This is a genomic window from Singulisphaera rosea (assembly GCF_054877945.1).
This window is the reverse complement of the sequence record NZ_JBTYIP020000034.1, coordinates 57,672-112,167: the sequence shown is the minus strand read 5'-3', so window position 1 is coordinate 112,167 and position 54,496 is coordinate 57,672. Positions and strand designations below refer to the sequence as shown.

General features: G+C 64.4%; 36 protein-coding genes and 1 pseudogene (1 of these 37 running past the window's edge). 24 read left to right on the top strand and 13 right to left on the bottom strand.

Features of this window, described 5'->3' with window-relative positions; all coding sequences use genetic code 11:
* From ACYOEI_RS35535 to ACYOEI_RS35525, 3 genes and pseudogenes are all read right to left on the bottom strand, one after another.
* Positions 1-265, bottom strand: a pseudogene (locus ACYOEI_RS35535) (ISAzo13 family transposase); the annotation flags it as partial.
* A gap of 657 nt (positions 266-922) precedes the next feature.
* Positions 923-2,032, bottom strand: a complete 1,110-nt coding sequence (locus tag ACYOEI_RS35530; RefSeq protein WP_462855041.1) for a DUF1559 family PulG-like putative transporter — start codon at positions 2,030-2,032, stop codon at positions 923-925.
* Between the two features lie 161 nt (positions 2,033-2,193).
* A complete protein-coding gene (locus ACYOEI_RS35525) occupies positions 2,194-2,400 on the bottom strand; it encodes a hypothetical protein (protein WP_462855039.1) in 207 nt (68 codons plus the stop codon).
* A 1,194-nt stretch (positions 2,401-3,594) separates the two neighbouring features.
* Between ACYOEI_RS35525 and ACYOEI_RS35520 the strand changes: the two genes are divergently transcribed.
* Entirely contained in the window at positions 3,595-5,529 is a 1,935-nt protein-coding gene (locus ACYOEI_RS35520) for an ATP-binding protein (protein WP_462855037.1), read from the top strand.
* A 132-nt stretch (positions 5,530-5,661) separates the two neighbouring features.
* Complete coding sequence (gene ftsH, locus ACYOEI_RS35515) at positions 5,662-7,548, top strand: ATP-dependent zinc metalloprotease FtsH (protein ID WP_462855036.1); 1,887 nt, start codon at positions 5,662-5,664, stop codon at positions 7,546-7,548.
* A 101-nt stretch (positions 7,549-7,649) separates the two neighbouring features.
* Here the strand turns inward: ftsH and ACYOEI_RS35510 are convergent, their stop codons facing one another.
* The 4 genes from ACYOEI_RS35510 to ACYOEI_RS35495 all read right to left on the bottom strand — a co-directional run bounded on the left by ACYOEI_RS35510 (position 7,650) and on the right by ACYOEI_RS35495 (position 13,466).
* On the bottom strand, positions 7,650-9,422 hold the full coding sequence (locus tag ACYOEI_RS35510) for an ABC transporter permease subunit (protein ID WP_462855034.1): 1,773 nt from the start codon (positions 9,420-9,422) through the stop codon (positions 7,650-7,652).
* Entirely contained in the window at positions 9,419-10,225 is an 807-nt protein-coding gene (locus ACYOEI_RS35505; RefSeq protein WP_462855033.1) for a hypothetical protein, read from the bottom strand. Before ACYOEI_RS35505 ends, ACYOEI_RS35510 begins: the two co-directional genes overlap by 4 nt.
* Before the next feature lie 136 nt (positions 10,226-10,361).
* On the bottom strand, positions 10,362-11,198 hold the full coding sequence (locus tag ACYOEI_RS35500) for a hypothetical protein (protein WP_462855032.1): 837 nt from the start codon (positions 11,196-11,198) through the stop codon (positions 10,362-10,364).
* A gap of 561 nt (positions 11,199-11,759) precedes the next feature.
* Positions 11,760-13,466 (bottom strand): formylglycine-generating enzyme family protein, encoded by a 1,707-nt coding sequence (locus ACYOEI_RS35495; protein WP_462855031.1) that lies wholly within the window; start codon positions 13,464-13,466, stop codon positions 11,760-11,762.
* 181 nt (positions 13,467-13,647) lie between these two features.
* On the opposite strand from ACYOEI_RS35495, the gene ACYOEI_RS35490 reads away from it, so the two are divergent.
* The 4 genes from ACYOEI_RS35490 to ACYOEI_RS35475 all read left to right on the top strand — a co-directional run bounded on the left by ACYOEI_RS35490 (position 13,648) and on the right by ACYOEI_RS35475 (position 21,439).
* Positions 13,648-15,723: a vWA domain-containing protein gene (locus ACYOEI_RS35490; RefSeq protein WP_462855029.1), complete on the top strand. Its 2,076-nt coding sequence runs from the start codon at positions 13,648-13,650 to the stop codon at positions 15,721-15,723.
* Positions 15,724-15,823: 100 nt separating this feature from the next.
* Positions 15,824-19,060: a GAP1-M domain-containing protein gene (locus tag ACYOEI_RS35485; protein ID WP_462855027.1), complete on the top strand. Its 3,237-nt coding sequence runs from the start codon at positions 15,824-15,826 to the stop codon at positions 19,058-19,060.
* 115 nt (positions 19,061-19,175) lie between these two features.
* A complete protein-coding gene (locus ACYOEI_RS35480) occupies positions 19,176-20,162 on the top strand; it encodes an ROK family protein (RefSeq protein ID WP_462855026.1) in 987 nt (328 codons plus the stop codon).
* Between the two features lie 974 nt (positions 20,163-21,136).
* Positions 21,137-21,439 (top strand): hypothetical protein, encoded by a 303-nt coding sequence (locus tag ACYOEI_RS35475; RefSeq protein ID WP_462855024.1) that lies wholly within the window; start codon positions 21,137-21,139, stop codon positions 21,437-21,439.
* Here ACYOEI_RS35475 and ACYOEI_RS35470 read toward each other — a convergent pair.
* The 3 genes from ACYOEI_RS35470 to mnmG all read right to left on the bottom strand — a co-directional run bounded on the left by ACYOEI_RS35470 (position 21,436) and on the right by mnmG (position 26,463).
* Positions 21,436-23,466, bottom strand: a complete 2,031-nt coding sequence (locus tag ACYOEI_RS35470; RefSeq protein WP_462855022.1) for an ATP-binding protein — start codon at positions 23,464-23,466, stop codon at positions 21,436-21,438. The two genes, ACYOEI_RS35475 and ACYOEI_RS35470, sit on opposite strands and share 4 nt — an antisense overlap.
* A gap of 96 nt (positions 23,467-23,562) precedes the next feature.
* On the bottom strand, positions 23,563-24,144 hold the full coding sequence (locus ACYOEI_RS35465) for a response regulator (RefSeq protein ID WP_462855020.1): 582 nt from the start codon (positions 24,142-24,144) through the stop codon (positions 23,563-23,565).
* 471 nt (positions 24,145-24,615) lie between these two features.
* Positions 24,616-26,463 carry a tRNA uridine-5-carboxymethylaminomethyl(34) synthesis enzyme MnmG gene (gene mnmG / locus ACYOEI_RS35460; protein WP_462855018.1) on the bottom strand — a complete coding sequence of 616 codons (1,848 nt, stop codon included), beginning with the start codon at positions 26,461-26,463 and terminating at the stop codon, positions 24,616-24,618.
* 271 nt (positions 26,464-26,734) lie between these two features.
* On the opposite strand from mnmG, the gene tpx reads away from it, so the two are divergent.
* Positions 26,735-27,265 carry a thiol peroxidase gene (gene tpx, locus ACYOEI_RS35455; RefSeq protein WP_462855017.1) on the top strand — a complete coding sequence of 177 codons (531 nt, stop codon included), beginning with the start codon at positions 26,735-26,737 and terminating at the stop codon, positions 27,263-27,265.
* A 142-nt stretch (positions 27,266-27,407) separates the two neighbouring features.
* Here tpx and ACYOEI_RS35450 read toward each other — a convergent pair whose 3' ends face one another.
* Positions 27,408-28,556 (bottom strand): M24 family metallopeptidase, encoded by a 1,149-nt coding sequence (locus tag ACYOEI_RS35450; protein WP_462855016.1) that lies wholly within the window; start codon positions 28,554-28,556, stop codon positions 27,408-27,410.
* Positions 28,557-28,606: 50 nt separating this feature from the next.
* Positions 28,607-29,296, bottom strand: coding sequence for a 3-keto-disaccharide hydrolase (locus tag ACYOEI_RS35445; protein WP_462855014.1), 690 nt, complete (start codon positions 29,294-29,296; stop codon positions 28,607-28,609).
* Positions 29,297-29,596: 300 nt separating this feature from the next.
* Between ACYOEI_RS35445 and ACYOEI_RS35440 the strand changes: the two genes are divergently transcribed.
* The 13 genes from ACYOEI_RS35440 (at position 29,597) to ACYOEI_RS35380 (ending at position 46,473) form a co-directional block, all read left to right on the top strand.
* Positions 29,597-30,877: a hypothetical protein gene (locus ACYOEI_RS35440; protein ID WP_462855013.1), complete on the top strand. Its 1,281-nt coding sequence runs from the start codon at positions 29,597-29,599 to the stop codon at positions 30,875-30,877.
* Between the two features lie 169 nt (positions 30,878-31,046).
* Positions 31,047-31,247, top strand: coding sequence for a hypothetical protein (locus ACYOEI_RS35435; RefSeq protein ID WP_462855012.1), 201 nt, complete (start codon positions 31,047-31,049; stop codon positions 31,245-31,247).
* 155 nt (positions 31,248-31,402) lie between these two features.
* Complete coding sequence (locus tag ACYOEI_RS35430) at positions 31,403-32,113, top strand: nucleotide exchange factor GrpE (protein WP_462855011.1); 711 nt, start codon at positions 31,403-31,405, stop codon at positions 32,111-32,113.
* A gap of 410 nt (positions 32,114-32,523) precedes the next feature.
* The gene (locus tag ACYOEI_RS35425; RefSeq protein ID WP_462855010.1) at positions 32,524-34,191 is read left to right on the top strand and encodes an Hsp70 family protein; all 1,668 of its coding nucleotides are present in this window, start codon (positions 32,524-32,526) and stop codon (positions 34,189-34,191) included.
* Between the two features lie 60 nt (positions 34,192-34,251).
* A complete protein-coding gene (locus ACYOEI_RS35420) occupies positions 34,252-34,917 on the top strand; it encodes a Uma2 family endonuclease (protein WP_462855009.1) in 666 nt (221 codons plus the stop codon).
* Between the two features lie 178 nt (positions 34,918-35,095).
* A complete protein-coding gene (locus tag ACYOEI_RS35415; RefSeq protein ID WP_462855007.1) occupies positions 35,096-37,159 on the top strand; it encodes an Hsp70 family protein in 2,064 nt (687 codons plus the stop codon).
* The gene (locus ACYOEI_RS35410; RefSeq protein WP_462855005.1) at positions 37,156-38,040 is read left to right on the top strand and encodes an FHA domain-containing protein; all 885 of its coding nucleotides are present in this window, start codon (positions 37,156-37,158) and stop codon (positions 38,038-38,040) included. The genes ACYOEI_RS35415 and ACYOEI_RS35410 overlap by 4 nt, the downstream gene beginning before the upstream one ends.
* 63 nt (positions 38,041-38,103) lie before the next feature.
* Positions 38,104-39,627: an FHA domain-containing protein gene (locus ACYOEI_RS35405; RefSeq protein WP_462855004.1), complete on the top strand. Its 1,524-nt coding sequence runs from the start codon at positions 38,104-38,106 to the stop codon at positions 39,625-39,627.
* Positions 39,624-41,753 (top strand): VWA domain-containing protein, encoded by a 2,130-nt coding sequence (locus ACYOEI_RS35400; protein WP_462855003.1) that lies wholly within the window; start codon positions 39,624-39,626, stop codon positions 41,751-41,753. The genes ACYOEI_RS35405 and ACYOEI_RS35400 overlap by 4 nt, the downstream gene beginning before the upstream one ends.
* A 20-nt stretch (positions 41,754-41,773) precedes the next feature.
* Complete coding sequence (locus ACYOEI_RS35395; protein ID WP_462855002.1) at positions 41,774-42,679, top strand: hypothetical protein; 906 nt, start codon at positions 41,774-41,776, stop codon at positions 42,677-42,679.
* A 373-nt stretch (positions 42,680-43,052) separates the two neighbouring features.
* On the top strand, positions 43,053-43,361 hold the full coding sequence (kaiB, locus tag ACYOEI_RS35390) for a circadian clock protein KaiB (protein ID WP_462855001.1): 309 nt from the start codon (positions 43,053-43,055) through the stop codon (positions 43,359-43,361).
* The gene (gene kaiC, locus ACYOEI_RS35385) at positions 43,358-44,914 is read left to right on the top strand and encodes a circadian clock protein KaiC (RefSeq protein WP_462855000.1); all 1,557 of its coding nucleotides are present in this window, start codon (positions 43,358-43,360) and stop codon (positions 44,912-44,914) included. The genes kaiB and kaiC overlap by 4 nt, the downstream gene beginning before the upstream one ends.
* Before the next feature lie 2 nt (positions 44,915-44,916).
* On the top strand, positions 44,917-46,473 hold the full coding sequence (locus ACYOEI_RS35380) for a hybrid sensor histidine kinase/response regulator (RefSeq protein ID WP_462854999.1): 1,557 nt from the start codon (positions 44,917-44,919) through the stop codon (positions 46,471-46,473).
* Here ACYOEI_RS35380 and ACYOEI_RS35375 read toward each other — a convergent pair.
* The gene (locus ACYOEI_RS35375; protein WP_462854997.1) at positions 46,461-47,732 is read right to left on the bottom strand and encodes a replication-associated recombination protein A; all 1,272 of its coding nucleotides are present in this window, start codon (positions 47,730-47,732) and stop codon (positions 46,461-46,463) included. The two genes, ACYOEI_RS35380 and ACYOEI_RS35375, sit on opposite strands and share 13 nt — an antisense overlap.
* Before the next feature lie 246 nt (positions 47,733-47,978).
* Between ACYOEI_RS35375 and ACYOEI_RS35370 the strand changes: the two genes are divergently transcribed.
* The 4 genes from ACYOEI_RS35370 to ACYOEI_RS35355 form a co-directional block, all read left to right on the top strand.
* Positions 47,979-50,765: a right-handed parallel beta-helix repeat-containing protein gene (locus tag ACYOEI_RS35370; RefSeq protein WP_462854996.1), complete on the top strand. Its 2,787-nt coding sequence runs from the start codon at positions 47,979-47,981 to the stop codon at positions 50,763-50,765.
* A gap of 436 nt (positions 50,766-51,201) precedes the next feature.
* Complete coding sequence (locus ACYOEI_RS35365) at positions 51,202-52,494, top strand: hypothetical protein (RefSeq protein ID WP_462854995.1); 1,293 nt, start codon at positions 51,202-51,204, stop codon at positions 52,492-52,494.
* Positions 52,495-53,052: 558 nt separating this feature from the next.
* A complete protein-coding gene (locus ACYOEI_RS35360) occupies positions 53,053-54,342 on the top strand; it encodes an MFS transporter (RefSeq protein ID WP_462854994.1) in 1,290 nt (429 codons plus the stop codon).
* On the top strand, positions 54,339-54,496 hold the beginning of the coding sequence (locus tag ACYOEI_RS35355; RefSeq protein WP_462854993.1) for a permease. The gene runs 1,504 nt beyond the window's last position; only the first 158 of its 1,662 coding nucleotides appear in the window; its start codon is at positions 54,339-54,341; its stop codon lies beyond the right edge, outside the window. Before ACYOEI_RS35360 ends, ACYOEI_RS35355 begins: the two co-directional genes overlap by 4 nt.

The following is a 54,496-nucleotide window of genomic DNA, read 5'->3' as shown; positions in this document are numbered from 1 at the left end:
CCTCGGCATGGCCCCGCTCGATCAGGGCCCGACGCACCTCGGCGGCCGACAGGTTCGTGTACCGTCGTGAGGACTTGAGCTCGGGATCGGCGTAGGACTGGGGCTCGACGATCGCGCGGATGTCGTCTGCCAGTTTCGGATCCTTGTCCTCGCTCCGCCGTTGGCCTCGGGCGGAGAAGTTCTCCAGGCAGCGCACCCCTTGCCGGGATTCCTGCATCCCTTTCTCAACCGTCTCGCGACCCCGACCGAAACGCCGTTCGGCCACCCGGGCGCTTCCGCCACATCATTCCCTAGTGACTTCGGCCTGGAACAGGCGTCGTTGATAGCCAGTCAGTCGTCGTGCCCTCGAGCGAATCAAGGCATCGACTTGGTCCGAAGTGCCTTCCATCGAAGGTGAACCTCCAGGCCGCGAAAACACAAAGATCGTCGAGACGGCCCTTGCCGTTCCTTATTGAAGCCTAATCTAATGATCGGGTAGATTTCCAGTCACCTGTCGCCTTAACGCGGAGGGTTCCCGGCGGATAGCCAATCAATCCGCTTCTGCCTTGGAACAGACCCGTTACCACGTTGCGGCTTGCGTGAACATGATGTCTACAGTTGAGTTTTAAACATTGTTTATTTAGTGTTTATTGAACTTGATTATGGGATTCTTGTAGGGTGGGCACTGCCCGCCAGCATTCCGGGAGGCCCAATAGGCGTCACCAGCCCTCGAATTGCAGGCGGAGCGCGTTGATGAATTTCGTGCCCTCGATCGTCACCGGGAAAGATCGGTGGGCAATGCCCTTCCTACGGGATGACTTCTGGGCTGGGTACGTCGTGTGACCTCATGCCGTCCTTCGAATGCAGAACGGCGGGATCGCAATGATCCCGCCGCTCTGGTTTCCCGTCTTCAAACGATGGCCGGCACAAGGCGATTCTCGACTCAGAACGCATCCGCGCTGATGACCTCGCCACCGTTCCTGGTGGACAGGGCTTGGTAGACCGCGGGGGGCGTCGTGCAGCCCAAGGAGTAGTTGTTGCCGTCGAATGTGAACCCAATCGGGTAGTTGCCATTGGGGCCGAGCGGCCAGGTGGCGATCGTGTCCTTGAGGAATTTCACCGAGCCATCGGCGAAGGAATGGTTGGCCCCGCCGGGATGGAAGCTGTTCGCCGACCCCGCGATGATCGGGACGCCCACGTAGGAGTTCTGGAAGATCGTCTGGAGGCCATCGGTTTCTGAAGACCCGACGTTGGGCAGCCGCTTCTGGGCGTTGATGCCGTAGGCCGTGCAGAAGGTGCCCGACTCGCCGGCGGTCCATCCGCACCACGACCAGAGGCCATAGCCACTCTGGAGATCCGGAGGCAACATCCCGACGGCCGTCTCGCTGAAGGCGATGGTGTTGCTGGACCCATCGGTGATGTCGGCGACGGTGGTCGAACTCCAGTAGCCGTAGATCCCGTTGCAATTCGCCTTCGCCGCGGCCTGGCCGGAGGTGAAGCCGTTCGGGGGATTCTGGCCGAGGTCGTTGTTCGGGAACGTCCCCATGCAGGCGCGATAGCTGCCGTGCGCCGGGGAGATGCCGAACATGATGTAGAGGCCCGGGATACCGGCGTTCGAATGCGTCGGGGTGGCGGTCGCCGCGGCGCCGTCGCTCGGGCAAATGTAGGTGCCGATGCTCGATACGACGATCGTGAAATTGGGACCGTCGTAGACGGCAACGCTGAAATTATAGGCGTTGTTGAAGCCGTTCTGTTCCATGTAGGGGAGCATGTCGACCATCACGCTCTGGCTGCCCAGGGGCGCATAGACCACGCCGGGGGACTGGTACATTCCCATCGCGAAGCATCGGTTGGCGCTTTCGTAGTTGGCGGCAGCCAGCCCGAGCTGTTTCAAATTGTTGACACACTGGGCGCGACGGGCCGCCTCACGGGCCGCCTGGACGGCCGGGAGGAGCAAAGCGATCAGGACGGCGATGATGGCGATGACGACAAGCAACTCGATGAGGGTGAAGCCGCTTCGACGAGGCCGGAATCGCTTGGGCTGGTTCAACATGCAATGACACCTCGGTTGGGAGCAATCAGACGTGTCGATCAAGACGGAACGACTTGGGGTCGGGCGGGGCATACCCAGCAGGGATAACGAAGAAGGAGGGGACTCGATCCCGCGGGATGCCAGTCGTGAGGCCGGGAAACCGTCGGGATGTCGACTCGAGCTCAGTTGGTGATCGGCTTGAGCTTGGTCACCCCCTTCCCCTTCTTCTTGAGCGTCTTCATCGCTTCGCGTTGCAACGCCTCTTGATCCACGAAGCCCGAAGGACTCGCTGCGGGGCTGCTCGCCGTCGTCGAGGATCCGCAACCGATCAGCGACACGAGCATCGAGGCCATCAGTGCCGCCAGGACGGATCCGCGAAAAGTTCTCATCACTCTCTCTCCATCACTCGACAAAATTGCCATCCTCACCCCTGAAGGCGGAGGTTTTCCGAATGTAACGTTTCGTGAATAGGGTTAGTCTTGTCATGTCATAAAGACATGAATGCGTACATGTAAGGGCCCCAGGTTCCGCGACCGCGGAAATGAGAAGCAGCCAGACGCTCGGTGCGCCAACGACTCCCTGTCGACCGCGGCTGAAGCCCAGGTCGTCACTTCATGTATTTGATAGAATATCGATCGGTACGCGAGTAAGGCGATTCTCTCGGTATGCTCAGGGCCACAGCGTGAGGTGAAGTCGCCGGCCGGAAGGTTGCGGAGAGGAGGACCGGCCGATTTGTCCCAGGAATTTCCTCACGAACGGTCGCTTCGATCGTCGCGTGGGGCGAGGGGCCGGGTCGCGGAGAGAGGGGACCGGCCGATCAATCCTGGAGACTCTTCCGATGACTTAGGGGGGATCCTCACTATTACTGAATCCGGATACTCGCGCCATTTCAGGACAAGGTTTTTTCCCGATTTCCGATCCCTTCACGCCACGCCTTTCCATGATCGTTTCGAATCACGTATCCGACCAAGGGGCGGCCTATGACTACAATTTATGAATTTGTGTTGATGTCCTGAAGAAATTCGCGGCTTTTGGAAGGATCTTCGCTCGAGCCGTGCGAGGAGCCCGGAGGAGGCAACTTGCATTGATATTCCCTGCCGCGTTGATATCTCCCCTACAGCATGATACACGGTCGAGTCAAGATCGCCGGAGGTGATCTGGAGAGTCCTCATCATCCTGGCATGGATGGGTTTCCTTGCACGACGCCATCGCTCGGCGGGTCGAGAAACCAATCCGCGAAGGACGCGAATGAGAGGGACATCGCTCGCTGGCACGACGTCACTTATTTAAGCAGGCGTGAGAGGATGGAAGATTGGATTGAGGCCTCCCTCACGCGAGATACCAACAGTCCCGGATACGGGAAAGCTCGAATCCCAGGTGGTGTCTTGAGCTCGGATGTTGGAGGGTCCTCGGACACTTGTACGGTGGCCATGACTTCCCGATCGGGCCCCGGGCGATGTCCGTCTGGTTGTAGGGGGCGGGATCGGTTATGTTGACGGTCCACATCCGGGTGTTGACGGCGGTTGGATGGATTACGTAACGCTGTCCGCGCCCAACGCGGCGTCGAAGGGGGGGTGGACCCCGTGTCGTACCGCAGTTTCAAACATTTGCTGGGCGAAACCAGCCTCGAGCGGAAGTGCCGCTTTATCTTCGGGGGCGGCATCCTCCTGCTCGTGACGTCCAGCTTTTACTGGTACGGCCGGGAGACCGAGAAGCTGGTCATCGGGCAGACGACGCAAGCGGCACGGATGCTCGTCAACCCGACCGTGATGAATCTCCACTACAAGAAATCCTTCGGGAGTCAGTCGTTCGAGTCCGTGATCGACGGGCTCTGGAGCGAGCTGAAAGTGCTCGACGGGCTGGAGAACTACTCGTCGAGGGTGTTCAACCCCTATAAATCCGTCGACCGTGAAAAGGCCTCGGCCCCGGACGACTTCGAGCAGCAGGCCATCGCGCGTTGGCTCCGGTCGTCGAACTCGGAAGAGGCATTCCGCAAGGCCGGGAAGCCGAGCAACCCCTATACGTTCGGTGACGGGACCCCGATGTGGGACTGGCGGATCGTCCCGGGTAAGAAAGAATTCCAGTACGTTCAGGCCGTGGTGTTCAAACCCGGCTGCCTGCTCCCCTGCCACGGAAAAGGGCCCGGAGAGATCGACGGCGACGCCGCAAGAGTCGGCGACTTCAACATCGAGAACCTCGACAACCACATGATGCGGCCGACCGAGGCCGGCACGAAGTTCGTCGCGGTCAACCCGGGCGACCTGGCCGGGGTGGTCTCGATCCGGCTCCCCCTCAAGCAGACGAATCAGGCGATCAACAGCAACCGCGCGATCCTCATCACGGCGGCCCTGGTCACCGCGATCTTGGCGATGGTGGCCTCCTACGTCATCGTTCGGTACGTGATCGTCAAGCCCGTGAAACACCTCCGAGACGTCTCCGACGCAATCGCCGCGGGTCGGCTGAACGTCCGGAGCCAGATCCAGACAGGTGACGAGTTCGAAGAGCTCTCCCACGCCTTCAACCGGATGCTCCACAGCCTCGTCGCGATGCAGCAGGAGCTCCGGGATGTCAACTCCGACCTCGACCGCAAGATCGACGAGCTCGCCCAGGCGAACATGGCGCTCTTCGAGATGAACCGGCTCAAGAGCGACTTCCTGGCGACGATGAGCCACGAGCTGCGGACCCCGCTGAACTCGATCATCGGGTTTTCCGAAGTCCTCGCGGGGAGCGACCAGATCAACGAGCGGCAGAGGCGATACGCGACCAACATCCAGACCTCGGGCAAGATGCTCCTGGTGATGATCAACGACATCCTCGACCTCGCCAAGATCGAGAGCGGGAAGATGGAGGTCCGCACCGAGGACTTCTCGATCCGAGACGTCTGCGAGGCGCTCACCAGCCTGGCCCGGCCGATCGCCGAGCGGAAGGATATCGACCTCGAGTGCCGGCTCGACGACGCGATCCCCCTCATGCGGCAAGACTCGGGGAAGATCCGCCAGATCCTCTACAACCTGCTGTCGAACGCGATCAAATTCACCCCGGAAGGGGGCCGCGTCTCGGTCACCGCCCGCACCGAGGGGAAATTCGTGGTGATCGACGTGGTCGACACGGGGATCGGGATCGCCGAGGAAGATCGGGACAAGATCTTCGAGAAGTTCCGGCAGGCCGGCGGCCCGGGGCAGGGGGACAGCGTCCTGACCCGCGAGCACCAGGGGACCGGCCTCGGACTGTCGATCGTCCGCGAGCTCACGAAGCTTTTGGGCGGCGACGTGCACCTCGAGAGCCGGCTGGGGCAGGGGAGCACGTTCACGGTTCGGCTCCCGATGCAGCTCCCGGGTAACCGGAAATTCGAGGTCAACCTGTCCGACGAGCGCATCGACCTGTCCAAGGCCCGGCGCGTCGAGCCTCGAGGCCATTTCCCCCACCTCTCGATCCCCGCACCCGACGCAGGCCCCGGCACTCCTCGCGCGGGGGGTAATCTGGGCGAAATACTCCGTGGGCCCGGAAGAATTCATTGACGACGCCGAAACAAAACACTACACTTTCATCACTTTCCATTTGCCCGCCTTGGTTGGCAATGATCTGAGGGACAGTGTCGTCCCGAACCGTGATGCGCAACGTAGGCGGCACCCCACACGGATGATCCCGGTATGGATCCAAAGCCTTCGCGCCCGCGCGGCCTGCGTCGTCGTATCCTCTCCTGGCTCCTGATCTCCGGCTCTCTCCTCGCGATCCCCGTGGCGTTTTCTGCGTTGAACGCCCAGTCGGTCCCCGAGCTGCGCTATGGGCAGTTCAAGAAGAAGCTCGTCGCCCACGAGATCAAGTCGGTGAAGGTGGGACCGGCCTGGATTTCCGGAGAGTTGAACAAGACGCGTCCGGACGGCCAGTCCTTCCGGTTTCGCACGTCGAGGCTGGGGATGGAGGCCGACCCGGAGCTGATCTCGCTGCTGGAGAAGCACATCCCGAACAGCAACTACGAAGCCGAGTCCGGCCCCTCGCCGTTGCAGACGGTGATGTTCCCGGCGGTCCTCCTGGCACTCGTGGTGATCACGTTCTGGGTCGTCTCGCAGCGCCCGGGGGGCATCGGTTCGGCGATGGCGTTTGCCAAGAGCCGGCCCAAGGTGTACTCGAAGGATGAGCGCCGGGTCACGTTCGATGACGTTGCGGGCAACGACGAGGCCGTCGCCGAACTCAGCGAAGTGGTCGAGTTCCTCAGGACGCCCGAGAAGTACCACGCGATCGGCGGTCGGATCCCGAAGGGGGTGCTGCTCGCCGGCCCCCCGGGCACGGGCAAGACCCTCCTGGCGAAGGCGGTCGCGGGCGAGGCCGGCGTCCCGTTCTTCTCCCTCTCCGGGTCCGACTTCGTCGAGATGTTCGTCGGCGTGGGCGCCGCCAGGGTCCGCAGCCTGTTCCAGCAGGCCGATGCGAAGGCCCCCTGCCTGATTTTCATCGATGAGCTCGACGCCCTCGGCAAGGCGAGGGGGACCGGCGGGCCCGGCAACCACGACGAGCGCGACCAGACGTTGAACCAGCTCCTCGTCCAGATGGACGGCTTCGATTCCAACCGCGGGATCATCCTCATCGCCGCGACCAACCGGCCCGAGACGCTCGACCCCGCGCTCGTCCGCCCCGGGCGGTTCGATCGCCAGGTCGTCGTCGACCGGCCCGATATTTTGGGACGCGAACATATCCTCAAGGTTCACGTCAAGACCGTGCCCCTGGAGGAGGAGATCAACCTCCGACAGATCGCGGCGATGACCTCCGGCTTCGTCGGGGCCGACCTGGCGAACTTGGTCAACGAGGCCGCCCTGCTGGCCGCGCGCAAGGGGAAGTCGAAGGTCGGGTCGGCCGAGTTCCACGAAGGGGTCGAGCGGGTCATCGCCGGCCCCGAGAAGCGTCAACGTGTGCTCATCCACGAGGAACGCTTGCGGATCGCCTACCACGAAGCGGGCCACGCGATCGTCTCACGCAGCCTGCCGCAGACCGACCCGGTCCACAAGGTGACCATCCTCGGCCGAGGGAGTGCCGCGCTCGGGTACACGATGTACCGGCCGGATGACGACCGATTCCTCCATACCCGGACCTGCCTCGACAGCACGATTTGCACTCTCCTGGGCGGGACCATCGCCGAGGAAATCGTCTACGGCGAAGTCTCGGACGGCGCCACCAGCGACCTCCAGCGAGCGACTCAGATTGCTCGGAAGATGGTCACCGACTTCGGCATGAGCCCCAAGATCGGCCGGGTGAGCTACCAGACCGACGGCCGCAGCCCGTTCCTCCACGGCGGCGGAGGCTCGAACGACTATGCCTGCAGCCAGCAGACCGCTCGAGAAATCGACCTCGAGGTGCGGCGGATCCTCGACGAGTCGCTCCACGCCTCCACCCGGATCCTCACCGACCGCCGCGAGGCCCTCGAGGAAGTCACCCGGACGTTGATGGAACGCGAGTCAATCGATGCCGTCGAGCTTCAGGAAATCCTCGACCGACACCCTTACGAGATCCGCCCCGTCGCGAACTTCCGGGCGAGCGTGAACTGACCTGCCGATGGTCGCCTGGCCTCGCTTTGGAGACAGGGTGACCACACGATCCCCCGGATTGGCCATTCGTCGCTCCGCCGAAGATCGAGGTCGGTTCGGCCTCACTCCGGGTTTCCACGACCCGGCTCGGTGCCTGTGGACGCTAGACCATGGCGCGGCGAGTTCGGCCGATGATCGGCCGGGCTCCCGTGAAGGAATCGCTCGGCGGCCACCGCCATCTCGTCGGAAGATCGCCGGCCGGCGAGTTGATCGAAGAGGATCTGGGTGTAGGCGAACAAGGAGGCCGTGAGGCCGCAATAGACGGCGGCCAGACCCAGGCTCCAGATGATCTGCTGGAACGACTTCGACGAGACGATCGCGACGAGAATCGCCGGCAAGTCCCCCGCACTTGTCGCGAGGAAGATCATGAGCGCCCCCATCGCATAAAGGATCCCGACCAGGAATCGGGTGGCGAACTGGGCGATCAGCCAGATCCCGATGGTGACCGCCATGGCTTTCGTGGCCGTGGCGTTCGCGAGGGAAGAACGCAGGCCGGCGATCGCCATGAACGTCGAGACCACGAAGACCTCGATGGTCCAGACGACGGCCTGCCAGTAGGGGATGGCATCTGCGATGGCCGCGATCCACCACGCGACGATCGCCGCGACGAAGAGTTGGCGAAGCGCGTAGAGCGAGCCCCAAAGCTTCGCTCGGAGGATCTCCTTTGCTTCAAGCGGACTGGTGAGGATGGCGTCCCAGGTTCCCCGCTCCCGCTCGGACGCAATCGTCACCGCGGCGCGGAGGCCGACGCCCCACTCGATCAACCAGATGATGAAGACTCCGGTTGCGCCGACGATACTCTGCAAGTAGGCGTTCGCACTAACGTATGCGGTCCCCTGTCCCCCTCGAACGACCTCCCACAACATGATGGCACCCAGGAGGAGGCTGCCCCCACCCAGTAGCCATGCCAGGAGTACGCCGATCCACCGGCCGATCCCACCGAGCGTCGCGACTCGATCGACGTACAACTCCTTCCAGAGCATCGGCCGGGAGTCGTCGATCGGCCTGACCTTCCTCCGACGCGCGAATTTTCTCCCCGAACGGTTGCCGTCCAACTCCCCGAGGCACGAAGGCGCGAGTCGCCACGAGGCGATGGACACACCCGCGAGCCCGACCGACAACCAGAGCGCCGCCGAGATCGCCACCGGGACGATTTCTTCGTCCCAGACGAGGCTCGACACGGCCAGGAAAGGGTTGAGATTCGCGATCGCAGCGAGATAAGGGAGGGACTGGCCTCGCGTCGCTAGGGAGGGGACGATGAGGAGGATCAGGTCGATGAAGTAGACGGACAGGAGGGCGTCGCGACCCCGTCGAGAGACCGCCGAGACGGCGGCGGCGATACCACCGCCTCCGAAGGCCACGGCCGCGGGGAAGAGCAAGAGGGCCGTCAGGACGTCGAGGTTCATTCCCGCCAAGGCCGCAAGCAGCACGACCGCGGGCACACCCGCCAGCAGCAGCATCGCGACCTGGGTCAGCTTCCCGACAAGTCGTGCGGCCACAATCTCGCGAGAGGTCACGTGGGTCGTGAGAAGCAGTCCGAGGGCCCCACGCTCCTTGTCCCCGGCGAGCGAGCCGGCCAGGACGGCCGGCGCGAGGACGAGCGCGACCGTGAGCATCATCCCCTCGACGATCGTTAGCCCCATCCGGAAGGCGGCGTAAGGCTGATACAAGGGGTTCAGCCGCTGGAACGTCCAGGCCACCCAGAAGACGACGAGCGCCACGCCGAGGATCCCGATCGCCGCGAGGGTCCGGACCAGGATCAGCCATCCTCTTGCGACCCCTCTCCGACATTCGATGCCGGCGAGCGGCCCGAGGACCATCGCCGCGAGGTTCACGTCATTTCCCCCAGGTCAAGGACCTTCGACCGGCTCGGGCAGGCTTCGATCGCACCGGGACGGGTCAGCAGCCAGATCATGATCGCGGGATAGATGACGCCGAAGACCATTGTCCCTACGGCCGAGGCCGTGCCCATGACCGAATAGACTCTCGCGAGACTCTCCTGGAAGTTCGCGGGAAGGGCGGGGCCACCGGTCCCTTGTTGCTGTTTGACGATCGTGTCGTGGGCGAGTTTCGCCATGCCCACAGAGACCACGGGGACTACTTCGACGATCACGAATCCATAAAGAAGGACCAGGCGGATGATTTTGATCGCGGCGACCCATACGCCGAGTTTCAACCCCCAACGCCTGGACATCACCAGGCCGATCCCCGAGGCCAACATCAGGAGGTTGAGCACGAATGCCGAAATCAGGTCGACCCACGAGTAGAACTTGACCTTGGGATGGTCCATCCCGAGCTGTTTCAAGTCGAACTGCGCGGGTAGTTCCGGCTTGGGACGCGCCTCGATCTCGCGGCGCTTGGCCTCGATCGCCGCCTTCTCCTCGTCGGTCTTCGCCGCCTTCGCTTCGACGTCGACGGCTTCCAGGTCGGCTTTCTTGATCGAGGCGTGCTTGGCCTCGAGATTCTTCGTCGTGGCGTCCATGACCCGCGACATGGTCGGCAGCAGGATAACCACATAGGCCGTCGTGCAGAGACCGCAGATCAGTAAGCCCGAGGCGAAGACGATATTCAGGATGCCGATCGTTCTCGGGATCCTCGAATTCGGGGCAATCGGCATGGGAGAGGCTACCGGGTCCATCGCGATCGGGTCTCCATTGAGGACTTCCGTCGATTGTCGGACTGTTGCAGAGGGATTCGCCGGGTCATCGGAAACCTTGCGATGTTCATCGAAGGAATCCATGAATCTCAGCCAACCGGACGCGTCCGAGACGAGATTATTCCGCCTCTTCCTCCGGTTCGACCTCCGACGCCAGCTCACAGGCCAGTCGGGCACCCGGGCGAGTCAGGATGATCAACGAGATGGAGGGATAGACGGCCCCGAAGGCGAGGAGCCCGACCGCGTAGAAGTGCCCCATGAATCGGAACACAGGCCGGAGGTCGTCGGGAGTGAACTGGGCCTTGAGCGGGACGTCTCCGGCATTCGTGCCGTCCTTCGCGGCCTTGATCGCGATGGCGACCTTGGCGAAGTCGGTCGAGAGCATCGACGCCAGGATCCTCGACGTCGGGGGTACCACGCAAACGAAGAGGAACAGGGTCAAGAGGACCAGTCGCAGGATCTTCAACCGGGCGACCCAGAGACCCATGGCCCGCGCCCAGGACTTCAATTGGACCAGGCCGAGGCCCGACGCCAACATCAGGAGATTCAGGATCGGCGCGGTGACGACGTCGGCCCAGAGGTAATAGGGGAGCCAGAACAGGTCGCGGTTGATCGCCTTAACGTCCAACTGGTCGACAATCTTGGTCCGATTCGCTTCCCAGGCCATCCGTTCCTGCTTCAGCCTCGCCTTGTCCCGGGCGTCGGTCGCCTTCTTCTCCTGATCGGCCAGGATGCCGATCAACTGACCTCGGTATTGTTCATACACGAGTTGTGTCATCTCGGTTTCGTATGTGAACGGCTTGAAGTCCGCGAGGATCGGCGCGATCGGGTGCAGGCACCCGAGCCCGCACAAGAAGAGGGCGCCTCCGAACACGAGGTTGAGCATGCCGATCGTCTTGACGAGCTCGGCACGCGGTTTGACTGGGGGTTCAAGGCTTTGGGGTTCGCGATCCATGGATGGTCCTTGGATGACGGGAAGGCGGTCGCGCCCGATCATCGTCCTGTCCCGGGTGACCTCGAATTCCGGGACATCAGCCGAACAGGGTGAAAAACGAAGGAACGTCGTCTCGAGTCTGATTTCTTGCGCCCGACATATCGAGAACAGCGACACCTCGAGGGGCGATTCGAGAGATCGTGAAACCGGGGACCGCCATTCGTCTTGAGGAACGTCGCTCCTGCGTATGGGGGCGTATAGCTGCGTATTGCTTCCATTCGCTCCCGTTCACGACAAACGCCAGGTCCGGCTCCGGCTCTCACGAGCTCCAGAGGATCGGGTCGAGTCTAGTGAGTTGAGTCTAGCACTGCCCCTGGACGGATTAAACCTGGCCCGGAACCAACATACGGTCCCCCTAGCGGCTCCCATGTAACCCAAGCTGCTTCGATTAATTCGCGACGCTCAAAATCCGAAGGAGGCTCACTCGGTGGTGTTTTCCGCTTGTCTCTAGGGGGACTCGAATAGGCCGTGCCGGGCGGTTCGCCGGGAAAGGTCTTGGTACCCTGGATCGTGCCCTCAATCTCATGGAGACTCCAGACGGGGATCGAGATAAGCGACGTTGCTTACGATCCGGGGGTCGCTCGGGGTCGAGGATGCGCCCCCAAGGCTCAAGGCCACCGAAATTCGTTTGTCTGGGGAAGACCCGGAAGGAGAGGACCGAGCCAGGTCGACGGCCACCATTACCTGTCCGGATCGGTCCGGTCGGGGCTCAAGAAGCCGGTGGGCCTCGTGGCCTCCCCCTGGCAGATAGATGTTGACCCACCACTCGGAGCCGTCGACGGGCAAAGGGTTGGCCCAGCGGACCTCGACCGGGATCCGTGAGATCTTCCGGCCCAGCGAGCTTGAGCGTCGCACGGGCCCGACGATCCCGCCCAACTGGGCGAGATGACCCGGTGCGACGGTCGGCGAGACGATGCGATCTTCCACGGCCGCGAGGAACCAGTAGGGCCCGAGTCGTCGGCCTGCCGCCCGTCGCAAGGCGGGGTCGGAGGCGGTTCCAGTCAGAGTCGCGGTGGCCCGATCGGGGTCGAAGGCCACGTCGATCGTGCCGAATCGCACTTCGCTCCGCAGGGCCCGGCGGAGGATCTCCGTGCCGGCTATGGCTTCCAGGGTGAACGCGGGGCGCACGCCCACGTAGGGATCAGGTCCCGTCTCGTCAGCCTCGGCGACGGAATCCTCGGGCAGTGGAGAGGCCGGCTCGGTGCGGAAGTGACCTCCCAGTCGAAGGAATCCCCCTCCAGGCCCGACGGCCCACTCGGCGACGTTGCCGAAGGTATGGGCGAGACCCCAGGGATTGGCCCGGAAGCCCGGGCGAGACGTTGCGAGAGTCGATGCCGTCGACTCTCCCTCAAGGCCCGGCTCAGGGCCGAGGAAGTTCGCCCCGGCGGGATTGCTCGGGGCTTCCCCCCACCAGAAGTTCGAGGCCCGGCCCGCCCGTGCCGCCCGCAACCATTCGTCTCGGGTCGGCAGTCGATAGACGATCCCGGCGCGGTCGGCGCGACTCAACGCTTCAAGGTAAGACTGGGCCTTCCTCGGCGAGAGTCCAAGGCCCGGCTGCGCGGGCTCCTCGAGGCTGAACTCGTCGGAACGGCCGGCCCTCGGGTCATAGTCGGGGAGACGGAGGACAACCTGGGCGTTACTCGCTTCGGTGCTCGCAATGAAGAAACCGGGCACCCCGGCTGTTGTCGGGACGCGGGCATAGCGGAAGTCGTCGGGACCCGGTCGAGGCAATAATCGCGCGCCGCCCGGAGGTCCTGAGAGTGGAGATCCCCATCCGAACGGGCCCCGATCGATCCCCGGTCCCCCCGGTTGCGGGCGCGGAAAGTCGTCGATCGTCGCGACGAGCGTGTTGCTCACCTCGGCGTTCGAGTCGGCGTCGATCACGCAGACGGACACTGTGACGTTGGCCGGCGGGAGGTTCTGGACGCTCGAGGCCTTCACGAGCGCGAGGATCTCGCGGCTTCCGACTTGATTGGCCGACAACGGCTGGTTATCGGTCGAACCCCCTGGAGCCTTGACACGGACGGCGAATCGTCCGGTGACATTGCGTTGCCAGACGACGTGCGCCAGCAGGTCGAAGTAGTCCTGACCATATCCTCGCTGGGAGCCCAACGTCGCGACCCCTTCCCAGCCGATCAAGCGGACCTTGTCGGCCCCTTGCGCCCCTCGGGAGAGTCCCGCCAGCGTGCAGCCCAACCCGACGATCAGCGCCATCCGACCACGCGACATGGTGAGAATCCCGGAAGTCTTCGATCGAGGATCCGAGGACCGGGCGGACCGAGGCCGTTCGCCTTCGCGACCCTCGGTCGAGTCGGTGCGTCCTTCGGTTGCCCGCAACATCCTGGCCAGCGTACCATATGGGAATGGTCATCGCCTCGATCGAGACGTCCTTTCGAAATCAGAAACCTTGATGCCCCCGCTCTATCGCATGCCAGTGTTCTACCTGGCCGTCCTGCTGATCGGCGGCGTGGTGGAGGTTCGTCATTGGTTGAGGTCCTCGAGCGTGACTTCAGCCCAGCCGGACGTGGCCTCGGTCGCGTCTCCCGTCTCGGAACCTTGGGTTGCGGCCCCCGTCGACGCGCCCGAACCTTCAAGGAGACCGGTCGAGAATGACGGGATCCTGAGGACCCCGGATGGGCTCCGGCGAAAGGTCCTGGTCAAGGACCTGGACGTCGTCTGTCGCGACGAGCCTGTCGGCGGATCGGCGGTCGGTCCTCCGCTCGACTATTTCGCCATCCGGTTTGTCTACGGCGAGTCTTCCCCGGATACCCCGACGACGGTCCGGATCGGCCCCAGGGGAGGTCCTCCCCAGGGTTGGATCCCTCGGGATTCCGTCCTGGAGTGGGATACTCGCTTGATGGCCAGGCCGACCCCGAGGGAGGGTCGGCCGCCGATCGTGGTTTTTGCGGAAGAACCTTGCCTCATCGATTCTCTCGGCGGTCGCACGTGCTCGAGACATCCGGCAGGCTGCCCTACCGAAGGCGAGGAGGGGGCGTCGGCGTCGGCCTCCTCAAGCCTGGGGATGCCGATCCTCCGCTCCCGAGAAGTCCAGCCCTCGAGCGGCCCGGCCCGTACGGTCTTCGAGGTGGCGAGCCTGGTCCGAGACCAGGCGCCCCGGAGGCTCCCGGCTGCCCCGACCGCGGATCTCCTGCCGCTCCTGCGCCGAGTCGAAGTCGCGTTCGCGATCGACACGACAGCGTCCATGCAGGACACGATCGACTCGGCTCGACGGCTCGCCGAGCAACTCGTCACCGACGCGTCGACGAGACATCGCGATGTCACCTTGCGACTTGGCCTTGTCGAGTATCGGGACAAGTCCCCGGCCTTCGGGTTCACACGTAGGATCGTCACGCATTTCACCGAGCCCTCGCGGTTCCTCGCGGCGCTCGCGACCCTCTCGGTGGCCAAGAAAGGCGACGGGTCGATCGAAGAGTCGGTCTATGACGGAATCGATGCAGTCTTGCCCTCGGCCTCGGGCGAGCGTGGCGGGACGTCGCACCTGGACTGGTCCACCGGCCGGCCGGGCGAATTGGCCACGAAGCTTCTCGTCCTCCTCGGTGACGCACCGGACCATGACCGAGACCTCGAGCATGCCCGGGCGCTCGCCACTCGCGCGAAGGAGGCGGGGATCACCATCGCTGCGATCACGCTCGACCGGTCGGGCGCCCTCTCGAGAGATGAACAGGCTCGCTATCGGTCGCAATGGAAGGAACTCTCCGGCGGCTCGTTCCTGCCGCTCGACAAGCGGAGCGGTTTCAAGGAGCGAGTCGCCCCGGTGTTCTCGACCTTGAAGGACGCGGGTCAGCTCGTCCCGCTGCTCCAGGTGATCATCGACGATCGGATCGAGCGCGCCCGAGGCCTCGCCGCGCTGGCGTCGGCAGAGGCCGAGGGGAGGCTCTCGGATTACGTCAACAGCCAGGGCTTGACGCTCGACCGGGTCGCGCCCGTCCTCGTCGACCTGCACCGGGGCGAGTCCGCCGAGACGTCGAGGCCCGACCCACGATTCAACGGCAGGAAGGCACCGTCGGTCCGCAAAGGATGGATCGCGGAGACGGTCGGCGAGAAACCCCAGGTGTCGGTCGAGATCCTCATGTCCCGCGACGAGCTCGGATCGTTGATCGGGGAGCTGAGTCAGCTCCAGCAGGCGACGCAAGGGACGGCACGGGAGATCGGCGACCTCCTGCGGATCGGCAATGCTGCCATGACCGGGGAGTCGGGTTTTCTGGCGGCCGACCGAGGGGCGGGGACTTTCGCCGACCACCTCCGCCAGCGTCGGGAGTTCCCGCCGGCCCGGGCCGATAGTCTATTCCGGAGGACGCAGACCGACCTGCTGCGATCCGACGAGCTCTATAGGGCCGCCCTCGACGCCCGTCTCGGGGCGAGCCTGGCGGAGCTACTCCGGCTCCGTGGCTCTCCGGATTGGGACGACCCGACACGCACGATCGAGGGGATGGCCCTGGTCCCTTATCGTTTGTTTGATTATTGATTCGATTGCGAAGCCCTGGCCCCGAGTGACTTGATCTCCGAGAGTGGTCCGAGTCGACCGGGATCGGCGACGAGGCCGAAGGGTTGAGGCCCGGCCCCCCATGAAGCAGATCTATTACACCCAGTGCCCGATCGGCTACGGCCTGGGAGCCAGCAACGGCTTCCAGATCAAACGCCTCAGCCCGGGATACCCGATCTCCGGCGACTTCCGCCACCTGGGCCTACGCGCCTTCGTGGGCGGGAGCCGGGTGATGGCGCCTCCTACCTTGCGGTATCGGCGAGGCGAGGACGGCATGGCGGAGGTTGCCTCGCTCGTCCCCAGGAGCCACGAGTACGAGACCGAGCGTGGACTCTGGGGTCGCCCCGGGGGGCAGTTCGCCCACGGCTTGAGACTCGAGGAAGGCGAGCTCGATGCGATCGAGGGTTGGCCGGCCGGGTTGTTCGGGCAGGCCTTCTGGACGACGTCCGACCCGGTCCCGAGCCGAGGGCAGCCTCCCGAGCCGCTGGAGCTCTGCAACGACCAATTGAGCGGGCCTCCCAACTTCGAGACGGCCTCGAGCCTGGCACGAGGCTGGGGTGTCGAGGGCCTCGCCGCTCTCCTCTCGGCGCTAGCTCGGGCGGTGAGAGACAACCGCACGCTCTTTCTGATCGACGCCCCCGAAAGCCTTGCCGATCGCATCGCGCTTTTGACCCTCGCACTACCGCCCCCCTGGCGGAAGGCGGTCACCTTCTCGACCTATCACGACCGACCCGAAGAACTCCCCGGATATCGGATCCAGGGGACGATCCCCGCGGCTCGGCCAAATCGGATGGCGCTCCTCTCCCTGGGGATCGTCGCCGACCTCGCCTCGGGGGGCACTGTCGAGCCCGCGAACCCGACCGCACGCTGGGCCTCGATCCTGGCCGGCTGGCTCGTTCGGGGTTCGGGCGTCGACCGCGAGGCCTGGAGAGCGACCGATCGGCGTGCCAGGGTCGGGGCCTCGAAATCGGCGCCGGAGGTCTACTGGGGCGATGATTGGCTGGACACGCTTTACGCATTCGACGGCTCGGTCCGCCAACCCGTGACGATCCCGACGTCTCCTCCGCTTTGGACGGGGCTCTCCGAGGTCATCCATTGGGGAGCCTTGTCCGGGCTGGTCGGCGAGCTCGTCGAGGCGAGGGGGCCGGAGTGGTGGGGTGGCGTGGCATGTGAGGGGGTCGAGGCCTGGGCGGCCTTGGTGGCCCATGTCGCGTTGCCGGTCGCGTGGCGAGGTGAGGGGATTCCCCGGCGCTGGGGAGTGGCCCTGGCCAATTGGGTTCGCATCGGCAACGAGGCGGATCGGACGCGCTTGCTCTCGGCCTCGCTTCGGGCCGCCCACCCTGAAGCCCGCCCAGGATTCGTCCGAGCCCTGCTCGGTTCGCTCGACGAACCGACCGCTCGGTCGACCCTGGCCTGGTTCAAGGCGGGGGAAACGCTCGACGAGGCGTCTCTCCTGCCGTTGGAAGTCCCGGGCGCGATCGCCGACGCGATCGAGCGTCGGGACGGTCGGGCCTTTGCGGGGATCGTGGTCAGGTCCATCGCGCTGAGCGGGGCACTGCCCGCGGTGCTCGACGCCCTCGCCGCGGAGGTCGCCGCCCGTGACCTTGCCGTCGATCGTCTCGCGGAACCGCTCGGCAAAGCCCTCGAGGGCGCCGACATCCCGGCCGTCTCCGCGTTCCTTCGCTGGGCGTTGCGACGCGAGGACGCCCGAGACTGGGCCGGTGGCTATCTCAGAAGGACCCTGGCCGACGCCTCGAATGAGGAAATTTGGCGGACCCTCCACCGCCTCGTCCCGAACTCGCTCGCCGCAAACTGGGCCACGGTCGTGCTTGGAGTGTCGCGAGACGACGAGGCGCTTCGCGAGGCCTTCCGTTGGGGGGTCGAGAATGTCCTGCTGACCCTCCCCGAGGCCGGCCGACCGCACGACCCGACCTGGCCCGGCGCCTACCTCGATCGCATGCCCTCGGGCCTGGGGCTGATCAAGCGGATGTTCACGAAAGAATATCGCAGCCTCGGGATGAAACCCTGGCTCGACGGCGCCCTCTCCCGGGGCGAGTTGACGGCCGAGCACGCGGAGCGGCTCGCCGGGTGCGAGCGGTTCGCACGGGCACTTCGCTCGGGAGATGCCCGGGCGCTCCTGAAGGTCAAGCTCCCCGACATCCCCCCTGAAGAGCGAGGGACCCTGCTCCGCCAGATCCTCGGGCGGGTGGATGACGACCGGGACGACACTTTCCATCTCGCCCTGGATACCTGCCGGGACGCCTGGCCGGGCGCGTTTCGCCCAGGTGCGCCGGGTTTGCTCGGGATCGCCCGGGCCTTGAGCGACGCGATCTCCATGCACAGGGCGGACCCTCGCGCCTGGATCGATCGACTGACACAGATACTCGGTCGCCTCGGTCTCGAGGATCGCGCCGACGGTCGATTCGCACCCCATGGGCTTGCCTCCGAGATCCTTGCCGAGACGACTCGCCATGAGGGGGAAGGATTCGACCCCTGGGTGCTGCGGCAGGCACTCCTGAGGCACGACTCGGCGTGGAGGATCTTGGCCGCGGATATTCGGCGAGAACTTCAAGGTGGGACAACACCGGAGCGCCTCGCCGCGGTTCAACGATGGGACGAGCGACTTGATAAAGGCGTCCACACCGCGAGGTTCTTCGAGTTTGCGCTGAACGGCTGCGACGGCGCGACGCTCTCGGCCGCGATCTCGTCCCAGGCAGCGTCCCTCCGATCACTCCCGCCACTCTCCTGGTGGCGTTGGAGGGAGCAGACCGACGCCCGCGATGATCTGCGTGACGCCTTCTGCCGACTGGCCCCGATCCGGCCGCTGCCGAAGGCCGTCTTGCCGATTCTCGACGCGTGGCTGCGGCCAACGCGGGGAGGAAAGCCAACATCGTCGAGTACCGGCGGAGGAGCCGCCTCCGACTCGCCGCTCTCGGCACGCGGCCTGCTTCGCTGGCGCTGCCTGGAAGCGCTCTCGGAATTCCATGGGCCGGGGCGTGAGACGGGGGCTTGCTGGAACCAGATCGACTCCTGGAGGGGTTTTTTGCCAATGGGCGAGCTCGACGTCGGCGATCGCTATGCATTCGCAGCCTGGCTGATCCACCGGCTCGACGAGTTCGACCTCTTCCAGGTCTCTCGCCTGGCGAAATGGCTGTTCGACTGCGGCATCAACGAACCCGAACGACTGGCCCGATGGTCGGAGGATCTGGGCGACGCGGGGGCAGCGACCGGCTCGATGCAGCTCGATCGGGCGGCCCTCGGCGGGGAGCTGCGGGTCGAGCTAAAAAACGTGATCAGGGATTCTCGGGCGAAGCGGTAAAATCGCGGGAGCTCGATTCCCCCGGTGCCGCTCGATCGGGTAAGATCTCCGAGCATCAAGGGATAGGCGAGGCCATGTCGGCGTCGGCGATTCGTTTCCTTGGGAGCGGCAAGGCATGGCAGTGCACGGGGCCGGTCCCCCCGTGGTCGGTATCGACCTCGGTGGTACGAAGGTTTTGGCGGGCATCGTCGGCGCGGATCATCGGATCCTCGGCCGAGGGAAGCGTACGACCCCAGCCAAAGAAGGCGCGGACGCCATCCTGAGGACGATCGTCGAATGCGTCGACGACGCCCTGAAGGACGCCCGTCTGACTCGCGAGGACATCGCCGCGGCCGGAGTCGGCTCGCCGGGACCTCTGGACCCTTCGACGGGCGTCATCCTCTTCAGCTCGAACCTCAACATCCGCAACTTCCCGCTCGGCCCGAAGCTTGCGGCCGAGCTCGGTCGCCCCGTTCTGGTCCAGAACGATGTCCGCGTCGGCGGCTACGGCGAATTCCGCCTGGGCGCGGGACAGGGATACCAGAACCTCATCGCCGCGTTCGTCGGCACCGGCATCGGCGGCTGCCTGATCGTCGACGGCAAGGTCGTCCCCGGAGCTACCGGGAACGCCGGTGAAATCGGCCACATCGTCTTGAAGGCCGGCGGCCCGAAATGCGGCTGTGGGGCCCGGGGCTGCATGGAGGCGTTGGCAAGCAAGACCGCGATCGCACGGCGAATCTCCAAGTCGGTCCGCAAGGGTGTTCCCACCATCCTCGGCGAGAAGCTCGCCAAGAAATCCGGCCGTCTCAAGAGCGGCGAGCTCGCCGCCGCCGTCGCCGCCTCCGACCCGGTTGCTCTGGAAGAAGTCCACCGCGCGGCCCACTTCCTCGGCCTCGGTCTCGGCGGCCTCATGAACGTCTTCGGCCCCGAGATGATCATCATCGGCGGCGGCGTGACGGAGGCCCTCGGCGACCCGTTCGTCGACCTCATCCGGACCTCGGCCCGACAGCAATGCCTCTCGGATCCGGATCACAAGATCCAGATCGTGAGGGCCAAACTCGGGGACGACTCCGGCGTCTCAGGCGCCGCACTGCTCGCCCGCGAGAAGTTCCTCGAGGGCTGAAGCGGTCGCTACTCGCGTGGGAGAAAAGCGGGTTCCCAGCTCTCGGCGGCTCCAGCGGCCCGGATGCGTCGGAATGGACGCCTTGCGCCTGACCTCATCTTCCTGGACATCGCCGGACGAGGCGTCGCAGAGCTCGGACCTGTTTCCGCTCCCAAGCTCGCCTCAGATGTGCGATGCGCCGTATGCCGGGCCACACCCCGGGACGGCTTGAATTTGATTTCGAGATCGACCTTGGCTTCCCGACTTCGACTGCTCCAGGGAGTCTGATCGATCGCGAAACCTGTCCAGAAAAGGAGCTGGCCTCGCAGAGGCCAGCGGCGGATCGACCCAATCCCATCTTCGATGACGGCAAACGGTTCGCATTTTCGAGAATGTGTCGAACCGTTGACATGGCCATCTTCGGCCATGTGAGGTCTCGCCGTTCCCGACGTGCCACTCCCGCACTCAGCGAACGATACGCGGCCGGATGATGCGAACTCAGGAGTGAATCCATCGCACGCGATCCTTGTCGCGTGAGCTCCCACATCTTCACCGATTGAACGAGAATTCGCGCCTGAAACCGGCTCGGACCGCGAGCCTCGGATTCATGGTCCGTGTCTCGATCTCTCGTCTGGATCTTGTCTTGCGGAGGGGATCGCCGATGGCGGTTTTCGCGAGGGGAGGGGTTGCGCGGATGACCTCGGTGATCGCGTCTCAATCCAATGATCTGTTGTTGTGTGGATCATTCGCTCCGATCGCTCGGTCATATCCCTGTTGTCGGAATAATCCAAAGAATCGTCACAATTGACACATTTTTTCTGCGTTTTCCCGGCGATGATGCCTTGGTCCACCTTTTGCAGTAAAATTGAGTGACCTGCAAGTTACCAGGAGTCCGTCGGATGATCCCTTTCGGGGGGCTCCGCCGATGGAGTGGAAACCGCCGTCCCGCGTCGTGGCTCGAGGTGGCTTCACGTTTTCATCACGGGTAACTCGTCATGAAAAAAGGCCGACGGAACCGCCAGCACGCCAAGTTCGCCCGCCTTCGCCGACACCTGGAAATCAGCCTGGATACGCTCCGGCCGCGTCGGATTCGCACCCGATCGGCGCGATACGCCGCGGCGCTCGGAGAGCAGCTCGGCCTCATCACGCGGCCGAAATGCTGTTCCTGGTGTCGTCGGCGACTCAGGCTCGAACGTCACCATTGGAATTATGACGAACCTTTGAATGTCACCTATCTGTGCGTCGATTGCCATGCGATCGCCGACACGATGGTCGTCGCGGCGGCGGGGATTGCCTAGATTTTGGGCAAACCGGGCTCGGGTTTCGACGTCGTGAGGTTCATTTCCGGATCCGTCGTCGGAGGCTTCGGCGGCGGATTCAAGGGTAGGTGGACGTGGAAGCTCGTCCCCTGGCCGGGGGTGGAGTGCCAGCGCAACTCGCCCCCGGACTGGGAGACGAATCGGGCCGCGCGGGGTAGGCCGAGTCCCAGGCCTCGGCCCGCCTGTCGGCCGCAATAGAATGGGTCGAACAGGCGCTGACCTTCGGCCGCGGTGATCCCTCGACCACTGTCCTCGACCTTCCATCGAAGCGCCTCGGATCCTCCCGAGGTGGAGACCTGGACCGTGCCCCCTTTCGGAGTCGACTCCAGGGCGTTGCGGATGAGCACGTCGGCGAGCTGTCGCAGGCCGTCCGGGTCGGCCCAGACCCTGGGGCCGGTCGCGAGGTCGTCGCTCAGGAGCCGAACCCCTCGTGTTTCTGCATCCGACTTGTAATCACGTAAGCAGGCTCGCATGACCTCGTCGGGCTGGCAGAACCGCGGCCGAGGTTCGGGGGTTCGTGCCACGTACATGAGGTCGCGGAGGATCCGGTGCGCCCTCTGGGCCTGGGTGAGGATTGCGCGGAGCGACCGGATGTCGGCCGGATCGGTTTCCTTGGTGATGAGGAGTTGGGCCCGACCGACGATCACTGCCAGGGGATTGTTCAGCTCATGGCCCGCGCCTGCGGCGAATTCGGCGAGGGCCTCGAGCTTCGACTCGCGAAGGCGAGGCTCGTCATCCGCGACTCGCCGGCGAGCGACCCCCAAGGCCATGTCGAGGCGACCATCGAGCCGTGCTCGGTCGGCCACGAGGGCGGCCCAGGCCTGCCAGGCCGGGAGGACTCCGTCGAGTGCCTCGGTCGACCACGGACGTTCCGTGTCCTTCCAGAGGTGGACCTCGGCGCAGAGTCGACCGTGAGACGACAGCTTCACGACCCGTTCGGGAGCCCGGCTCGGGGATGTTTGCTTCCCATTTGAGGCTGCTTCCGCAGGCTCGCGGTCATTCCAGACGACCCGAGCCGTGGCGACTCCGGGCGTCGCGCACAAGGCCAGCCCCGCCCGTTCCGCCCAACTCGCCGGATCTTCAGAGGGATCGGAGTCGGCCATCGCGCGGATCAAACTGTCGCTCGTGAGCCGCTCCGAACGGAGTCGGAGCAACTCGCGATGGAGCCGCGCGTTCGTCCGGGAGAGTCGCTCTTCATGGCGCGAGGCGTCCGGCTCGATGAACGGGGACGCGCAACGGACCTGGACTTCGGCGATCAGGAGGCAGAGCCGAGGGTCCGACCCGGCCGGTTCGCGATTCTCGAGCGAGCCGAGCGACCAAGGCGTTCGCGCCGACCAGGTGTAGGCCGTCTGGACCAGCGCCAATCGCCGAGGGTCGGAGGCGAGCTCATTGAGGCCTCCTGCGCGATCGGCGTGGAGCCAGGCGGCGTCATCCACGAGCGGGTCGCATCCCCAACGCTCGGCAAGCGTACGGCCGATGGTCCCCAACTCGGCCCCGAGAGATCGGCTTTCGAAGGCTCGCCGACGAGCGGGGTCGGTCTCTCCCAACCATCGGGACAACCACTCCGGTTCGAGCGACGCGACGGCCCAGAGTCCCAGCGAGTGGAGCAGGCCGGCACGCGCGACTCGATTGGGGTCGTCGTCGCCGACTTCACGGGCGAATCGACGCGACGCCTGGGCGACGGCGACGGAGTGTCTCCAGAGTTGGTCCAGCGCCTCCGAGGCCGTTGTCGACGCCTCGGGCCACCAGGGTCGCTCCTCGACCAGGCGCAGTGGGTCGAGGGAGGCCCCCCAACGGGACTGTGCCAGCATCCACCCCGGGTCGATTTCGGCGATCGCCTGGAATTTGGGCGAGTCGGACCGGTCGTCGGCTGGACTCACCGGGTCGTCCGTCACCGAGGCCAGGAGGTGGCGTACAGTGGACGGGCGCAGGGGCAAGCCGTCCAACCGCTCGAGCCTGCGGCGGAGGCCTTCCTGGGCAGCACGTTGAGGCTGGGGAACAGGCACCGATCCGGGCTCCTTCCCGTCGGTGAAGTACCGAGTCTCGAATCGCTCGAGGCTCGACTGACGCCACCCCCCATCCCTGACGGGTGAACCGGAACGTCAATCGGTCGGGCCGGTCTCTATATCCAAGAGTCGGCAGACGCGGCGAATCAGTTCATCGATGTCGAGCGGCTTGTGAAGAAAGTCGTCCGCGCCCGCCTGGCGGAGCTCGTCGATCTTATCTTCTTCGACCATCCCCGAGATGCAGATGATCTTGATGTCGGACATCGTCGGATCACGCCGGATTAACTCGCAGACGGCCTGCCCGTTGATATCCGGCAGCATCACGTCGAGGATGATTAGGTCGGGGTGATACTCCTTGGCGAGCATCCCCGCGCCGAAGCCGTTGTTCACGACCTTCGTTTCGAACCGAGCGTCGTTCGCCAGGACGTCGGAGATCAGATCGACGACCGCCTGGTCATCGTCCACGATCAGGACCCGCCGCCGACCGCTCTCGAGCGCATCGGTAGGGATACTATTCTCTTTCATGAAGCGATAGAGCGCTTCCCGCGGGATCCTTCGAAACCGAGACCCGGGGACACGGAAACCCCGGAGCTGGCCCGAGTCGAAGCAGCGAATGATCGTCTGCTGGCTGACCTTGCAGATCTTCGCCGCTTCGCCCGTTGTGAAAACGGTCTTCATGGTCGGTTACATCCCATTCTGCGAGCTCAAGGGCTCGGTCGCTCCTTCTCCCGACGAGCCTGGGCCTCCCCAGAGCCATCGTCGGCTCCTCCTCCGCCTCCTTGCCAGGGTCGCTCCCTATGCTAACCCACCCCACCGAGGTGAGTCTAAGCAAGACCGCCCAGCCCCTCAACTGTTCTTTGTCGGTAAACTCTTCTGATTCTCGCGAAATTGCCAGGATTACCAACGCAGCCAATTATAGGGTGTCTTCCCAGCCTGTCAACCCGAATGATTGTCAGACTCTTCCGTAGTCGGTGAGTTTTGTCAAGAGTGAATAAACGTCCCAAGGCCCCAAATGAATTCGTTCGGCGAGTCCATTGCGAAAAGATGGGGGGGAGAAGCGAAGGGGAATTGTGGCTTACGAGGCAAAAAATCGACACGTGATACCTTATGGGAATGTTGAGCTTTCCGTATGGGGTAACCGGGGGATGTTCACCGTTGAGCCGGGATGGGCGGCCTGCCTTGCTTGAGGAAGACGAGGAGCGTGGCGATATCGGCCGGGTTCACTCCGCTGATGCGACCGGCCTGTCCGAGCGACTGCGGTCGGATCTTTTGAAACTTCTCCCGCGCCTCGGCCCGCAGTTGAGGAATTGAGGAATAATCGAGGTCCGTCGGCAGAGCCTTGTCCTCAAGCCGGCGGAACCGCTCGACCTGGAGGGCCTGACGATCGATATAGCCTCCGTATTTTGCCTCGATCGTCACCTGTTCAATGACTCCCGCGTCGTCGAGGCTATCCGCGAGCGGGGGATGTCGGAGGACGAGCTCATCCCAAGTCGTGGGAGGACGTCGGAGGATTTGGAAGAGCGTGTCCCCCCCGCTGCGAGTCGTCGTGAGAGTTGACCGCAACGCGTCGATTCGATCCTTCCTCGTTTCGAATCGAGACCAACGGACATCGTCAACAATCCCTACCTCCCGACCTCGAGGGGTAAGCCGGAGGTCGGCGTTGTCGGCCCGGAGGAGGAGCCGGTACTCCGCCCGGCTCGTGAACATCCGATACGGCTCGTCGACTCCTCGGGTGACGAGGTCATCGATGAGCACCCCGATGTAGGCCTCGGTCCGGTCGATAATGAAGGGTTCGGAGCCTCGGACGGAGAGTGCGGCGTTGACGCCGGCGACGAGCCCCTGGGCGGCGGCTTCCTCGTAACCGGTCGTGCCGTTGATCTGGCCGGCGAGGAAGAGGCCCTGAACTCCTTTTGACTCGAGCGAGGGGAGGAGTTGCGTCGGTGGGGCGAAGTCGTATTCCACGGCATAGCCGTACCGCATGATCTCGGCGTTCTCGAGACCGACGATCGAGGCGATGAACGTCTCCTGGACATCGCGGGGGAGGCTCGTGGAGATCCCGTTGCAGTAGTACTCGAGAGTCTGTCGCCCTTCTGGCTCGAGGAAGATTTGATGATGTTCGCGGTCGGCGAACCTGACGACCTTGTCCTCGATCGACGGGCAGTATCGCGGGCCGGTGCTCTGGATCTGGCCCGAGTACATTGGGGCACGGTGGAGGTTGGCGCGGATCAGGTCGTGGACGGCGGGGTTCGTCCCCGTGATGTGGCAGGGAAGCTGTTCCTGCAGGATCCGGTCGGTCATGAAGGAGAAGGGGACCGGTTCGGAGTCTCCGGGCTGGGGATCGAGTCGGGAGAAGTCGATCGTCCGGCCATTGAGCCGAGGCGGCGTGCCGGTCTTGAACCGCTGGAGCTCGAAGCCGAGGCTCCGGAGACTCCCCGACAGTCCTTCAGCGGAGGGGTCGCCCGCCCGGCCTCCAACGGTCCTGGATTCGCCCGTGTGCATGAGGGCCTGGAGGAACGTCCCCGTGGTGACGACGACGGCCCGGGCGCGATACTCGGCACCGCCTCGACACCTCAACCCGGCGATCCGCCCTCCCTCCTCGGTCAGGGATTCGATCATCTCCTGGCGTAGCGAGAGGTTGTCCTGGCGTTCGACGGTCAGCTTCGCGAGCGCCTGGTACGCCTTCTTGTCGCACTGGGCGCGGGGGCTGTGCATCGCCGGCCCCTTGCCCCGGTTGAGGAGCCGAAACTGGAGGGCGGTGGCGTCCGTGATTCGCCCCATCTCGCCGCCGAGCGCGTCGATCTCGCGGACGATCTGCCCTTTCGCGACGCCGCCGATCGCCGGGTTGCAGCTCATCTGCCCGACGGCATCGCAGTTGATCGTGAGCAAAGCCGTACGCCGGCCCATCCTCGCCGACGCGAGGGCGGCTTCGATCCCGGCGTGCCCCGCGCCGACCACGATGACGTCATACTGATAGGGATCGTTGCGCAAGGTCATCATGATCGGCTCAGCTCGGCGCGAATTCTCGTCTCGGTGTCCGTCGAGTTTTTATCATACCGAGCCGATCCGTCGAATCGTAGCCGTCGTGTCGGGCTCGATCGGGTTGCCGCGGTAGACTGCGGCGAGTTTTTCAGGCAGGCCCAAGGTGCGGCATGGCCCCCTTGTGGGACACCTATTTGCCCGTTCGACCGCTTGCGATCACGACGGAGGACTGGCTAAGTTGGTGGCTCGCGGGTGACGACGAGACCAACACCGAACGAAGAGAGCAACCATGGCCGAGACGCGCAAGGGTGAAGTGACGTTCAAGGGCAATCCCATCGAACTGGTCGGGCCCAAGCTCAAAGCGGGCGACAAGGCGCCGGAGTTCTCGTGCGTGGGGGCCGGGCTTGCCGCCGTCTCGCTGGCCGAGACTTCGGGCAAGGCGCGGCTGTTCAACGTCGTGCCCTCGCTCGACACGCCCGTATGCAACAAGCAGACGCACAAGTTCGCCGAGGAGCTGATCGCGCTCGGCGACAAGGTCGCGGCCTACACCGTCAGCCTCGACCTGCCGTTCGCGATGCAGCGATTCTGCACCGAAGCCAAGATCGAGAATCTCAAGAACCTCTCGGACGTCGCGAACCACAGCTTCGGCGAGAACTACGGGGTCCTGATCAAGGGGCTGCCGATCCCCCTCCTCGCTCGTGCGGTCATCGTGGTCGACCCGCAGGACACGATCCAGTACATCGAGATCGTCCCGGAAATCGCCGAAGAGCCGAACTATGACCCCGCCCTGGACGCCCTCAAGAAGGCCGCGGGGGCCTGAGCGTCTGTCCCGAAACCCGGTCTTTTCCTAAAGACCGGGTTTCTGACATCGTCGAGGCCGATCGCCCCATCCAGGGGTATCGCCGCCGACTCCCAAGGAAACCCGATTTTCAAGAAGAAATCGGGTTTCGGCACAGGTCTGTTCACTTCTGAGCGATCTGGATCTCGTGATGGGAAAGGCATTCGAACCCATCGGGCGTGATCAGGTAATTGCGCTCGAAGCGCATCCCGCCGTCCCCTTCGATGTAGAGGCCCGGCTCGATCGCGACGACGTCGCCAACCACCAGGGTGTCGGTGCTCTCGGGCACGAAGTAGGGGGGCTCGGGGTGTCCCAGGCCGAGCCCGTGGCCGCTGTGGCTCGGGAAGGCCGACTCGAGGCCGAGCTTCGCGAAATGCCCACGCACGGCTTCGTCGACGGACCGGCCGGTCGCCCCGGGCCGGAGCACCGCCTCGCCGGCGGTCATGGCCTCGACGCACGCCTGGAACATCGCGCTCTGGCGAGACGTTGGGCCGCCGCCGACCGCGAAGGTGTTCGTGAAGTCCCCGCGGTAGCCGAACACGATGACGGAGAAATCCAGGAGCAGGAGGTCGCCCTCCTCGATCACCCGCTGGCTCGGGGGGCCGCCCCGCTCGACCTCGCAACGAGGGCCCGAGACGAAGTCGCCGTACACGATCACCTGTTCCCGAAGGGCGTCCATCGCCGAGTCCTGGATGAGCTGGAAGATTTGCAGCTCGCTCATCCCCGGGACGGCCTTCGCCCTCGCCGCGGCCTGGGCGGCCTCGCCTGCACGCATCGACTTCTTGAGGACGGCGACCTCATCGGGGTCCTTCGCCCGCTTGAGCGGGCGGATCACCGGGTCGAGGTCGATTAGCTCGACACTCGAATTTGCCGAGCGTAGGCCCTCGACGATCGCGGCGGGGACGCTCGCCATCTCGACGCCGGCCCGCTTCGCCTTGATTTTCGCGAGATACTCGACGGCCGCGGAGGCGCGTAGCCCCTGCCGGTGGGGGGCCGACGTCTTGCCCGTGTACCAGGTCGGCGCGATCACCTCGTCGACGGCCGCGTGCTCGGTGAACGGGCCGGTCAGGTTGTCCGAGACCAGCGTCGCCTTGCCCGGCTCGAGGATGAGGATCGCTCCGGCATCCATCGATCGGAAGACGAAGGGTGACTGGGCATAGTTCGCGAAATAGATCAGATGCTGGGGATCGCCCAGGATCAAGACGTCGCAAGCGGCCGGCAGGCTCTTCCAGAGCCGTTCCCGGCGCGAGGCGCATCCCTCGGCGGTAAGCATTGAAGTCTTCCTTCTCTGATGTGTTCGGTTCGCAGGAGGGAGGGCCAGGCTCAGCCGAGGGGCTTGATCCAGATGTTGCGGAACAGGACCTCGTTGCCGTGATCCTGGAGCAAGAGCGGGCCGTCCTCGCCGACCTTGTTGCTCCCGCCGCCGGGAGTCATCTCGATCTCGGCATCGTCGATGATCTTGATCCCGTTCTGAACGACCGTGACCCGGGCCTTCTTCACGACCTTGTCGCCCTCGGCGCGAGCCTTGTGGAAGGTCACGTCGTAGGTCTGCCACTGGAGGGGGGGCTTGCATGCGTTGACCGAAGGGACGATCTGCTTGTAGATCGCGCCACAGTCGTTGTTCTGGAGCGTCAGCCCGTAAGAGTCGAGGACCTGGAGCTCATAGATCCCGGCGAGGTAGACGCCGCTGTTGCCCCTGGCCTGGCCCTTGGCCTTGGGCATGTAGGGGATGTTGAACTCGATGTGGAGCTGGAAGTCGCCGAAGCCCGCCTCGGTCATGATCGCGCCCTTGCGGGGGCTGACGATCATGAGCCCATCCTCGACGGTCCAGTCGGGCGTCGACTTGTCGCCGGCCTTGACCCAGCCCTTGAGATCCTCGCCATTGAAGAGAACCTTCGCCCCCTCCGGGGCCTTGATCCCGAGCGTCGAGGCCGATGCTTCCTCCGCCTTGAGGATGCTCGGCAACGAGAGCGGGGCGACCATTACCGCGAGCTTCAGCCAGGTTCGGGACATCGTCGCGAGGCTCCTTTGGATCGGGGAAAGCGTGTCCGAAGTGTCGACGCACCGACTGGCTCGGTCTTCGGCTCCGACCAGTTTAGCGATGCGGGTCGTCGGCACAAGGGGCGCACACCGACGATCGGACGACGTCGGAATCGGGACGGAAATGGTGGCACGTGCGTTGAATCCCTCGGGCTCGTCGGTGACGATGACATCGAGAGATGGCCGGCAAATCCGGGGAGTCGAGGGGCTGATGTCCCCCGTTCGACTCGTCCGAGACCCCGCGACGCCGGCCCTCGTTCGATCGGGTGCGTGATGCCGCTGGACTTGATGACCCGTCTCGACCCGCTGCGGCGGGTCCGCTGTCCCTTCTGCTTCGAACGGTTCGCCGCGTGCGAGATGCACATGCGTTGCGACGACCATTATTGTAAGACCGACTTCGCGAGGATGATCGAAGATCCCATCCTCTCCCGGGCGCTCAACGGGCGTCGAGGGATGATGGGAGGCTCGGCGCTCCGGAGCCCGTGGTGGACCGACCCCTGGACCGACGAACGTCGGGGGTGGCGACGGTTCTTCGACTGGATGATCCTCCCCGCGACGCTCGACTGCCCGAACTGCAGCCGACCGACCGACCTCCACCTGTGCCCTCGCTGCCACAGCCATCTCCCCGAGTCGGCGATCACGCTCGACCCCGGCCACATCGCGATCTTCGGCCCGCAGTCGGTCGGGAAGACGACGTATGTCACCGTGTTACTCCATGAACTCGACCATCGGGTCGGGCCCGAGATGGGATTCGTCCTCGACCCGCTGACCGACGAGGTCCGCGACCGTTACGAGCGGGAATACCACGAGCTGACCTACGGCGGCAGCCAGTTCGGCGTGGGCGAGGAACGCAACGGCGAGATCGCACGCCACAGCCACTCGGCCACGCCGAGCATCGAGACCAATCGGGGCGTCCTCCAACCGCTCGTCTATCGGCTTTCGAGACGTTCCGGAAAGAAACGCCGCGCCGCCTTGCTCTCGTTCTTCGACACGGCCGGCGAAGATTGGGAGATGAACCTCGACCTGCTCCGGAGCGAGGCCCGATACCTCGGTCAGGCCAAGGGGCTTCTCTTCCTCATCGATCCGCTTCGCATTCGCGAGGTCGCGCACGACCCTCGGCTTCACCTGACCGAGAAGGAGAGCCGGGTCCCCGCCGCCGACTACCTGACCGACATCCGGAAGCTCGTCACGTTCTTCAAACGCGTCCCCGTGAAGGTCCCCCTGGCGATCTGCCTCAACAAGCTCGACCGGTGGGGCCACCTGCTCCCACCGGGGACCCAACTCCATGAGTGGGCCCGAGGCCTCTCCACGACCCCGCCCGGCCCCGCCCTCGACCGTGCGATCAATGACGAGGTCCATTCCGCTCTCCGCCACTGGGGGGCCGCCGCGTTCCTCGAGCACGTCGCGGTCTCGTTCCCGAACCATCGCTTCTTCGCCTGCTCGGCCCTCGGAGACGCGGCCCAGCCTCGCGAAGACCTCCCCCAACCCTTGCCGACGCCGCTCCTCGTCGATCGGCCGGTCGTCTGGCTTTTGGAACAACAACAGGTGCTCTGACGAGCCCAATCTTGCACGCTCGACGTATTGGGCCCCGGCTCGCTTATGATTCGGTATTAACAAGTGCAGGACCAAGTGATGGACGGGTCGATCGCCTGTCGCACTAAGGATCTTAAAATCGTTCATATGATATGGTTTACGGTGGGCTGCGACGCCGGATTGGTGGTGCGTGAGTGCTCCGACGGTTTTCGCAGTTTCCCTCGGGCTCGGGGTCGTCGTGATGATTTCCGCGATCGCGTGGGATGTCCGCTGTCGCGTGAAGACGGACGGGCTACACTGGGCGGGAGTCTCGGCCTGGCTCGCCATCGCCGGGATCCAGTGCCTCATGCACCGTCTCTTCTTCTCGTCGGTCGACCTCGGGAGTTTCTGATGGCAGCGGATGGACCGCGGCTGCGAAGTGGGGTCGAGCCAGCGGATTCGATGATCGCGAGTCGGCTCGAGGGGACGAGAGACGGACTGACCGACTGATCTGGGATCAGGCCGCGAATTTTGAGGGGCGACGGCGAAGGCCGTCCTCATCCATCGATGTCCGACGATCTGAGTCTCGATGAAGAGTATGTCCTCCCGGTGGCGCCGGAACCGGTCGAGGAGGTCGTCCCCGACGTTGCGTTCGTCGTCCCGGCGCCTGCCTACGAAACCATCGCGACCGACGAGACCGTCGTCGTGGACGAGACGCACGACGTTGCGCCGATTCCGACCGTGCCAGCGACGCGGGAGGCGCCGACCGTCGACCTGGTTTCTGCCCTTGGAGAGTCGCTCCATCGAAAGCTGGATCATCTGCAGACGCTCTTCGAGCGAGAGATTCGCGCCGAGACGACGCGCGAGAAGGTCGTCGATCGCCTTCATTCGGAGCTTCAAGAGTACAAGCAGGACCTCCTCCTGAATGTGCTCCGTCCGGTGTTCGTCGACTTGATCCAACTTCATGACGACATCGGGAAAATCGTCGACTCGTGGCAAGGGGGCGACGAGGGGGCCGGGCGATTGCTCGACCTGATGCGGGGGTTCCAGCAAGGGATCGAAGACATCCTCTATCGGCAGGGGGTCGAGCCGTTCATAAACGAGGGGGAGGTCTTCGACCCTCGGCGACAACGGGCGGTTTCCACGGTCGCGACCGACGACCCCGCGGCGAACAAGGCGATTGCCGCGAGGCTCCGCAAAGGGTTTCTGGCGGGGGAGAAGGTCATCCGGCCCGAAATTGTTTCCGTCCATTCGTATAAGAAGCCTGCGACGAGTTGAGTAATGGTTGGGGGCTTTTCGCTTCCCGATCTTCCCGGGTTTCCGGGTGAACGGGTGACGGAGTCCGTGTCAGAAACCCGGTTTTGAAGAAAGACCGGGTTTCGAACACGAGCGACGAAACGAAATGTCCGGGCGGATTCGCGGCTTCTCGGTCGACGCCGGAGGTCTGTTCACGTTTGATTCACGGAGGGTTCGACGACGGATCCGAGGTCGGTCGGGCGCAACCTTTGTGAGATTCTTTAGTTCGGGCGAGTCGATCGCGGCGACTGACAATCGCGATCGGCGCCGATTACAATGAGAAAATAAGTCGACGGCGGGGGCGAATTACCACGCGAGTCGGCCGGGTGCCTCGTCCCGGATCCGGCCCACCGTCGATTCGATCGGCATCTTGCTACCCGGGAGTCCCAGTCGTGAGCGAAGGTCTCAAGCGCGTCTATGGGATCGATCTGGGGACCACGTACTCGGCGATCGCCTACGTCGACGAGCACGGCAAGCCGGTGATCGTGCCGAATCAGGAGAGCGAGCGGATCACCCCCTCGGTCGTCCTGTTCGACGGCGACAACGTCATCGTCGGCAACACGGCCAAGGAGTCGGCCAAGGTCGAGCCGCACCGGGTCGTCTCGCGCGTCAAGCAGCACATGGGCGACCCGAACTACGTCTTCGACCACGAAGGCCAGGTCTACGGGCCCGAGGACATCTCGTCGTTCGTCCTCCGTAAGGTCGTCGGCGATGCCGAACTCGCCCTCGGCGAGGGCCCTATCACTGATGTCGTGATCACGTGCCCCGCATACTTTGGTACGGCCGAGCGCGAAGCGACCGCGAACGCCGGACGGCTCGCCGGCCTGAACGTCCGGGCGGTCTTGAATGAGCCGACCGCGGCCGCCATCGCCTATGGCCTGGAGCAGGAGGAGGACCAGACCGTCCTCGTGTACGACCTCGGCGGCGGGACCTTCGACATCACGATGATCGAGATCAAGGACCGCCTGATCCGGGTCATCTGCACGGGCGGCGACCACCGCCTCGGCGGCACGCTCTGGGATGAGGCCGTCGTCATGTACCTCGCCGACCAGTTCCGCGAGCAGACCGGCGTCGACGCCGACCCCATGGACGACGCCGAGGTCCTCAACGACCTCTTCCTCCAGGCCGAGCGCGGCAAGAAGACGCTGACCCAGCGCGACAAGGCCCCCTTCCGAGTCACTCACGCCGGGCAGCAGGCCCGCGTCGAGCTCGATCGCGCCAAGTTCGAGGAGATCACCAAGCATCTCCTCGACCGCACGATCGAGCTGACCCGAGAGATGCTCGCCGATGCCCGCGCGAAGGGCTACGAAAGCTTCGAGAAGATCATCCTGGTCGGTGGCGCCACGAGGATGCCGCAAGTCCACGATCGGATCGTCGCCGACTTCGGCAAGGAGCCCGAGGTCTTCGACCCGGACGAAGCCGTTGCGAAGGGCGCGGCGTTGTTCGGCCTCAAGGAGTCGCTCGAGGTCTCCGTCCGCGAAATCCTCGCCCCGGAGGGTGCCGCGGCGGATGGCGACGAGGGGCCGATCCGGCTCGACGAGGTCCCCGAGGCCCAGGTCGCCGAGGCGCTCGACCGCCTCGAACGGCAGCTCGGCTTCACGCTCACCGGTCCGGTCCGCGAGCTGGTCAACACTCGAATCGTGAACGTCCTGAGCAAGAGCCTCGGCGTCGTCGCCCGCAACGACCAGAACCAGGAGGTTGTGGTCTACCTCCTGCCTCGGAACGGCGAGGTTCCGATGGAGCAGAGCACCGACTTCGGAACCGACACCGCCAACCAGTCCGGGGTCGACATCCGCGTCATGGCCGGCGAACGCGACAGCCCCGAGCCTCTCGACTGCCAGGATGTCGGGACCGCCACCCTCAACCTCCCCGCGAGCCTCCCCGCGCGGAGCCCGATCCGCGTCAAGTTCTCGATCAGCCGCGACGGCCGCCTGAACGTCTCCGCCACTGATCTCACTGGCGGAGGCACGATCGAGGTGGAATTCGAGACCGAGGCGGTGATGAATGCCGAAGATGTCGCCGAGCGCTCGTCGGCCCTCCGGCTACTCAATGTTTCGTGAGCCGAGGACGGCCGAGACTCGAATCCATGCGTCGATTTCTCCGGTAAGGGAGACCCAATATTGACCACCCTCATTACCCCGACACGCACCATCAGATCTGGTGTCATCCTCCGCCAGGTTGGGTGGGAGGGATACGAGGCGCTTCTCAACATCGTTGCGAATCGGCCGGTTCGGCTCACTTACGACCGAGGAGACCTCGAATTAATGGCCCCTCCCCCGATCCATGAGCTGTATCGGACGTTGATCGGAGAAATCATCGCCCTGGTCTGCAACGAGCTAGATATCCCGAGGATTGGGCAGGGCTCGACGACGTTCCGGCGTAAGGATGTCGATCGAGGACTCGAGCCCGACCAGTGCTACTACTTCGAAAATGCCGCTCGGATTCGTGATCGGAGTCAAATCCATCTCGACAATGATCCGCCTCCCGACCTCGCGATTGAAATCGACATCACCAGCAGTTCCCTCGACCGATTGGGGATCTACGAGGCCCTCGGAATTCCTGAGGTCTGGCGATTCGACGGAGTTGCATTCATCGTATTGCGACTCGGCGTCGATCGTCACTACGAGCCCGTAGAAGCGAGCGTCGTTCTGCCGTTGCTTCCTATGAAAGACGTTGCACGACTGATACACGAGTACGATTCCAACAATGATACTCGCTGGAGCCGAAAGGTCGTGACTTGGATCCGTGATGAAGTAATTCCAAGATCGGAAGGGGAACCAATTTGACCATCACAAGGCTGTCCAAAACCTCGGTGGGGTGAACTGCTGAGTAAACCCTCTCAAAGAAGGATAAGGCGACCCTGGTTGAAAATAATTTCAAGACAATGAGTTTCTCAATAATCGTTTTAAAGAACGAAGTTGCGTTTCGGTCCGTGCGCCCGAGGAATTATATGGACGGGTGATCATGGGAACATTTGTCGGCATTGACCTGGGAACGACCAACTCCGTGGTCGCTTACCGCAACGCGTATGGCCGGCCGGAGGTCATCGCGAATCGCGAGGGGCAGAATATTACGCCGTCGGTCATCTACTTCGGGACCGACCCGCCGGCCGTGGGGCAGGAGGCGAAGGAGTGGGCCAGACTGGGGAATGACGAGATCGCCAGTTTCTTCAAGCCCCACATGGGGAGTCCCACCTATCAGCTTCGCTACCATGACCGCGACTATAACGCCTCGGACCTCTCGGCACTGATCCTGAAGAGGCTGAAGGAGGATGCGGAGAGCAAGCTCGGGGAGATCGTCGACCGCGCGGTGATCACAGTTCCGGCCTATTTCGCCGACGCCCAGCGCAAGGCCACGATCGAGGCGGGGAACGCGGCCGGGCTCGAGGTGCTCGGGATCATCAACGAGCCGACCGCCGCGGCGCTCGCCTACGGCCTCCAGAAGTCGGGGGTGACCGAGACGGTCCTCATTTACGACCTCGGGGGGGGCACCTTCGACGTCACCATCGCCCGGATCACGCCCGACGAGGTCGGTGTCCTCAGTACGGCCGGCGACCACGACCTCGGCGGCAAGAACTGGGACGACCGGATCGCCACCTATCTCTCCGAGAAGTTCGCGTCCGACGCCGGGATCGACCCTCTCGACGACCCCGTTGCTTTGAATGAAGTCCTCGTGCGCAGTGAGCAGGCCAAGTGGGCCCTCTCGGACCGGACATCGGCCAGGATCACCCTCCAGATCGGGGCGGAACGCCGGGGCTACGAGCTGAGCCGGTCGGACTTCGAGAACTTGACTTTCCCGCTCATGGACCGGACTCGTCGCTTGACCGAGGAGGCGCTCGAGGAGGCGAAACTCGGCTGGAAGGATCTCGCCGGGGTGCTCCTGGTCGGCGGTTCCACGCGGATGCCGATGGTCCGCTCCTACGTGACGCAGATGGCGGGCTATCCTCCCAGGACAGGCGTTAATGTGGACGAGGTGGTCGCCCTCGGCGCGGCGATGCACGCGGCGATGGCCGTGGGCCAGTCGTCGCAGGATGCAACCCCCAGGTTCACCCTCGTTGGGGCCCGCCGCGTCCTGGACGTGATGTCGCACAGCCTCGGGAGCGTCGCCGTCAATCCCGAGGGGACGGCCTACGTCAACGACATCGTTATCAGGCGCAACCTACCGATCCCCGCCGAAAACACCAAAAGCTACCTCCACGCCACGCACGGAGGCGCCAACTCGACCCTCGAGGTCTACCTGACTCAAGGAGAGAGCGTGCATCCGCTCGACTGCACGATCCTCGGTAAATATGTCTTCTCGGGAATTCAACCCACGGATGCCGAGGTGACGATTGACCTGGGGATGTCGTACGACGCCAACGGCGTCGTCCATGTGCAGGCCACCCAACGCGACACCGGTCATATCCTGTCGATGTCGGTCGAACCCGTCCCCGATGATCTTTCCTGGCTCGGACGGCCGCCCGAAGCACCCGAGATCGTCCTCGAGGCTTTGCCGATCCGAGCCTATCTGATGATCGACGTCTCGGCGAGCATGGCCGGATTCCCCCTGGTCGAGGCCCAGACCGCCGCCCGCGAGTTCCTGGAACGTTGCGACTTCACCAGGATGGAGGTCGGCCTGATCTCGTTTTCAAGCCAGGTGAACCTCCAGGCCGAGGCCACCGACAACGCTCGCAAGGTCCAGGCGGCGATCGGTCGACTCGAACCGGAGAGCAGCACGAACCTGACCGATGCGCTGGCCCTGGCCCGAGATCGGCTCGCCATGGCGGACCGTACCCGTTATATCGTGATCCTCACCGACGGCTACCCCGACGCCCCCGAGAGTGCTGTGGAGCAGGCCCAACTCGCCAAGCAAGACGGGATCGAGGTCGTCGCGATCGGGATCGCCGAGGCCGACCTCGACTACCTGCGACGCCTCGCGAGCACCGAGGCGGGCTCGATCTTCGCCCATGCGGGCGAGCTCGTGAAGACGTTTGGCCACATTGCCCGGGTCATCTCCGAGGGAGGCCGTAGCTTGCGGAAGCTTTCATGAGCCGAACGGCGACCCTCGCCCCGCCCGTCCGCGTGCGCTCGGCGAACCTGAGGCAGGCCTATGACCTCGCGGTGGCCGGGGCGCTCGGCGGAGTCTTCGGGCTTTACCTCGACGTCGAACTGGTCCACGTGGCCGAGGTCTGGGCCCGAGACGTGTTCGCCGGCCTTTTCATCGGCGGCTCGATCGGCTTCTTCCTGAACGGTTACGGCTCGTTCCGCAGTGGGGCGTGGACGAAGTTTTGTCGCGCCGCGACGGTGGGGATGGTCGCCGGGGCCCTGGGCGGTGCGCTCGGGCTGGTTCTCGGCGAGGTCGTCATCGGCGTCTTCAAGGGGGGGCTCGTCGGCCGGGCGGTGTCCTGGGCGGTGCTCGGTCTCGGCATCGGCGTCAGCCAGGGGCTGGCCGATCGTTCACGACAGCGCATGATCTTCGGAGTGATCGGGGGGGGGCTCGGCGGCCTGGTCGGGGGCTATCTCTTCGAATGGCTCCGGGTGGCTCTCGGCAACCATTACACGGTCAGCCAAGGGGTGGGAATCGCGATCCTCGGCGCCGGGCTCGGCCTGTTTCTCGCTCTGGTGGAACAGGCCCTGAGGCGCGTCTGGGTCCAGGTCCTCAGAGGGCGTCAGGAGGGGCAATGTTTCCTCCTGACAAAGCCGGTCTCGAAGGTCGGGCTCGACGAACGCGCGGAGATCGGCCTCTTCGGCGACCGCGAGGTCGCTCGGCGGCACGCGGAGATCGAGGCGACGCCCGAAGGGTTTCGACTCCGCAGCTATGCCCCGAGCGGCAAGACTCGAGTCAACGGCGCCGTCGTCGACTCCCAGCTTTTAAGCGACGGCGATCGAATCGAGCTTGGCCAGACGCTTCTCGTCTTCCGGCGACGGTGATCAACGTCTTACCGTTGGTGATGTCGATCGCTGGTACGAAACATTCGACCCTTCGGTTTTGAAATGAAATCGATCACCTGGTCGCTCGAAGTCATCCGTGGTCGAGACACCGGTCATACCTACGCGCTTGCGCCCGGGGAGATGGTGCTTGGGAATGCGCTCAATGGCACTCCCGGCCTCGATCTCGGCCGGCATGAAGGGGACGGTCCGAGGAAGATGGCGGCTCGCCAGGCGAGTCTCCGCCGCTCGGAACAAGGGCTCGCGCTCCAGGATCTCGAAAGCCCCGGGGGGACCTTCGTCAACCGACAACGGCTCCTGCCGGGTCAGTCGCGGACGCTCCAGTTGGGGGATGTCATCCAACTGGGCAGCGTCCAATTGAAGGTCGTCGGGCCGTCTCATCCGGTCTCACCCGAGCCCATCTCACCCTCGGCGGTTGCCCCACCGTCGAAGCCCAACCCGCCGCCACCGATTCCCTCCACGACGACGACAACAGTAGCATCGAAGGCCTCAACCCTCCCGACGCCGTTCGTCCTTGCCTCCGGGGCGACCTGCCGCACGTGGGACGACTTCCTGACGATCTCGGCGCAGCGTTGGGCGAGTTTGCGGGACGAACTGAGCTCGGGCCGGCTTGCCGCGTATTTCGTGACGATCCAGAAGGCTGCCTTCGCCCCTCCGCCGAATGGGCCCGGCTCGCCCGACGAACGGCTCGATGCCTGGCTGGCGACCCTGCCCACGTCGCGGCCGGCCCAACCCGAACTCGACGTGCACCCCGCAACGATCGTTGTTCGCGCGGTTCCCGGAGGTGGGTCGACACGTGCGTCGTTCAAGGCGACCAACACGGGTTACCGCCTGCTCCGGTCGACCATTCGCGTCGACCCGGAGTGCGCAGGCTGGATCCGAATCATACCCGGATCTCAAACGTCGCCGTTCACGACGGTCGACCAGACCGAGATCACGCTCGAGCTGACGATCCCGGAAGGTTCTTCGTTGCCACGCCCCGGGTTCCTCACCGTCGAGAGCAACGGCGGCTCGAAACGCGTTGAAGTCCGCCTGGAGAGGCCGTCGGCTGGCGGATTTTCGTCGATCGACGCCGCCGCAACGTCCGAGAGCTTCGACCTCTTCGATCTCCTCTCCGGTCAATCGTTCTCGCGCCGAGTCGCCGTGTTCGGCCTCGTGGCCATGTGTCTCCGACTCGTCGTCGTCATCGGAGGGTTGAACTCGGCGGTCTTCGCGTCGAAGGGCGATGCGTCGACCTCGGCGGGGATGACGCCGCCATCCGAGTTCTTCGCCATCGCGACGATATTTGCGTTAGGGTTCGCCGCCCTCATGTCTTTGGTCGCGAGCCGGTCGTCGACGAGTAAGCAACTCATCTTCCCTTGGTTAGCGGCGGCAAGTGTCGGCCTGTTCGTGACCGCGACGGTCACCGCCTTGCGTCAACTCATCGAAGCTCCGCTCGGTTTGGGAATGGGCTTCTTCTGGGGTTCGCTGCTCCCGTTGGTGCTGTGGGGAGGACTGGGCGCGATCCTCGGAGTGGCGTCGACCCGGTTGTTCCCGACGCGAACGAAAGAGCCGGAGGTAGGACGATGAGCCGACCCTTGATCGTCTTCGGGCTGGTTTGGGTCCTTCTCTGGGCGTGGACTCCGACTCGGGGGGCCGACGCAGGGCCCACCGACGCCGAGGTCAACCAGGCGATCTCTCGAGGCCTGGACTACGTCAAATCCCAGCGCGAGCCGCAGGGGAACTGGGTCTACAGTTTCAACCATACCCATGACCTCGGGATCACGGCGCTCGCCGGGCTGGCCCTCCTGGAAAACGGGGTCGAACGCTCCGACCCGGTCATCACCTCGGCGGACGAGGTGATCCGCACCCTGGCGCCGCGGTCGAACCAGAGTTACGACCTGGCGCTCGCCATCCTGTTCATGGCCCGGGTCCAGCCCGAGAGCCGCGGGAAAAATGACGTGATGATCCGGCGGCTCGCCGCTCGCCTCGACGGGGGAGAGCAGGGGGGGATGTGGACCTATACGGTCCCACTCAAGCCGAGGGAGGATGACGAAGAGCGGGCCAGCGACCGAGAAAAGGCCGAGTCGAGACGTCGACGAGCGAAGTCGGGTGACAATTCCAACACTCAGTTCGCCCTCCTGGGGATGTGGGCCGGGGGGCGGCACGAGTTCGACCCTAATGATGCGTTGGAGGCCATCGACCGCCACTTCCGGGAGTCGCAGAACGAGGACGGTCGTTGGGGCTATGTGCCGGGGGCGTCCGGGACTCGATCGATGACTTGTGCGGGCTTGATGGGGATGGCGATCGGCGCGGCCCGGCCCCAACTCGCCGAACGGCAGACGGCGCGGGCGCGGGGTGCCCTCCTTGCCGCCGACCCCGCCTTCTCCGCCGCCCTCGCGGCCGTCACGGAAGACGCTCGTAAGATCGGGCCCCAGTCGGAAACGTACTACCTCTGGTCTCTCGAAAGGGTCTGCGTCGCCCTCGGGCTCCGACTACTCGGGGACTTCGATTGGTATTCGGCCGGCGCGAAAGAGTTGCTCCGTCGCCAGAGAGACGACGGAAGCTGGCCCGAGGAGCAGTGGGGATCGCTGCCGAACTCGTGCCTTGCGCTCCTGTTTCTGAGGAAGGCTAACCTAGCGTTCGAACTCGACCGAGTCCTCAAGCTCCCCGGAGCCCCCCGTCCGGTTGAGCTGGTGGCGGCCGATGTGGCGCCCCCACCTGCACCGCCGGCGGGGGAGCCCAAAGGAGCCACACCAGCCGAGCCCCAGGACGAGGCGCGGGTGACCGTCACAGGCGCCAGCGATGCGAAGTTCCCCGAAATCTCGGTCGAATTCGAGGTCAAGAAGCCGGACGGCTCTTACCTCCTCGACGCGAAGCGCGACGACTTCCGCGTGACCGAATATGACCAGCCCGTCACCATCACGGGCTTCCAGGCCCCTCGGGAGGTGCAGGCCCATCCCACGACGGTCGTCCTGGTGGTCGACCGAAGCAAGAGCATGGAGTTGGAGAATCGGATCGGCAGCCTCAAACAGGCTGTCGGAACCTTCATGCAAGGGCTGCCGAAGGGCTCGCGCGTGGCCGTCGTGGCGTTCGGCTCGGAGGTGAGGACGATCTGTCCGTTCACGGACGACCCCGAGCAAGTCCGGTCGTCCGTCAATGCGCTGACGCCGGAAGGGGCGACACGGTATTACGATGGCGTCGCCGAGGCCCTCGAAATGCTCTCCACCCAGTCCGGCCGACGGGCCGTCCTGGCTCTCACGGACGGGGAGGATACATTCAGCCAGTCGGCGAAGATCGACACCGTCATCGTCGCGGCCCGAAGACTGGGACTTCCCGTTCACACGCTCGGGCTCGGAACCGAGGATGAGATCGAGAGCGACGCCCTTCGTCGCCTTGCGGTCGAAACTCGAGGGCAATACTACCCCGCCCAGGAGGCCGCCCAGCTCCGGTCGGTCTATGAGCAAATTGCGGAACGAATCCGTTCGAGTTACACCCTGGTTTACAAGACGGATCGAAAGCTTCCCGACGGCACCTTACGTCCGGTCCGCATCTCGTATCGAGCGAGCCGGCAGGCGGGTGAGACGAGCGTCTTCATCCCGGGCATGGTCGTCCCGGCCTCCGGCTGGCCCGGACTGTTCCTCATCCTGGTCGGGAGCCTGGTCGGCCTTGCCGTCCTCCCCGACCTCCTCTCCCGACGCAAGGCGACCCCCTGACGGCCCAGGACCACCCCTCGATGCTCCCCCGGATCCGGTATCCCCTACCCAGCTTGGTCTCGCTGATCGTCCTCGCGATCCTCTTCCGCCACGGTGAGCGGATCACGAGGCCGGTACGTAGCTCGCTGACGCGTCTCGTCAAGCGGGCCGTCGAAGGTCCCGAGTACCCTTCGTCGGACCATCCCATGGTTGTCGCCGGGCCGATCGTCCGGAGGGCCTTGCTGCTCCGCGAGGGCGTGCCGGCGACGACTCGGCCCGGCGGTCCGACCGCCGAGACCCTCCGATTCCGGATGTTCGTCGACGTCTACGACGTTTGGCCGCTCGACGCCACGCCCGCTTTCTACCGAGTCGGCAATCGTGGACCGATCGGCTGGGTTGCCTCGGCAGACCTGATGCCCTGGGATACCCGACTCGTCGTCCGGCTTCCCGTCGACGGGAAAGAGGCGTCACGAAGCGTCACCGAAAAGGAACATTTTAAAACAGTAACATCTGTGTCGGCACCAATGCTTAGTTGGGACGCCGAGTCGGTCGAGCTTGCCTCCTGGGGTGGGAGCAGCCCCTGGCGAGAAGTCTCCGGGCGGAAGAAGGTCAGGATCTCCGACCTGCCCGCGGAGGCTTGGGGCGTATGGTTGACCCGCGAAGAACTGCTCGTCCTGCTCCGTCGGTCGATCGAAACGAACTCGCCCCAACATCGGCAGGCCCTCCGACTCCGGGCGATATTGGGACGGCTTTCCGACGAATCCCCTTTGACGGAGGACGACCTTAGGACGGCCCGAAAGGCTCTTCCATCCAGGGTTTTCGTCGAATCTCCCGGGGAGTCCGATTCCTCGAGCCAGCGTCTCGGAGAGCTCAATCATTCCTGGCGGACGGAGTCGAGCTGGTCTGGCCTGGCATTTGCATTCATCCCTCTCTCGACGTTGCCCTGAATCGTATCGTGGGATGAGCAGGTACCGAGTTCCATGATTGCATCAAGCTGAATCTGGCCCGACCCCGTGATGGCGGTCGGGAATGCTTGGATCCCTGGATGGTCTTCGTTGACCGTCTTCGGACAGCCTTGCCGGGCTTCCCTAGTGGGAACGTCGCAACGGACGTCGGTTTCGCCTAACGGAACCGTCCGGAACTTGACCGCGTGCGTCAGTGGCTTGGCATGCTCGTCGTACGGCCCGATCGACGGCCGCCGCCGAAGAACCGCCCTCGCGCCGAGTTGCGGCTTCTGTGTCGTTCGACGACACCCTCCTCGACTTCATAGGCCGAGTCGGGGTGCCGAGTCACGGCCCGCATTGCGACGGAACTCATGAAATGAGCAAGTACCTTATCAAACTTTATGTGACCGGGCAGACCACGCGTTCGCTCCGAGCGATCGCGAATCTGAAGAAGATCTGCGATGAGGAACTGAGCGGCCTCTACGACCTCGATGTGATCGACGTCCTGGAACGTCCGCAACTCGCCGAGGACGAGAAGATCCTCGCGACGCCCACGGTGGTCAAGGAGTTGCCCCAGCCGATCCGCCGGATCATCGGAGACCTTTCCGACTCGGAGCGGGTCTTGCTTGGCCTCGACCTTCGGCCTTTCCTCGACTCGGAAGCCAGAGAAGGGAGTGAGACTTGAGGGGGACCCAACGATACCCGTCGATTCCGAAGCTCCGAACCGAGATCGATGGTTTCGACCTGATTGCTGACGGCGGCCTCCCCGAAGCTCGGACCACCCTGGTCTCGGGGACCTCCGGGAGCGCCAAGACCGTATTCGCCGCCCAATTTCTCGCGGCGGGGATCGCTCGAGCGGGCGAGTCCGGGGTATTCGTGACTTTCGAAGAGTCACCCGCCGAAATCCGGCGCAACATGCAAGGATTCGGCTGGGATATCGCCCAATGGGAGTCGCAAGGGGCCTGGGCCTTCGTCGACGCCTCGCCCCAGCCGGGGGAGGGGGTCTTCGAGGTGGGAAACTACGACCTGGGGGCCTTGTTGGCGAGGATCGAGCACGCGATCCGCAAGGTTAACGCGAAACGCGTCTCGCTCGACTCCCTCGGCGGAATCTTCACCCAACTCGGCGACCAGGCGACCGTCCGACTCGAGTTGTTCCGGATCGCCGCGGCCTTGAAGTCCTTATCGGTGACCTCGGTGATCACCGCCGAGCGGACGCGGGATCATGGGCCGGTCTCGCGCTATGGGGTGGAAGAGTTTGTCGCCGACAACGTGATCATCTTCCGGAACTTCCTCGATCAGGAGGTGAGACGCCGGACGGTCGAGATTCTCAAGTTCCGCGGGACCAACCACCAGAAGGGCGAGTGGCCGTTCACGATCGTCTCGGGGGAAGGGATCGTGGTGATCCCGCTCTCCGCCCTCCAACTCAAGCAGAAATCGTCGGATGCCCGGGTCTCCTCGGGCAACGAAATCCTCGACACGATGTGCGGGGGCGGATTCTTCCGGGATTCGGTCATCCTCGTCTCGGGCCCGACGGGGACGGGCAAGACCCTGATCACGACCGAGTTCCTCGCCGCGGGCGATCGGGCCGGCGACCGTTGTCTCCTCTTTGCTTTCGAGGAGAGTCGCGAACAACTCTTCCGCAACGCCCAGGGGTGGGGCGTCGACTTCGCGAAGAGCGAGGAGGAGGGGCGGCTCAAGGTCGTCTGCGAGTATCCCGAGTCGGCGGCCCTCGAGGACCACATGATCCGCATCAAGCGGGAGATCGAGGACTTTTCGCCCGACCGTGTCGCTTTCGACAGCCTTTCGGCACTCGAACGAGTGGCGTCGATCAAGAGCTTCCGCGAGTTCGTGATCGGCCTGACCTCGTACATCAAACACAAGGAAATCCCCGGCCTCTTCACGGCGACCACGTCGTCATTGCTCGGAGGCACATCAATTACGGAAACCCATGTGTCAACGATTACCGACTCGATCATCCTCCTGCGTTACGTCGAGGTGAACGGCCGGATGCATCGCGGGATCACCGTGGTGAAGATGCGCGGGTCGTCGCATGACAAGGACATTCGCGAGTTCGACATCGCCGAGGACGGCCTTCACATCGGCATGCCCTTTCGGGGCGTCTTCGGCATCCTCTCGGGGAACTTCCATAGGGTCCCAGTCGATGGTCAGCAGGAGTTAGGGACCATCTTGGCGAACGAGTTGAAGGAACGGGCGGCCCAGCGGACTATACAGGTTTAATCATGGAACGCCCGAACACTGCTACGGGCTTGGGACCCGACGCCCTCCGTCGAGCCCTCGAGGTCAGCGAGGCGCGGTTTCGCAACATTATCGAGAAGAACGCCGACGGGCTCATCGTCGTGCGGCCGGACGGGTCGATCTGCTTCGTCAACCCGGCCGCGACGCGACTCATGGGCTATCCCGTCGACATGCTGATCGGCGTGAACTTCGGGATCCCGATCCTGCCCGGCGAGACGACGGAGATCGACATCCCCGTGCGCGACGGCGAGATGCGGGTCGCCGAGCTCCGGGTCGTCGAGACGGAATGGGACGGCGAGCAGGCACTCCTCATCTCGCTCCGCGACGTCACCGAGCACAGGAGGCTCGAGGAGGCACTCCGTCGGACGGCCGAAGAGCTCGCCGAGGCCGACCGCCGCAAGGACGAGTTCCTGGCCATGCTCGCACACGAGCTCCGCAATCCACTGGCTCCGATCCTGAATGCCACGCATCTCATGCGGCTCCGTGGGGACGACCCCGGCACCCTGCAGCGGATGCGTGACATGGTCGAACGCCAGGTCCGCAGCATGGCGAGACTGGTCGACGACCTCCTCGACGTCTCCCGGATCACGCGAGGCAAGATCCAGCTCCGCAAGGAACCCGTGAACCTCGCGGCGGTGATCCAGCGAGCGGTCGAGACCACGAAGCCCCTCTTCCAGGCGAGCTCCCAAGACCTGGCCATGACCTTGCCCGAGGGGACGATCCGAGTCCATGCCGACCCGCTTCGCTTAGAACAGATCGTCATCAACCTCTTAAATAACGCATCCAAATACTCGGAGTTTGGAGCTCCGGTCCAGCTCATCGCGACCCGGGAGGACCAGGAGGTCCTCCTCCGGGTCGTCGACCGGGGGATTGGCATCGCCCCCGAGATGCTCGCGCAAGTCTTCGAGTTGTTCGCCCAGGCCGATCGTTCGCTCGACCGCGCCCAAGGGGGGCTCGGCATCGGCCTGACGCTCGTCAGGAGCCTCGTGCAGATGCACGGAGGGACCGTGACGTGTCGCAGTGACGGCCTGGGTAAGGGGAGCGAGTTCAGCCTGCGGCTCCCGATCCTCCTGACAGACCTAGACGACGACCCGGAGCCCGTGCCGGAGCCGGTGAAGACCGAGGGTGTCTCGCGTCGCGTCCTCGTGATCGACGACAACGTGCATGCCGCGGAGAGTCTTGCCCTGATCATCAAGCTCTGGGGCCACGAGGTCCGGCTCGCCTACAATGGCCCGGACGCGCTCGAAACCGCGGTCCGCTTCCTCCCCGACGTAGTCCTGCTCGACATCGGTCTCCCGGGGATGGACGGCTTTACCGTCGCCCGTCACCTCCGCGACAATCCCGCCTTCCGCGACCTCCTCCTCATGGCAATCACGGGGTACGGCCGCGAGGACGACCGACAGCGATCGATCGAAGCCGGCTTCGACCGCCACCTCGTCAAGCCCCTCGACCTCGACCTGCTCGAGGGCTTGCTCTCCGACCCCTCGTCCGTTCGGATCCGGGAGTCGGACGGGACGCCGGCGTTCGATCAGGGGGTGTAATACTCGCGCCCTCGGAGTTCGTCGGGGAGGCAGCTCATCTCATCCCGAGCGGCCGGATCGTCGTGCACATAGCGATATCCTTGGCCGTAGCCGACGGCCTTCATCAGGGGAGTGACGGCGTTACGCAAATGCGCGGGGACGGGCTCCCTCGCGGTGGCGGCGGCGTCCTCGGCGGCGGTCATGTAGGCGCGTTTGATCGCGTTCGACTTCGGGGCGTTGGCCAGGTAGATCGTCGCCTGAGAGAGGGGATAGAGCCCCTCCGGCAGCCCGATGAGCTGGACGATCTGGGCCGCGGAGGCGGCCTGGACCATGGCCTGGGGATCGGCCAGGCCGATGTCCTCGGACGCCAGGATGCAGAGCCTCCGGGCGATGAAGATCGGATCCGCCCCCCCCTCGATCAATCGGGCCAACCAGTAGAGCGCGGCATTCACGTCGGAGTTGCGGAGCGACTTGATCATCGCCGAGATCAGGTTGTAGTGCTCCTCGCCCCCCTTGTCGTACGCGAATCGGGCCCGACCGATCGCTTCGACCAGGACCTCGCGCTCGACCCTGCGTCGGCCCTCTCCGTCCGGCTCGGTCCCCCGCACCGACGACTCGAGCGCCGTCAACGCAACTCGAGCGTCGCCCCCCGCGGCCTGCGCAAGGCGCTCGAGCTCTTCGTCCGGGACTTCGGGAGAGAGTCGGGCCAATCCCCGGTCGGGATCGTCGAGGGCCCGCCGAAGGAGGGTTGCGACGTCGATCGGAGTCAGTGGCTTGAGGACGAGGACACGAGAGCGGGAGAGCAGGGCGGCGTTGACCTCGAAGGAGGGATTTTCCGTCGTCGCGCCGATGAGCGTGACCGTGCCATCCTCAACCGCGGGCAGCAGCGCGTCTTGCTGGGCCTTGTTGAAGCGGTGGATCTCGTCGATGAAAAGCAAGACCCGTCCACCCCGCCGACGCTTCTGCCTGGCCTCGTCGATCGCGGCCCGGACCTCGCGGACGCCCGAAAACACCGCCGAGAGCGCGATGAATGCCGCCCCACTCCGACCCGCCAGGATCCGCGCGAGCGTCGTCTTGCCCGAGCCGGGAGGACCCCAGAGGATCAGCGACGGAAGAACGCCACCGCGTCCGTCGATCCGGCGCAAGAGCGTCCCCTCGCCGACCAGGTGGTTCTGGCCCACGAACTCCGCCAGGGTCCTCGGCCTCATCCGCTCGGCCAGGGGCGCGGACTCGTCCGATTCGGCCTCGTCCTCAGGGTCATCGAACAATCGACCAGTCATCTCGTTCGGCATAGGACTGGGCCTCATCGGCTCGGACTCTCGTGACGTTGCCGATTCTAGCCTCATGGCCTTGCGGATCCAAATCCAGCCGGCCGATCCCGCACTTGGCGAGTCTTGACACCAGGCCTCGACGATGAGGATTCGCCCTGGGGTCGGCCCCTTGTGGTATCATCCGAAGACTCGCGGCTGGTCGTTCTACGACCGGTTTGGAAGGGAGTCTCGCACCGATTGAGAAGGGAGCTCGCGATGTCGGTTGCATCAGGGACGATGATTCTGGCACTCAGCCTCGCCGCAGCCTCCGGACCTTCGGGGCGCTGGATCGGGCAGGACGGGCACGACTACGTCAGCACGTCGAAGGGTCAGACTCCCAGCGGCTACCAGGATATGCGAATCGAGCTGGTCGGGCTCGCGCCGGGTCGGGAGTTGGCCCAGGTCACGATCGCGGGGGATGGCGGAGGGGTCTGGCTGTGGAAGGCCGCTCCAGGCGCGGCGGCGATTGCGGTCGCGCGTCGCGAAGGAGCCTCGACGGCCGACCTCTACTTCGAGCCGTATTTCTATGAACAAGGCCGAAGGTTCTTCGTCACGCTCGAATATGCTGGAGGTGGTAAGGTCGAGCTCCACGTCCAGGGGGGCAAGGCCGACCCGAACCTGCGCATGCCCGGGACGGAGATGATCGCTAGGTGGGTCGGACAGGAAGGGCAAGACCGCGTCGGGACCGGGGTCGGTGTCGGGCCGGACGGGATCCAGGATGCGAGGATCGCTCTTGAGAGGCTCGACCCGGCGGTGGAGATCCGTTGGGTCGAGGTCGAGGGGCCGCAGAAGCTTCGCTGGCAGTCGGGGACGAACCTGAAGGCGTATCCGAACGCCGAGCTGGTTCGCGACCCGAAAGACCGCTCGAAGGCGGAACTCTACTTCCAACCCGACCGCGCAATATCCGGACAAGCGTTACGCATCCACGTGTCGTATGCGAACGAGAGGGGCGACGTTGCACGCGTGGAGGCCGGGCGCTTCGACCCAGCATCGGCGATGCCTCGCCTCGCATTGCCCAGGTTCGTAACGAACTCGATCCAGGCGCATTGGCTCGGTCAGGATGGGTCTCCGGGGAGCAAGCTGGGAGATGTCCACGTCGAGCTCACGGGGCTGCCGACCGACAAGGCGGTCGCGGCGGCCGTGATATCCGACTCGATTCAGGGGGTTGTGGCATTCGTCCTCGACGGGCGATTCAAGCAGCCGAACTTCCCCGACGCCACCGCCGAAGGCTGGCGGCAGGGTTCGGATCGAAGCCGCGCGGACTTCTTCTTCGCCCCGTATCGCGACTCATCGAACACGACTCAGACCCTTCGAATCGTCTTCGACGACGGTTCGATGACGGTCGTCAAGGTGGCCGGGGGGGCCTGCGACCCGCTCAAACGTTTCCCGGCCCCCGCGTCGACCTCGACCAAGGCCAGTCCGGGAGATGATCTGAACGAGCTGGCGAGCCGATATGGGACGGTCACGTTAGCGGCCGGGACCTATCGGCTCACACGACCCCTGATCCTGGAGGGGCCCATAACCCTCGTCGGCGAGCCGGGGGCGACCTTGCTTTTCGAGCAGGCGGCGGACGACCAACCCTGGTCGACGGCGATCAAGATCCATTCGGCGAAAACCACGCTCCGAGATTTCAAGGTCCGCTTCCAGGGCCCGATCCGCTGGCGAGGCGACGTCAGCTATGGGCCTGCGCTTGTGGGGACGACCGACAACTTCGACGTGGGGCACTCCGAGATCAAGCTCGGGCTCGTGTTCACGGGACTCGACATCGAGACCCCGCCGGCCGCGAAGCCCGACGGGTGGGAAGATACCCCGAGGATGTTTAGGCTGCTGAATACCAGCAGCGTCCGGATCGCGAAGAACACGTTCAAGGGAGGCGTGATCGAGTTCTTCGGCGGGCCGATCGAGATCTCGGACAACGAGTTTCGAGGGACGGTCCCTGGGACGTCCACGCAGGGGATGATCGGCGGGCACTTCGTCAACGACCTTGTCGTCCGCGGCAACCGGGCCCACCCTGTGGGGCCTTCGGGGAAGGCCTGGCGGTTCCTCATCCTCACGAACCGAGGGGCCAATATCCGAGTCGAGGAGAACCGAGTCGAGAACGTCGGCCCCCTCGACGGCGATACGATCCCCTGGGCCAACGCGCCCGAGGTCATCCTCACGGAGTCGTATCGCGTCTGGTTCGAGGGGACCCCCTCGACGATCTCGGCGGACGGGCTCGTCGTGAGGATCCCGGGGTTCCCCGAAGGGGCTCCTCGAGACGGCGACTTCGTCTCCATCCTCGACGGTCCGCACGCGGGCGAATATCGGCGGATCGCCCACCCGATCGATCGAACGACCTACCTGCTGGAGACTCCTTTGCCCAAGGATACCGGGGTTATCTCGATCACTTCGGGTTTCGTCGGGATGGTCGTGGAGAAAAACCGGGTCGACTCTCGACTCGGAGCCCGCGCCTCGAATCTGGTCCTGGCCGGGAACCACTTCGGCACCATCGTCCGGGGTAACACCCTGCTCGGAGGCGAGGCGTTCCGAATCCAGGCCTGCGCGAGCGAGTCCCCTTATCACTGGGGATGGTCGCACGTGCCCTATTTCGGCGGGACGTTCGAGGGGAACGTGATCGAGGACTCGCCCCACGGGGGGATCATCGAGGTCGAGCACTCCGCGAACGTGAAGGCGAATCGCGGACGCACGTATCTCTCGATAACGCTCCGGGACAACACGGTCCGCTGGAACGACGAATTCCTGCGCCGACTTGGTCGTGCGAAGTCCCGTCCCGAGCCGGGCATCAAGATCGGTTCGCCCGAGGCGATTGACGCCGGGGAGCTGGTCGTGGGCGGTCGGGGGGACCGACTGATCGCTCCCCCCGAGATCCCGGCGAGCCGAGCCTTCCAGGTCGACTTCGCGACGTTCAACGGCAAACGGATCGGCAAGCACGAGGCTCCTCGTTCGTCGGCATCGCCCTCCGATCGGAGGCCCGTCCGCGTGGGACGTAACCCGGCCCGCTGATGGTTGAGCTCGCCGATGGCCCGATGGCCGGGGCCGGGCCGTTAAGAATTCTTGACTTGCCCGAGTCCCCGGCCCACGGCTAAACTTCTTCGGAAACCTCGACCCTGGCCGCATGGAGCTGTCGGGTCGAGTCCTCGACGATCCTTCCGCGACTTCGCTTGCCACGGTGAATCCCCTCGGTTCACCTCCTCGAGGCCCCCGCCTTTCGAGTCGGGGCCGTCGAGACCAAGAATGAACGGCCCGTTCGTCGACTCGGAGCGGGATCCCCCGGCCGCACACCGTCACTGTGATTGAGCCACCGTAGAGGAGCAACGGAATGCACGACACCCATCCGCCCGAGGGCCCGGATTCCGTCGCGTCGATCGGACGGGGATCGGCACTTCCGACGCAGCCGAGACGAAGCGAACTCGAGTCAGGGCTGCCTTCACTGAGACCGGTGGACTTGCTCTGGATCGCCTTGCTGACCGTCTGGGTCGTCGTCAGCCGACTGCCCTATATCTCCGACCACTCGTACACGAGCAAGGACGGCCCGCTTTATATCCACTCGCTCGCACTCGATCGATCTTATGATGTGCCGATGCCGGGGAATCTCGGGTTCGTGTTGCTGGGCAAGCTTGCGAACCTCGTCTGGCCCGATCCGCTGAACTCCTATGCGGCTGTTTGTATCGGCCTGACCGTCGTCGGCGCCGTGTCGAGTTACCTCCTCGGCTCGCTGTTTCTCCCCAGGTCACTGGCGGCTGCGACCGCGTTCGCGCTCTCGGCAAACGCGATCCTGTGGTGGTATGGGGAAGTGATCTCGAGTTACCTCGTCTGGTTCGCCATCTTGCCGACAATCGGCTGGTTCGGGGCCCGATTCGTCCGAGGTCGGCGTACTTCCGATCTCCTGGGGGCGACGGCGACGCTCGGTGCGGGGATGATCCTCAGGCCCGACCTCCTCGTCTTCGGCTCTTCCCTCTGGCTCGGCTGCGTGGCCCTGGGCCGGCCCTCGTGGAAGGTCGCACTCGGTTGCGTCGGTTTGCTCGCCGTCGCGTGTGCCTGCTGGTTCTTCGGGACGGCCGCCGTGCTCGGCGGGGTCGGCACGTATCTCGAACGCGTCCGCGCGAAGCATGAGTGGGACCGGGCGACCTTCTCGTTCGCCCAGCGCGGGCTCGTCGATGGCCTGCTCAGGAACGGCTCGAAGTATGCGTTGTTCCTCGTCTGGGGGACGCATCTGGTCCTGATCCCCGCGATCCTGGGCTTGTTCCGCGAGTCTTTGGCGCTTCGCAAGTCCTGGCGGGGGATCCTCCTGGCGATCCTCTGGGTCGGCCCTTCGCTCTACTTCTCGTTCTTGATCTTCGCGGGCAATGCGGGATTGATTTTCCCGATCCTCCCGCTCGTCTACCTCGGTGCCGCGGTCGGCTCTCTCGTCTGGTTCGGCCGAGAGCACGTGGGGAAGGCGACCGCCACGATGACCACCCTCGGGCTGCTGAGCGTGGTCCAGTTCGTCGGCGTCCCCATGCTGCGCGAGTCGAATCAACGCGACGTGATCCTGAACGTGACCTTCCTCCGGTTCTCCGCGGCGGGGATCGAGGCGAGGTACAACCGCAACCTCGACGACTACGGCATCTCGGGCTCGCTCACCTCGGTGGTCCGCCAACTCGGTCATCCCGAGCCGATTCCGACGATCCCACCCAGGCTCGGCGACGACGACGAGAGTCGTGCCCGGCACATCCGCCTCTCCGCGCAATGACGACGGGGAAGACTCGCGACGCGCGGTTCAGGTCTCCGACCGGGCGTCTTTGCCCTCGGATGGACACGGACAAGAAATGCGGATTTATCCGCAGATGACGCAGATTTTCACAGATCAAAAGATAGGAGTTTCTCATTTCGTTCGCGTCGATCTGGGTCATCGGCGGATGGTTCCGTCCCCACCGGGCCCGATGCCGGGTCGTAGGACAAATAGGACAAATGCTCGTTGCATCTCTCTTCGAGGTGGAAGCCCCGAAAGCGAATTTTGTTTTTATATATAAACTAAAATAATATTTAAATGATTCTCTTGTTTAAAATCGTTTTTTTAATTGTTTTGCTTGTTGGGATTCCTGAATGAAATGCATTTGATTTGCAAGTGCACCGAATCGGGTTCAGCGTTCCCACCGTAATTGGTCCCTCGACGTTGCCATGCCCGGGCAACCTCGCGTGATGATCGACCGCAAGATTGCCCTGCGTGATGACCATGTGATAGTTTCGTTGGCGACGTTCTCTCCCGCACGTAGCGCCACCATACCGGTCAACGTCCAGGAACGCACGAGTGTCTTACTCCCAGCTCGACGGCAGGTCGCGGTTCCGAGTCACATCTCCTTGGGGGGTGGTGCTTCTCCTTTGGTTTTGCGGGTTTTTCAACTACGCGGATCGGCAAGCGGTGACCTCGGTCTTCCCGCTCCTTTCGAAGGAGTTTAATCTTTCGAAGAGTCAACTCGGGTTGCTCGGCTCGGCGTTCATGCTGGTGTATGCGGGCTCCGCTCCACTGGCCGGGTTCGTGGTGGACAAGGTCTCGAGGCGTACCCTGGTCGTGTCCGGCCTGGCGTTCTGGAGCTTGGTCTGCGCGGCGACGGGGCTGGCTCGGAATTTCGGCCAACTGCTGTTCTATCGGGCGGCGGAGGGTCTCGGGGAGTCGTTCTACTTCCCGGCCTCGATGTCGATCCTGGCGGACTATCACGGGCCGAGGACGCGTTCGCGGGCGATGAGCTTGCACCAGACAAGTGTTTATATCGGGACAGCCGGTGGCGGCCTGCTCGCGGGGGTTATGGGCGAGATCTGGGGCTGGCAATCGCCGTTCTGGTTGCTCGGGATCATCGGTTTCCTCTACGCCGGGTTGCTCGGGTTCTGGATCGTCGAGCCGAAGCGAGGGCAGAGCGACGAGAAGCCCCCCGAGGCGGACGACGAATTCCTCGTGCCGTCGAGCTCCTCCGACTTCATCGGGAACGTCCGTCAGGTCATCCGAGTCCCGGCGGCCGTGGTCTTGCTCGCCGTCTTCGCGGGGGCGAACTTCGTGGCCACGGCGTTCCTGACGTGGTTGACCGCGTATATTTTCGAGAAGTTCAAGCTGGGGCTCGGCTGGTCGTCGTTGACCTCCACGTTCTTCCCGCTGGCGAGTTTGGTGGGGGCGGTCTGCGGCGGCATCCTCGCCGACATCGCGGCGCGCCGGACCGGCGGGCGGATGCGCGTCCAGGGCGCGGCGTTGCTGGTCGGGGCGCCGTTCCTGTATCTGGCGGGGAGCGCCAATACGATCTCGCTCTTCGTCGCCGGACTGATCGGCGTCGGACTCTGCAAAGGGGTCTACGACGCGAACATTTTCGCGTCGATCTACGACGTCGTCCCCTCGGAGGTCCGGGGGACGGCCGCAGGGCTCATGAATACGATCGGTTGGGCCGGGGGAAGCCTCTCCCCCCTGGTCATCGGCCTCGGGGCGGACCGCGTCGGCCTCGGGAATATGATCGCGTGCATGGCCGTGATCTATGCGGTCTTCGGCCTGCTCGCATTCGTGGCGGGCTCACTGGCCCGGAAGAAACCCTCACCATCCGGAGGCCTCGGACTGTGACATCGTCGGCGGACCTGGCGGCAAACCGTCCTCGCCCGAGTTGGGCAGGCCGGGGCGACATCAATGCCTTCTTCGGGCTGATGCTCGACAACCTCGGCGACATGATCCTGATGGCGGGCCTCCTGGTCCACGCCTTCGGACTCCCGTCGGAATT

What these genes read in the sequence shown, in the direction of transcription:
- ACYOEI_RS35530 (WP_462855041.1), bottom strand. Translation starts at nt 2,032, where the DNA reads ATGTTGAACCAGCCCAAGCGATTCCGGCCTCGTCGAAGCGGCTTCACC.
- ACYOEI_RS35525 (WP_462855039.1), bottom strand. Translation starts at nt 2,400, where the DNA reads ATGAGAACTTTTCGCGGATCCGTCCTGGCGGCACTGATGGCCTCGATG.
- ftsH (WP_462855036.1), top strand. Translation starts at nt 5,662, where the DNA reads ATGGATCCAAAGCCTTCGCGCCCGCGCGGCCTGCGTCGTCGTATCCTC.
- ACYOEI_RS35505 (WP_462855033.1), bottom strand. Translation starts at nt 10,225, where the DNA reads ATGGACCCGGTAGCCTCTCCCATGCCGATTGCCCCGAATTCGAGGATC.
- ACYOEI_RS35500 (WP_462855032.1), bottom strand. Translation starts at nt 11,198, where the DNA reads ATGGATCGCGAACCCCAAAGCCTTGAACCCCCAGTCAAACCGCGTGCC.
- ACYOEI_RS35495 (WP_462855031.1), bottom strand. Translation starts at nt 13,466, where the DNA reads ATGTCGCGTGGTCGGATGGCGCTGATCGTCGGGTTGGGCTGCACGCTG.
- ACYOEI_RS35490 (WP_462855029.1), top strand. Translation starts at nt 13,648, where the DNA reads ATGCCCCCGCTCTATCGCATGCCAGTGTTCTACCTGGCCGTCCTGCTG.
- ACYOEI_RS35485 (WP_462855027.1), top strand. Translation starts at nt 15,824, where the DNA reads ATGAAGCAGATCTATTACACCCAGTGCCCGATCGGCTACGGCCTGGGA.
- ACYOEI_RS35480 (WP_462855026.1), top strand. Translation starts at nt 19,176, where the DNA reads ATGGCAGTGCACGGGGCCGGTCCCCCCGTGGTCGGTATCGACCTCGGT.
- ACYOEI_RS35475 (WP_462855024.1), top strand. Translation starts at nt 21,137, where the DNA reads ATGAAAAAAGGCCGACGGAACCGCCAGCACGCCAAGTTCGCCCGCCTT.
- ACYOEI_RS35465 (WP_462855020.1), bottom strand. Translation starts at nt 24,144, where the DNA reads ATGAAGACCGTTTTCACAACGGGCGAAGCGGCGAAGATCTGCAAGGTC.
- mnmG (WP_462855018.1), bottom strand. Translation starts at nt 26,463, where the DNA reads ATGATGACCTTGCGCAACGATCCCTATCAGTATGACGTCATCGTGGTC.
- tpx (WP_462855017.1), top strand. Translation starts at nt 26,735, where the DNA reads ATGGCCGAGACGCGCAAGGGTGAAGTGACGTTCAAGGGCAATCCCATC.
- ACYOEI_RS35450 (WP_462855016.1), bottom strand. Translation starts at nt 28,556, where the DNA reads ATGCTTACCGCCGAGGGATGCGCCTCGCGCCGGGAACGGCTCTGGAAG.
- ACYOEI_RS35445 (WP_462855014.1), bottom strand. Translation starts at nt 29,296, where the DNA reads ATGTCCCGAACCTGGCTGAAGCTCGCGGTAATGGTCGCCCCGCTCTCG.
- ACYOEI_RS35440 (WP_462855013.1), top strand. Translation starts at nt 29,597, where the DNA reads ATGCCGCTGGACTTGATGACCCGTCTCGACCCGCTGCGGCGGGTCCGC.
- ACYOEI_RS35430 (WP_462855011.1), top strand. Translation starts at nt 31,403, where the DNA reads ATGTCCGACGATCTGAGTCTCGATGAAGAGTATGTCCTCCCGGTGGCG.
- ACYOEI_RS35415 (WP_462855007.1), top strand. Translation starts at nt 35,096, where the DNA reads ATGGGAACATTTGTCGGCATTGACCTGGGAACGACCAACTCCGTGGTC.
- ACYOEI_RS35410 (WP_462855005.1), top strand. Translation starts at nt 37,156, where the DNA reads ATGAGCCGAACGGCGACCCTCGCCCCGCCCGTCCGCGTGCGCTCGGCG.
- ACYOEI_RS35405 (WP_462855004.1), top strand. Translation starts at nt 38,104, where the DNA reads ATGAAATCGATCACCTGGTCGCTCGAAGTCATCCGTGGTCGAGACACC.
- ACYOEI_RS35400 (WP_462855003.1), top strand. Translation starts at nt 39,624, where the DNA reads ATGAGCCGACCCTTGATCGTCTTCGGGCTGGTTTGGGTCCTTCTCTGG.
- ACYOEI_RS35395 (WP_462855002.1), top strand. Translation starts at nt 41,774, where the DNA reads ATGCTCCCCCGGATCCGGTATCCCCTACCCAGCTTGGTCTCGCTGATC.
- kaiB (WP_462855001.1), top strand. Translation starts at nt 43,053, where the DNA reads ATGAGCAAGTACCTTATCAAACTTTATGTGACCGGGCAGACCACGCGT.
- ACYOEI_RS35380 (WP_462854999.1), top strand. Translation starts at nt 44,917, where the DNA reads ATGGAACGCCCGAACACTGCTACGGGCTTGGGACCCGACGCCCTCCGT.
- ACYOEI_RS35375 (WP_462854997.1), bottom strand. Translation starts at nt 47,732, where the DNA reads ATGACTGGTCGATTGTTCGATGACCCTGAGGACGAGGCCGAATCGGAC.
- ACYOEI_RS35370 (WP_462854996.1), top strand. Translation starts at nt 47,979, where the DNA reads ATGTCGGTTGCATCAGGGACGATGATTCTGGCACTCAGCCTCGCCGCA.